The organism is Photobacterium lipolyticum, from assembly GCF_003026475.1.
Classification (GTDB): Bacteria; Pseudomonadota; Gammaproteobacteria; order Enterobacterales; family Vibrionaceae; genus Photobacterium; species Photobacterium lipolyticum.
In genome coordinates, this window is sequence record NZ_PYMC01000012.1 from 1 (window position 1) to 57,671 (window position 57,671).

Below are 57,671 nucleotides of genomic sequence, written 5' to 3' on the forward strand. Positions count from 1 at the left end.
GGCAAGCTTACATTCTTCGAAATAATGGTGGAGGGGGAAGGATTCGAACCTTCGAAGGCGGAGCCGTCAGATTTACAGTCTGATCCCTTTGGCCACTCGGGAACCCCTCCACGGGGTGTATCTAATTGTTCGGCTTCGTTAGGCCGGAAAAACGTAATCTGTGGCAAGCCTGAGCTTTAATAAATCACGTTTTCGAAATAATGGTGGAGGGGGAAGGATTCGAACCTTCGAAGGCGGAGCCGTCAGATTTACAGTCTGATCCCTTTGGCCACTCGGGAACCCCTCCACAAGTGCGGAGCGGATAATAACAAACATTTAGATGCTGTAAACCTTTTTCCTTTGAAATTATGTGCGCTTGCTGGAATTTTCATCATATCGAAGGTTCTAGTAGCCTTTCTCATAAATTATGAATAGTTGAAACACCTAAACATGTCATCCCGGAATAGAGGAACGAGATATCAGGGATCCAGCTCTAGCTGTGCGCGCCTTAGATTCCGTATAAATTCGTACCTCACTTTACGGAATGACGACGTTTGGTGACTGAACGCGTCAAAACTTCTGTGATGAAGTATTAGTAAGGTATTCACGCGATGGATTGAAGAGGAATAATTAATCAGATGTTATTTAGAACTCCGCTTAACGTCATGTTGTTTCAGCTAGTTGTGAACGCTTTATTGCTTAACTTTACATTTCTTTACCCTGTTTCAGCGTTGGTTCAGATATCATTGGATCAAGTTCAATTTAGTGGTTTTGTTATCATGAAAAAAATGCTGGTTGCAGGTTTAGTCGCTGCGGCGTTATCCGGTGGCGGGTTCCTGTCTTTTATCGGAGGTTCGGGTTTTCAAAGCGAGGCGCAGGCAGCTGAAAAGCAGGCGAATCCACGGGCAAGTCGTGTTGTGGCAGTGACAACAGGTGAAGTGACGTCACATCCTGTCGCGCAATCATTATCCCTGATCGGAAAATTAGTGGCACAGCGCTCGGTTAATGTTGCCACTGAGGTTGCGGCAAAAGTCGACAACATTGTTGTGGGGGCTAATAACCGGGTAGAGAAAGGCGAGCTGCTGGTGCAGTTAGATGATGCTAAAGCAGAGGCCGCTTTTGATGAAGCGCAAGCCTACTTAAATGATGAAAAACGTAAATACACCGAATATGAACGACTGGTAACGCGTGGCGCGATTACCCAGACCGAGCTGGATGCCCAGCAAACGAGTGTGAATATTGCGAAAGCCCGATTGAAAGCCGCGCAAGCCGAACTGCAAGATCACGCTATCCGCGCGCCATTTTCCGGTACCGTCGGGTTAATTGATTTCAGCCCTGGTCACATGGTGACTGTGGGAACCGAGCTGTTTACCCTCGATGATCTGTCAGGCATGCGGCTGGATATTCAGGTTCCTGAGCAGTACTTATCCTATCTGACGGTCGGTATGACCGTTAGCGCCACCAGTCAGGCCTGGAAAGGGCAGACATTCAGCGGTGAAATCAAAGCGATTGATTCTCGGGTGCAGACGGATTCCCTCAATATCAAAGTACGGGTGATGTTTGATAACGCAGACGGAAAATTAAAACCCGGCATGCTGATGGCGGCCAATATCGGTTTTGTTCCTCAGGAAGAAGCAATTATTCCGGTTCAGGCTCTGGAATATTCAGGAACTAAGCGATTCGTCTATTTAGTTGATGAGAAGGGCATTGCCCGGCGAACAGAAGTGGTGCTAGGTGCCCGAATAGATAATGAAGTGGTGATTGAATCAGGTATTGAAATCGGCGAACGCATTGTAGTGCAAGGTCTGGTCAATATGCGTGATGGCTTGCAGGTGAATGATTTGACCGCCAACAAGCCCGGTAGCAAGACAAAAAAGTCGGAGGGTAATGCCTGATGTGGTTATCTGATGTTTCCGTTAAGCGCCCGGTAGTGGCGATTGTACTCAGTTTGCTGTTATGTGTGTTCGGCTTTGTCTCGTTCACTAAACTGGCTGTACGTGAGATGCCGGACGTCGAAAATCCGGTCGTCAGTGTCAGAACAACCTATGAAGGGGCATCTGCCACCGTCATGGAAAGCCAGGTGACGACGCCGATTGAAGATGAGTTATCGGGGATCAGCGGTATCGATAACATTACCTCGGTCACGCGCAACGGCATGTCCCGGATCACCATTGAATTCAATATGGACTGGGATCTGACCGAGGGAGTCAGTGACGTGCGCGATGCGGTGGCCCGTGCCCAGCGTCGTCTGCCGGATGAAGCGAAAGATCCCGTGGTCTCGAAAGATAACGGTTCCGGTGAGCCTGCGGTCTATATCAACCTCTCATCTTCAGAGATGGACCGTACCCAGCTGACCGATTATGCCCAGCGGGTGCTGGAAGATCGCTTCAGCCTGATCAACGGCGTGAGCTCGGTCAACCTGACGGGCGCGCTCTATAAGGTGATGTATGTGAAGCTCAAGCCTGAGCTTATGGCCGGGCGTGGCGTGACCACCAGCGATATTGTTAACACCTTAAAAAATGAAAACGTTGAATTGCCCGGCGGCGAAGTACGTAACGATACAACCGTGATGTCTGTACGTACCGCCCGCTTGTATCAAAGCCCCGTTGATTTTAACTATCTGGTGGTGCGCACAGCGGCTGACGGCTCGCCGGTGTACCTGAAAGATGTCGCCGATATTGCAATTGGGGCCGAGAATGAAAATTCCACCTTCAAAAGCGATGGGGTCGTCAACCTCAGCTTGGGTATTGTCACCATGTCAGATGCCAACCCGCTGGATGTCTCGAAAGCTGTGCGTGCGGAAGTAGAGCGGATGCAAAAGTTCATTCCACAAGGCACCAGCCTGACCTTAGATTATGACTCGACCATCTTTATTGATCGCTCTATTGCCGAAGTCTACAGCACGCTATTGCTCACCGGTGCGTTGGTCATATTGGTGTTATACGTCTTTATCGGTCAGGCAAGGGCGACGTTGATCCCTGCCGTGACCGTGCCGGTATCATTGATATCAGCGTTTATCATGGCTTACTTCTTTGGCTTTTCTATCAACCTGCTGACCCTGATGGCGTTGATTTTGTCTATCGGCCTGGTGGTCGATGATGCCATCGTGGTGGTTGAGAATATTTTCCATCATCTGGAAAAAGGTGAGTCGCCACTGCTGGCCGCTTATAAAGGCACCCGGGAAGTGGGCTTTGCCGTCGTGGCAACCACCGCGGTACTGGTAATGGTCTTCCTGCCGATTTCCTTTATGGAAGGCATGGTGGGTCGTCTGTTTACTGAATTTGCCGTATTGCTTGCCATGGCGGTGATTTTCTCCTCGCTAGTCGCGCTGACATTAACCCCGGTGCTGGGCAGCAAGATGCTGAAAGCGAATGTAAAACCGGGCAAATTCAATCTGTGGATTGAGAGCCGGTTTGCTAAGTTAGAATGCATGTACCGCTCAGTGGTGACAGCTGCTGTGGAGCGTCGCTTCATTGCCCCGGTCGTCGTGGCGGGCTGTATCGCTGCGAGCTACGGATTGATGCAGGTTGTGCCTGCGCAATTGGTTCCGCAGGAAGATCGCGGGGTGTTGTTTGCCTTTGTTAAAGGTGCCGAGGGGACCAGTTATAACCGCATGGTCGGCAACATGGATGAAGTAGAAAGCCGGTTGTTGCCAATGCTCGGACAAGGTGTGGTTAAATCGGTCAGCTTGCAAGCGCCTGCTTTTGGTGGTCGTGCCGGCGATCAGACCGGTTTTGTGATTATCCAGCTGGAAGATTGGGAAGACCGCAGCGTCAACGCTCAGCAGGCCTTAGGTATGGTCAGTAAAGCATTGCAGGGTATTCCAGATGTTTGGGTCAGACCGATGATGCCGGGTTTCCGTGGCGGATCGTCAGAGCCCGTGCAGTTTGTACTGGGAGGCTCAGATTACGATGAGCTGTTCAAGTGGGCGACTCAGCTGCAGGAAATCGCAGAAAACAGCCCGATGCTGGAAGGCATCGATCTTGACTACGCAGAAACCACCCCGGAGCTGGTAGTAACGGTAAACCGTCAGCGTGCTGCTGAGCTCGGTATTCCGGTTGCCGACATTGCAGAAACACTGGAAATTATGCTTGGCGGCCGCAGCGAAACGACGTTCGTTGAACGTGGCGAAGAATATGACGTGTACTTACGCGGTGACGAGAACAGCTTCAACAGTTCGGCCGATCTGAGCCAGATCTACCTGCGAGCGAAAAATGGCCAGCTGATCACGCTCGATACGGTGGCTGATATTGAAGAAGTGGCTTCACCGCAGAAGCTGAGCCATACCGAGAAGCAGAAGTCGATCACCTTGAAAGGCAACCTCGGCGCCGGTTATACCCTGGGTGATGCGTTGGATTTCCTTGATGAGCAAGCCATTGAGATGCTGCCAAGCGATATCACCATCAATTATTCCGGCGAATCGAAAGATTTTCGCGAAAATCAGAGTGACATCTTCCTGGTCTTCGGGCTGGCGCTGCTGGTGGCCTATCTGGTACTGGCTGCCCAGTTTGAAAGCTTCATTAACCCGCTGGTGGTGATGCTGACGGTACCCATGGGTATTTTTGGTGGCATGGGCGGTTTGTGGCTGATGGGGCAGGGGCTGAATATCTACAGCCAAATCGGGATGATCATGCTGATTGGTATGGTAACCAAAAATGGGATCCTGATTGTCGAGTTTGCCAACCAGCTACGCGATAAAGATGTCGAGTTTGAACAGGCAATCATTGACGCCTCGGTGCGCCGTTTGCGTCCGATCCTGATGACGGCTTTTACCACCCTGTTCGGTGCTATTCCGCTGATCTTCTCAAGTGGCGCCGGCTCTGAGAGTCGTCTTGCCGTGGGTACAGTGGTGTTCTTCGGTATGGCCTTTGCAACTTTGGTGACCCTGCTGGTGATCCCGGCGATGTACCGCCTGTTGTCTGGCAAGACGACCTCGCCGGGCCACGTCGCCGCGCAGCTGGAAAAAGCTATGCAGCATGACTATATAGGGAGAGCGTCCCACGGCGAATTACCGAGGTAATAGCTCGTTTTTGTTATAGCAGTAAAAGCCGTCATCTCTGGGCGGCTTTTGTTTATATCGACCAATCAGAAACGATAGCCAAAAGAGACCTGAACGCCCTGAAAATCACCTGCATCGAGCATGTTATCCAGCGAGTAATCGTAGACGGCGGTGATATATTCTCCGCGTAGCATATACTGTTTACCAAAATTCCATTGTAAACCCAGGCCCGCATCGATAATGCCACCGGTATCGTCTTCCAAATTAATCCGGGCATCACTGATCGTTGTTTCGTAGTGTTGCTTGATTATCACGGCGGCAGCAGAGAGACGGGCAAAAAGCTTGATGCCGCTACTGCCCAGTTCTCCGGTGGACGGGATCACAGAGATACCGATCTGGTGAAAATCGATGCTTTGGTTGTTTAAGAATGAGCCGCCGGCAGGATAATTATATTCAGTCGATGAATAGCGGTAGAAGCCTTCCAGCGCCACATAGTCATTAAAATCCCGACCGACGCCGACAGCGAAACTCGATTTTTTTTCTTCATCCAGGCTTGAAAGGCTACTCGGTGACGGATTGGCATCGGCTTCAAAACCGACTAGCCCGGCACCAAGATAAAGATAATATTCAGGGTTATCTGTCTTGATGAGTGGCGATACACGGTTGTTGTTGGAGTCAGTGTTGTTGGCAAATGCCGGGCAGGCAGCCAAGCATAGTGAGGCTGCGATGACGGTGTGTTTGAACATGAGAATAGTCCATTTCATCAATTCCGTTAATTGATGGAATTATTATTAATATCAGTGGCTTATTTTATATTGTATTCAAGGGGCGGCACAATGTATCTTCTCGTCAGCCGGTAATTTTGAGACCCAGAATCGTCGGGTATGAAAATTTGCATGATACTTTCGACCAGAATTAGGTAAAATCACTGGTTGTATGTCTGTTTATTGCTTGAGAATAGACAGTCAGTAAATTTGATAGCCCTTGATCGCGTTGCGAAACGCTCATTAAAGAAGAAACCCATGTCACAGAATCAGTCTGAAAACCACGCTTTGTCTGAAAAACAGGATAAACCGGTCCGATTAAATAAATTTATCAGTGATACAGGCTTTTGCTCACGCCGTGAGGCGGACAAGCTTATTGATCAAGGACGAGTCACCATTAATGGCCTGTCACCTGAAATGGGCACCAAAGTGCTGCCAGGTGACGAAGTGCTGGTGGACGATAAGCCGCTGCGGGCCAAAGAAAAGCCAATCTACATTGCGTTGAATAAGCCGACAGGTATTACGTGTACCACTGAACGCCATATCGAAGATAACATCGTTGATTTTATCGGTCATCGTAAACGTATTTTCCCGATTGGTCGATTAGATAAGCCGTCTGACGGTTTGATTTTCCTGACTAATGACGGTGATATCGTAAACAAAATTCTTCGTGCCGGTAACTCGCATGAAAAAGAGTATGTGGTGCGTGTCGATAAGCCGATCACTCAAGAGTTTTTAGACAAAATGGCGTCAGGGGTGGAAATCTTAGACACCGTGACCTTGCCGTGTAAAGTGAGCAAAGAAACTAACTTCTCATTCCGTATCGTGCTGACACAGGGCTTAAACCGCCAGATCCGCCGTATGTGTGAAGCGTTAGGTTATGACGTGTATAAGCTGCGTCGTGTTCGCATCATGAACATCACCATCGATGGCCTGCCTAATGGTAAGTGGCGTTATCTGACCGATGATGAAATTGCAGATATTAACCGTCTGATCGCTCAATCAAGCGGTACCGAAGAAGCGTCGAAGGTGGATAGCAATGGCAAGGCGATTGCTAAAGCAACCGACGCCAAGTTGTTTGATAGTCGCCTGCAAGAAGCGGGTGAGCGCCATACCTCTGCACGTAATCAAGATCCTTCACGCCCGCGCAGCGCCCGCAATGGCGAAGTGAAGTACAAAACCTACAAAGGCAAGGGCGAGAGTCAATCTCGTCGCTCGAATGAACGTGACGGTAAGCATGGAGACTCCCGCAATAGCAGCACTGATAGCCGCCGTGGTCGTCCAAATCGTTCTGACAATCAAAACAGCGACCGTCAGGCTCCTCGTGATAACCAATCTCCTCGAGATAAGAAAGCTTCGCGAGATACTAAGCCAAGCCAAAGCGGTATCAAGAAGTGGCGTTCGAAAAGCGAGAGATAGGAATAAGAAGCGAGGATTTAGAAGCAAGGATCCAGAGGCGAGATCCTAGAATCGAGAACCGATGATCTAGTACTTCATCACAGAAGTTTTGACGAGGTTCGTTGCCAAATGTCGTCATTCCGTAAAGTGAGGAACGAACTTATACGGAATCTAAGGCGCACACGGTTAGAACTGGATCCCGGATATCTCGTTCTTCAATTCCGGGATGACATGTTTAGGCGCTTTCACTATTCATAATTTATGTGAAAGAGTACTGGGATCTAGGATTTAGAAGCAAGCATCTAGAGGCGAGAATCGAGAAGCGGAATCCTTGGATCTCGCTTCTCGAGACTCGTCTTTATTATCACCAAGATAAAAGGTTTAATGAAAATGACAGATTTGGTCGGCCCTGTATTTTTTAAAATGCGTAACGTAATACAGGATTATGCCTGGGGCAGCGTCACTTCTATTCAGACTCTGTTTGGTATCGAAAACCCACAGGCTAAGCCGCAAGCTGAGATCTGGATGGGCGCCCATTCTAATGGTTGTTCAGAAATTGAAGTCGCAGATGAGCCGACATTGCTGTCGGATTTTATTGCGACTAACCCGGATGCCATTTTAGGGGCGGATACTCAGATTCAGTTCGGTGAATTGCCGTACTTGTTTAAAGTGCTGGCGGCAGAAAAAGCCCTGTCGATCCAGGTGCACCCAAGTAAAGCGCAGGCAGAAGTGGGTTTTGCCCAAGAAGAGCAGGCGGGCATTGCTCATAATGCCGGTCACCGCAATTACAAAGATCCTAACCACAAGCCGGAGTTGGTGTTTGCACTGACGGCTTATCAGGCCATGAACGGTTTCCGTGATATCGCTGATATCGTGGCACAGTTCGAGCAGTTAAATATTGCACAAATAAATGGTTTGGTTTCGGCACTGGCTGGTGAGCAGAACGAAGCCGGGCTGCGTGCATTTTTCCAGGCGATGTTGTCACTGGACGGTGAAATAAAAGAAACGGCCGTTAACTCGCTGATGGCTTATGCCAATGAGCAGCATGACGACGCGCTATTTGCCCTTATCGTCGATCTGGCCGAACAATACCCCGGTGATATTGGTTTGTTTGTTCCGCTGATGCTCAATGTGCTGACCTTGCAGCCGGGCGAAGCTATGTTCCTTGATGCATGTACACCGCACGCCTACATCAAAGGTACCGGGCTGGAAATCATGGCAAACTCCGATAACGTGCTGCGTGCCGGCCTAACGCCCAAACACATGGATGTCGAAGAGCTGGTGGCGAATACCTTATTTGTCGCTAAACCTGCCGATACGCTGCTAATGGAACCAACAGTGAGCGAAGGTGGCGAACACTACGCGATACCCGTTCCGGACTTTAAATTCAGTGTCTATAAGAACGTTACTTCAGCACTGACATTGCACAATACCAGTGCCGAAATCTTGTTTGCTGTCGATGCGCCGCTGACGCTGGCTCATGAAAATGGCGAAAGCGTTACGGTTGGTAAAGGTGAGTCGGTATTTGTGCCAGCTTATGCGAATGCATATCAAGTCAGCGGTGAAGGCCGCTTTGCCCGCGCGTATAACTGAAGATTAGTATCTAGTATTGAGTATCGAGTACTGAGTATTGAGTACTCTTTCAAATAAATTATCAATAGTTGAAGCATCTAAACATGTCATCCCGGAATCGAGGAACGAGATATCCGGGATCCAGCTCTAACCGTGTGCGCCATAGATTCTGTATAAGTTCGTTCCCCACTTTACGGAATGACGATGTTTGGTTGCTGAACTGGTCAAAACTTCTTTGATGAAGTACTAGTATCGAGTACTGAATATCTCGTATCTCGTATCTCGTATCTCGTATCTCGATACTAGATGTATACATGATATTGGATAGTTGCTCCATTCACTTCTTACTTCTTACCTCACGTCTCGAAACTCTCAACTCGGATCTTTCTTTTCTAATCTCTCTTCTCGAAACTCGTTTCTATCTCCTCTTGCATTCCGTCTGCTGAATTTGCACTATGTAGTGACTGACAAAATTAATGAATAATGAAATTCGGACGAATAGACAGAGGAAGTAATGGCAGGCAATACGATTGGACAACTATTTCGCGTCACCACCTTTGGTGAAAGCCATGGTCTGGCATTAGGCTGTATTATTGATGGCTGCCCTCCGGGTCTGGCATTGACCGAAGCAGACATGCAGCACGATCTTGATCGTCGTCGTCCGGGAACATCTAAGTATACGACACAGCGTCGTGAAGCGGATGAAGTGAAAATCCTTTCCGGGGTATTTGAAGGCCAGACGACAGGTACGTCTATTGGCCTGTTGATTGAAAATACCGACCAGCGTTCAACAGACTATTCCAACATCCAGGATCTGTTTCGCCCGGGCCATGCCGATTATACCTACCACCAGAAATACGGGGTACGTGATTACCGTGGCGGTGGCCGCTCTTCTGCCCGTGAAACGGCGATGCGTGTCGCTGCCGGTGCGGTAGCAAAGAAATACTTAAAGCAGCTGCATGGCATTGAAGTACGCGCTTACCTGTCGCAGATGGGCGATGTGAAAATCGATAAAGTCGATTGGGATCAGATCGCTCAGAATGCGTTCTTCTGTCCGGACGCTGATAAAGTCGATGCATTCGACGAGCTGATCCGTAAGCTGAAAAAAGAAGGCGATTCCATTGGTGCAAAACTGACGGTGGTTGCCAGCAATGTTCCGGTTGGTTTAGGCGAACCCGTTTTTGACCGTCTGGATGCTGATGTTGCCCACTCATTAATGAGCATCAATGCAGTGAAGGGGGTCGAAATTGGCGATGGTTTTGAGGTGGTTGAGCAACGTGGCAGCCAGCACCGTGATGAAATGACCTTGCAGGGGTTTAAAACCAACCATGCAGGTGGCATTTTAGGCGGGATTTCATCGGGTCAGGATATTGTTGCCCATATTGCGCTGAAGCCGACATCGAGCATTACCGTACCGGGCGAGACAATCACCAAGCAAGGCGAGTCAGCAGAAGTGATCACCAAAGGTCGTCACGACCCATGTGTGGGGATCCGCGCGGTGCCAATTGCAGAAGCAATGCTGGCGATCACCTTGATGGATCACCTGCTTCGCCACCGCGGCCAGAATGCAGGTGTCGTGACAGAGACGCCGAAGATATAATTTAAAGGCGAGGGGCTAGGAGCTAGATTCGAGGGGCGAGTTTCTAGAATCTTGTCCCCAGTCACTCGTGACTTTTTTATTTCTAGTTTCTCGCTACTCGCTACTTGTTTTCCTAGTTTCTCGCCACTTGTTTTCCTCGCTTCTCGTCACTCGTCTCTTCTAACTTAAACACCGGTAATCTCCAGCTCCATTGTACCGCAGCCATGCGGGCAACAAATCCCACCACCAGAGTGGAAATGGTTGCGATCATTTCTGGTACGGCAAGAAACATCATGCCGTAGTACATGCCGCCAGCAATAAAAGCAACCGATGCATAGAGTTCTTTATGTAGCACCATGGGTTGCTGGCGACAGATAAGATCCCGTAGCAGGCCGCCGAATATCCCAGTGACCACCGCGGAGACAATACAGATGATCGCCGGCAGACCCATGTCCATTGCGATACGGCAACCGATGATACTAAAGACAATCAAGCCAATCGCATCAAGAATAATGAAAACTTTATGGAAGCGAACGACCCATTTAGCAATAACCGTTGTTAGCAGACCTGCAAGGCAAGTGATCACGAGGTACTGAGGGTTTGCCACCCAGCCTAAAGGGTAATGACCCAGCAAGACATCACGTACCGTACCGCCACCAATTGCAGTCGCACTGGCAACCAGCATAACCCCAAACCAGTCCATATGACGTTTACCCGCAGCCAACGCACCCGTCATGGCTTCGGCAGTAATACCAATTATATAAAGTGTTGTTAATAGCATGAGAAATATTCAGGATAAATAAAGAATGCAAAGGATTGATAGATTGTATTTGCGATTTACGTTTGATTCGAATGAAAAGATTATCGTTATGCATTAATTATATTCATGGTTAAAAGGAGGAAAGAGCGGTTATATGGAGATCTAGTTTCGAGTAACAAGAGGCGAGTGTTTGTGGTGCTAGAAAATCGTCCATGAGCCTTTTCTCGTATATAATCAGTACCTAAATTTGTTATCTCTCAATGTGAGTATCGGGTTAATCAGAGAAGACGGACATTGACCGTTTCAATTTTATGCGTTTAGATACTCGTATCTCGTATCTCGTATCTCGTATCTCGTATCTCGTATCTCGTTCTTCGAACCAGAATTTGAAAAAGTCGAAATTAAACCGCAAGCGATCGAGTGAATCCTCTCTGCCAGCTGTGGTTTTCGATTTCAGGTCAGCTGTGATAATCTGAGCGGCAATTGCGAGCCAGACTCTCGGATATAGAGGCGAGACTCGAGTATTTAGGGGCGAGATTCGAGTATTTAGGGGCGAGACTCGAGTATTTAGGGGCGAGACTCGAGTATTTAGGGGCGAGACTCGAGTATTTAGGGGCGAGACTCGAGTATTTAGGGGCGAGACTCGAGTAATAAGTATCTAGAACCTAGAACCTCGGAACTCGAACCTCGAACCTAGGAACTCGAACCTAGGTCCTACAATTTTAATAAAGAGAAAAGCCATGATCCAGCAATACGAAGAGAAGCTATTAACCCTGATCGATCAGATGGTAGAAACGGCATCAGACGATGAGCTATTTGCTGGTGGCTACCTGCGCGGCCACATTTCACTGTCAGCAGCGAATTGTGAGATGGAAGGTGTCAGCTCGGTAGAAGCGATGAACCAGGCTGTTGATGCTAGCCTGACTAAAGCGCAGTCAGAGCTGAATCCAGTCGATCAATTGATAGTGAAAGAGATGTGGTCTCAACTGCAGCAGGGTGTATAAGAATTGTTTTAACTAGCGAGAATATATATAAAAAGAGCGCCATGAAAATGGCGCTCTTTTTATATATATTGACTGATTTTATTATTTTCGTTGTTTATTTGTCTGCGCTTAAATATTTGCGTTTATAGTCAGAAGATTTAGCAAAGATAAAGATTGGAATAATCACAAATAAAAAACCTGCAGCATATACTATATTTTCATTGGCTAATAATTGGTAACAGCTGAGTGCAAATATTGCAAATAATATCAGTAAGTTAGCCTTGTGTAGGTATGGGTGGCTCACTGAAAAATGGGCGTATGTTCTGAACATGATGTATAGTCTCGTCTACAAAATACTACAAATGTATATATGATACTTATTTAATAATCGTTCTTATTTTTTTAACCAACAATTTATTCTAGTGCAAATATGACATTTGTCTGTAACGTTTTTTTATTTTTACGTAGATAATCACGATATTTAGTACGATAAATAAAATAATAGAAGTGAGTTTCTAGAAACGAGTGGCTAGGAGGGGCGGTAAGAGCGGTTCTATGGTCCTGAGGCTCTATGGAGATCTAGTTTCGAGTTTCTAGAAGCGAGTAGCTAGGAAGAGCGGGAAAAACGGCCCTATGGCCCTGAGGTTCTATGGGAAAAGCGAAGAAGTTGTGCTGTAAATTTGATTGATATCCATGTGAGTCAATCGCACGTTGCCCAGGACCCCAGGACCCATACTGAGTCCCTAAAAACTAGCCTCTCGACACTCGTTTCTCGCCCCTGTCTGTCAATTATTTGCCGCTCTTCCATACCACGGTGCTCTCGCATCCGTCACGCTATACAACTGGTACTTACGGTTCAGCATCTGGCCGCCATCACGGCTCAGTGGTAACCATGAAATCGTTGCCCGGTTATTGCTTGGTTTCACCGTCATAATGTCGAACGGGATCGAAATGTAGAACCCTTTGTTATAGCTGCCTTCACCAAACTCTTCCGCTGTCAGGTCGGTGATTGCCGCAAATGCCCCTGCAATCACACCACTGTCAAACTGCTTCGAAAAGTCGACCGTAAAGCCTCTGTCTTCGGTCAGGTACTGACCGGCGCTGACTCTGAACAATGTGTTCGGCAACCATTCCCATTGTGGTTGGTAGTACACCGTTGCATGGCCCGTCATTGCGCCCGTTTGCACCCGGTAATTGCGGCCGGTGAGTGGGTCAAACTGTTCTTCTTCGGTAAAGAAACCAAACTGCGAATCCGGGTCACGCTGAATGACATAGTTGGCATCGATACCAAATGCCCAGTTGCTGCCAAGCGGACGATAGAGGATCTCACTGCCGACACCCCCGAACATCATTTCCAGATAACCGCCATATGCCTGGGCATACCAGTTATCCGCAACGTTATCCATCCAGGTCAGCTGAAGGTTATTCATTCGCAGTGGATTATCATTGATATACTGGCGAACTAAGGTACGAACACGCTTCAGATCCGTACCATCAGGCGGCACTTCGTATAAGAACTTGTCGTAGTTATCGTACAGGTTGAGATAGACCGAACCGCCGACTTCAACATGGTTGCCAAGCCGATAGCTGGCACCGCCATTGATCCCGATATTAAACATATAGAAGTTTTCGGAACCGCCGAACGATTGCTGCAAAGTCGGCGAGACACTGAAATCCCAGTTGGAATCCGGTTCTGCAATACGCTGACCTTGAGGAACGGTCGGGTTGACAACGGTGGTACTGTCTTTTATGTCAGCCCCGATGTAAGTATGGTTAGCAACCTTAGCGAACTGCTCAGCATCAATCCTGGTTTCTGTGGTCGGCTGATGATTCGCCGTTTCAATCAGGCGATATTCAGCCACGGCTGGGCCATGATTGGCAATAATTGTGGCAGCGCGTTCATGGGCTTGGGTGCGATCGCGATATTTGGTTTGCGATGCCACCACGGTAACGGTTTTGTCATCGGCATAAATGGTTGGATCTTTATAACCGGCAATACGATGTAATTCATTGGCCATTACTTGCCATTCAGCATCACTGATATCACCGTTGCCATCTTTCGGGCGGTAGGCCGGTGTCGCTTCGTCTTGCCAGGTCGCTTTCAGATCGTTGAAGTTAGTATTGAGGTTAAAGCCCAGGGTCCAGGTATTGCCGCGCTCATAGCTGGCGCGCAGATCGCCCCATTTACCTAAACGGTATAACACCCCATAGTTGAATTTGCTGTCCTGTGACATATCCACAGCACCACGGGTAACCGGGAAATCACTGGTATAATCATTGGCATCGTATTCGACTTTCAGGCGCAGGGGGTGCCACGGTGTCTGGTACTCCACGCCACCAAATACCGCCGAACAACCGGTAAACCAGCGATCAAAATCGACACTGCCGCCTTTGCCTTTGTACTCCGTATTTCGGTTACAGTCTTCGCTAACGGATTTATCACCCGTTAAATTAGCGCTATTACCGATATAGCCCCAACCCACGCCAACGGTAAAATCCAACGGGCCAATATGCTTACTGGCAGCGATGAATTCACCATCAAACAAGCCGGTACCGCCAAAGTCACGTACACCAAGCGAGGTTTCGGGTAACCAGTAGCTCTCTTCTAGCAGGCGAACTTTAAAATCGATGCCTTTGTCGGTGTATTTGGTATCACTACTAAAACTTTCATCGCCGCTGTAGAGCAGATCTTGCACTAAGGTGTAGCGAATGGTGGTTTCCAGCCACGGCAATAATTGCAGTGATACCGTATAGTGCTGGTATTCATCATTGAAGGTTCCGGCGACATTTAATTCCCCTTCACGGGCCATTCGTCCGGTAGGCATTTGCATTAAGCCAACCCCGCCGAAATCGGATTGCGACGGTTGAAATTCCGGGTAACTGAAACTGTCTGCCTGAGCATGAAAAACGGGTAATAGCGCTAAGGCGATTGCCGATAGTGAAAAAAATGAGCGACATGATGTCAATGAAGAAGTTAAACGAGTATCCATTACAGCGCCCGATTCCTTAGCAAATTAACAATATCCTGGTTTAAGGTCGTAAAATCAGACGGCAGGGAGTCAAAGCCCATATAGATAATGGCGCCTGGGGCGATATCCTGATGTTTGTGATTCCAGTAAGCAATTGAGTGTTGTTTTGTGACACCGTCTGGCTGAACCACCCAGACATTACTATTATCGGCATCCGATGTCGGTTGCGCCTGATCTAAATAAAACGCCGCATCGCTGCGCTCTTGCCATAAAATATTTTTGCTCTGCTTCACCGCGCCAAGCACCAATATGGAGGTTGGTCGTGCGGGTAAAATCAACTGATATTCACCATTGAGCAACGGGTTGAGTGACGGCTGCATTCGCACCAGATCGGGATCTAACGGCTGCATGATCCGATGGGCTAGCTTTAGCTTCGTAAGGGATTCTTTCAGGGCGTTTACCGCAGAAACTTGTTCTCTATCGTCTTGCCACGCCTGAGCCAATCGCTCAAGCTGACTGAGCAACTGTTGTTTTTGTTGCTGCATCTGTTTTGCTTGTTGCTGGTCGTATAACGCAGCACCGGTCCAGAAAACAGCTTGAGGTGAGGCATGAACACGCTGACTTGGTAACGTTTTTATATGGTTCAGGCCATCGTTCAATACTTGGTCTAACCGGACGGGAGATGAATAAGTCAGCTGAATAACGTGATCATCATTAACCGATGTTGCTACAGACACTGAGGTCGATGCTGCCGGAGATGTTTGCGGTTTTGCCTGAGCCTGAACGATAAACAGGGCACTTAGCAAAACACAATAAAAAGGTGAAAGCGTTTTCATCATGATTCCATTTATGAGTAGGGCTTCAGTAAAGAGATCTCAACATACGGCAGGTCAGGGGCTATTTTTTGTCGGCTTTGTAATACCTTGCCAGTCGTTGGATGAACCCAGAAATCATTCTGATAGCGTATATCTAAGCTATTAACAGAGACCTTTTCAACAAAATGCAGCACTTCAACAGGTTTTTCATTGTTCATCACGACTTCAGAGGCGACCTGTTCAAATTGAGAATTGAGGGTATAACCCAAATGGTATCCGGGCTGCCAGTCAAGTGTTCGTTGCCATGTTCTAGGCGTAGAGGGTAAATGCAGGCCCAATGCCACGGGATCAGGTTCCTGACTCTGACTGGCAACGAGATTGCCCATCGGCAGATTATGCGTTTTGACCAGTCGTCCGCTTGCTGTCACCAGCATTCCGTGATCGGCAGACAGCCATTTAAGCTCTGTCACGGGCTGTGCTGTTGTTCCTTGAAAAGCCATTTTTTGTGCGGCTTTTTCTTTCGACGTTTGTTCTTTCGAAATCAGGCTCGGCGTTATTTCAAAAGGTGCTTCGGCAAAAGCCAACACCATAAAAGCCCGTGGGCCGTCATCTATTTGAGCATAAATGCTGGCATAAGGCAGTTGTTCTACGTCATCAGCACTGATCTGGGTATCATTTTCACCGAATAGTGCAAGTTGTACTGTGTCGTTGACATCATTAAATTTTTGGCTGCATCCCGTTAACCCCATTGCCAGCAAAAGGCTTGAGAGCAACGTGATTGTTTTTTTATGCAGGCGCATCTGAATTCCGAGGGTCAAGGTTTTAAAATCAAGATATAAGGCACTAAAATCGAGGTTCAAGGCACTAATGCCTCGAACCTCGTGTCTGTTTACAACAAAAAGATTAACCTTGAGCTGAAACTGAAGTAGTAGTTGCTGTGCCGTTGTCTGACGAGTCAGCGACAGCAACAGCGGCTACAGCTGCAGCTGCACCAACTGCGACTGCAGTTGCCGTAATACCACCCGCTGCGGCAGCGGTTGCACCTGCCGTACCAGCTGCAGCACCAGTTGATGTTGCTGCTGTTGTTGCACCAGCAGTAGTTGCTGAAGTTGTAGAACCTGTAGTTGCTGCAGCTGTACCAGTTTCGGTTGCCGCGAACGCAGAGCTAGCCATAGTAAGAGCTGCCACTAGAGCAATTGCCGTTTTCTTCATCCTATTCCCTTATTCTTGTATAGATATGTAAAAAAGAAGGTAAACCCTCTTATTTATAATATTTTGATATCGATTTAATAGCAATGAGTCTTCTGGATATGACATGAATTCTTCTAAATTTGGGAGAAAGCGTTGAAAATGAGTGGAGGATGTACTTTTTATGAATACTAGCTCCCTTTTATGCGTCAATATAATGGCGATCATGTGCTTACTATGTGTGTGCTTATTTTGAATAAGACGACGATGAACAACTTATATGCAATCGTATTATAAAGGGCGCGAATGGGTTTATTTATTCGTCAAATTTTTGTACTATCCCACAGCTAATTTTAAGACAGAGAGTAGGACTTTATTCTCTGTCTATGAAACAACCACAATTTACAGATGACATTGAAAGCGCATTGGGGGCTGAAACCCAAGGGCGGTAGCATGTCTGAATGAGGCTCGAGAATCGAGGCCCGAGTGTTGAGAGCCTAGGTTTCTCTGTTCTGGTTTTTCGCTACTCGCTACTCGCCACTCGCCACTATTCACTGGCTTTCCTTCTCATCCCAATTTAAAACGTTAAAAAAACATGGATTTTACTAAGAAGTTTCTTATTACTGCTATGGCATCCGTCATGCTGGTAGGCTGCACGCTACCCGGTTCGCATTTAAGTCTGGACAATAAAAACGTTATTACCACTAACGAAGAGCAAGACTCTGATATTTCAGAGCGGGTAAATGTCTATTCGTTAACGGCTGATGCGGTATCGCAGTTTAAAGCGCCACGAACCTATTCGAAAACCAATGCAGGCCTGGATGCGGAAATTGCACGTTATCAATACCGTGTCGGGCCGGGCGATATCTTAAACGTCACCATATGGGATCACCCTGAATTGACGATTCCTGCCGGCTCTTATCGCAGCTCCAGTGAGTCAGGTAACTGGGTTCATGCCGACGGTACTATTTTTTACCCCTATATCGGTTTGGTCAAAGTAGAAGGTCAAACGGTTACCGAAATTCGAACTGAAATGACGAAGCGTTTAGCGGCTTACATTGAAAGCCCGCAAGTGGATGTTAATGTTGCCTCGTTCAGAGCACAAAAAACCTACATCACCGGCGAAGTCAATAAGCCAGGCCAGCAGCCCATCACCAATGTACCGCTTACATTATTAGATGCCGTAAACCGCGCTGGTGGCCTAGCTGTAGATGCTGACTGGCGTAATGTGACACTGACCCGCAACGGTGAAGAGCAAAACATTTCGTTACACGCCTTAATGCAGCGCGGTGATTTAACCCAAAACCGACTGCTTCGCCAGGGTGATATTGTTCACGTACCACGTAACGATGCCCAAAAAGTGTTTGTTATGGGGGAAGTGAAGGAGCCAAAACTGCTCAAAATCGATCGCGCCGGTATGAGCCTGACGGAAGCGTTAAGCAACGTTGGCGGTATCAATGAACTGGACGCTGATGCAACCGGCATATTCGTGATCCGCGGTAGCCGAAATCATGCTTTGTCAGGAAATCAAACCGACAGCCAATCAGATACCATTGCCGACATCTACCAGCTGAACATCAAAGATGCCGCTGCCTTAGTCATTGGCACCGAGTTCGAACTTCAGCCATACGATATTGTTTACGTCACCGCAGCGCCTATCACGCGCTGGAATCGTGTAGTCCGTCAGCTATTACCAACAATCACAGGCTTTAATGAATTGACTGAAGGTGTGTTACGGGTTCGTAATTGGCCATAGAAACGAAGTTTCTATTCCAGTAGCGAGTAGCGAGTATCTAGGGGCGAGTATGTTAGTCGCGAGTATTCTAGGTACGAGTTTCTAGAACCTAGAAACTCGCCACTCGTATCTGTTATCTTTCATGGATGAACATGCATTTCAGAAAGTTAGATGTTTGGCAGAGAAGCTATCAGTTGGCTTTGAGTGTTTGTAAAGAAGTGAAATCTTGCAAAGACTATGGCTTAAAAGATCAGATCTCGCGTTCATCGGTTTCTGTTCCGTCTAATATCGCGGAAGGTGCAGAACGTCAAACGGCTAAAGATAATATTCGCTTTCTATACTTCGCAAAGGGATCTTGTGGTGAGTTATTAACACAGTTAATGCTGGCAAGAGATCTTAACTACATCCCTGAGCAACGAGCTGATGCATTGATTAATGAATCAATAGAAGTTAGTCGGATGATCGGTGGGCTGATAAAGTACCGCTCATCACAAATTAAAGAAGATTGCGGAGAGTATGAGTTATAGTTCTGAGTAGCGAGTAGCGAGAACCTAGTAACTCGAAACTCGTAACTGATATACTCGAAACTCTCCCCTCGAACCTCGACACTGGTGAAACCATGTTCAATAAGATTCTCGTCGTCTGCGTCGGCAACATTTGCCGCTCTCCGTCAGGCGAATATTTGTTAAAAAAAGCTCTACCTAACAAAGAAATTGCTTCTGCCGGTGTTGGTGCCTTAGTCGGCAAACCTGCAGATAAGATGGCATCAATGGTGGCATCAGAACATGGGGTTAGCCTCGAAGGCCACGTAGCGCAACAGCTAAACAGTGACTTGTGCCGCGACTATGATCTGATTTTAGTTATGGAAAAAGGCCACATTGAAGCGGTCACCAACATCGCCCCTGAAGCCCGTGGCAAAACCATGCTATTCGGCCAATGGATCGGTCAGAAAGACATCCCCGATCCATACCGCCAGAGCAAAGAAGCGTTCGATCATGCATACGGATTGATTGAACAAGCGGCTGATGCATGGGCGAAGAAGTTGTAGTAAAGGTAGGAGATACGAGTAGCTAGAAACGAGTATCGAGAGAAAGACGACTAGAAACTAGTACTTCATAACAGAAGTTTGGATGATTTCAGTCACCACACTTCGTCATTCCGTAAAGTGAGGAACGAACTTATACGGAATCTAAGGCGCACACGGTTAGAACTGGATCCCGGATATCTCGTTCCTCGATTCCGGGATGACATGTTTAGGTGCTTCAACTATTCATAATTTATGTGAAAGAGTACTAGAAACTAGAAACTAGAAACTCGCCACTCAAAACTAGAAACTGTTAAATAACTATGACCATGAATCCAAACCAATTAAACACAACAGTCGCAAAAAGTAATGCTGACGAAATCGATCTGGGTAAGCTGTTTGGCATCCTGATCGATAACCGCTGGAACATCATTTTAATTACCTTTATTTTTGCTGTAGTCGGTGTTGCATACGCTTTGCTTGCCACACCTATTTATAAAGCCGACGCCTTAATTCAGGTTGAGCAAAAAAGCAGCGGCATGCCAGCCCTGGGTGATATGGGAGAAATGTTTGGCAGTGAGTCATCAGCGACCACTGAAATTGAAATCATCAAATCTCGCATGGTAATAGGCAAAACCGTTGATAAGCTAAACCTGACGACGGTAGTAACCCCAAATTACTTGCCTGTTGTAGGCAAAGGACTCGCGCGACTTCAGGGTGAGCAAGCCGATATCGATATTGGTCGGTTTGAAGTACCTGACTATGTTAGCCAGCCCGTGTATACCCTGACGGTGACTGATAGTGATACCGGCAACTATGTTCTGACTGATAAAGATGAACGTGAAGTGCTGAGCGGCAAAGCCGGTGAGTTAGCTTTGCAAGGTGATTACCGCCTGTTTGTCTCGTTGCTAAAAGCCGAGGACGGTGCAAGCTTCACTATTTCAAAGCGCTCTCGCTTAGATGCGATTCAGGAGCTGCAGCAGAATCTGGCAGTTAGTGAGCGCGGCAAGCAAACCGGTATCTTGCAGTTGTCGCTAACCGGTGAAAACCGTGCCGATATTGAGCGAATCCTTAACGACATCAGCCAGTATTACTTCCTGCAAAATGTTGAGCGCAACTCGGCAGAAGCAGAAAACAGCCTGGCGTTTTTACGTACCCATTTGCCGGACATTAAAACCGAGTTAACCGCCTCGGAAGACACGCTGAACCGTTATCGTCAGGAAAATGATTCTATTGATCTAGGCTTAGAAGCAAAATCTACCCTTGAGGTGATGGTGAGTCTGGAAGCTCAATTGAATGAGCTGACGTTCAAAGAAAGTGAAATTTCTCAGCGTTTTACCAAAGAGCACCCGGCGTATATTTCTCTGCTTGATAAGCGCAAAACCTTATTGAGCGAGCGTGAGCGCTTAAACCGTCAGGTGCAGAAGTTGCCGAAGACCCAGCGTGAAGTACTACGTATGACGCGTGATGTAGAAGTTAACCAGCAGATCTATGTGCAGCTGCTTAATAAAGTACAAGAGCTTAACATTGTTAAAGCCAGTACGGTTGGGAATGTCCGTATTCTTGATTCGGCTAAATCGTATACACGTGCGGTTAAACCAAAGAAACCGCTGATTGTGGTGTTGGCGACGTTGCTGGGGGGCATGCTGGCGGTGGCGATAGCGCTGCTGCGTGCGGCTTTCCACCGTGGTGTCGAAAGTCCGGATGAAATTGAAGCCATTGGTTTGCCGGTTTATGCCAGTGTACCCATGTCTGACTGGCAGATTGAGCTGGAGAAAAAGCAAAAAAGTAAGAAACAGCTGTCTGTACAGGAGACATTGCTGGCGGTATCTAACCCGGCAGATTTATCGATTGAAGCTTTGCGTAGCCTGCGTACCAGCCTCCACTTTGCGATGATGGAAGCCAAAAATAACATCGTGATGATTTCCGGGCCAAGTCCGGGTATTGGTAAGTCGTTTATCTCGGCCAACATGGCGGCTGTGATCGCGAAAGCAGGCCAGCGAGTACTGATAATCGATGCAGATATGCGTAAGGGACAGATGGAACGCCAGATGGCGGTCACCCATACCCCAGGTTTGTCAGCTTACTTAAGCGGCCAGGAAAATATTGAAACACTGATTAAAGAGCCTGGTGTCGAGAATTTACATTATATTGGACGTGGTGCCGTGCCACCGAACCCCTCAGAGCTGTTAATGCACCCGCGCTTTAAGGCGCTGATGGAATGGGCATCTGAAAACTATGAACTTGTTATTGTCGATACCCCACCAATTCTTGCAGTGACCGATCCGGCCATTGTCGGTGCCCATGCGGGAACGACACTACTTGTTGGTCGTTTTGGCCAGAATGCGGTGAAAGAAATTGAAGTGACCAAACAGCGCTTCGAACAGAACGGCATTGAAGTGAAAGGCTTTATTCTTAATGCTGTAGTGCGCAAAGCGAGCAGTTATTACGGCGGTAACTATGGGTATTACAACTACAGTTACGAATCGAATAAATAAGGTATATCGCTACAGGGAAAATTCATGTACATGCCCATGTTTAAAGGGTTTATGGTCTAGTGAGTTCTCAGTTTTTGAAATTCATTAGTTAGTACCATCACATAACAATCAATTAGCCGATGATCGATTTGTAGATCATTTTCAGTGTTTTCTAATACCTCCATAGATAAATTGGAGGTCCAACGATGAGTAACCAGCACCCATTTATGCATTTCGATGTCATCCCAGATTACCGACAACCAGGCAAAGTCGAGCACAAGTTAACTGATATCATCTTGTTAACAATTTGTGCCGTGCTTTCTGGTCAAGACGATTGGAAAGCGATTCACTTATACGGTGAGGCTCGTTTAGATTTCTTGAAGCGATTTGGTGATTTTTGTCATGGCGTACCTTCTACGTCGACGATAGCCAGAGCGATGGGAATGATAAATGCGACTCGCCTACAAAAGTGTTTTATTGAATGGATGAAGGATTGCTGCGAGTTAACCAAAGGTGAAGTGGTCGCCATTGACGGTAAAACCGTTAGGGGCTCTTATGATGACTCTCGCGGACTTGGCGCCATTCATATGGTCAACGCTTTTGCGACTGAAAATGGTTTGAGTCTCGGACAACATAAAGTATACGAGAAAAGCAATGAGATAACCGCGATCCCCGAATTGCTGGAACTACTTGATATATCAGGTTGTTTAGTGACCATTGATGCAATGGGATGCCAAAAGAAAATTGCTCAAAAAGTGCTAAATAAGAACGCTGATTACTTACTAGCAGTAAAAGGCAATCAAGGTCGTTTGGAGCAAGCGTTCGACAACTATTTCGATATGAGTATGTTGCAAAAACACGATGGTGATTCTTACAGCACGCAAGAAAAATCGCGAGGCAGAGAAGAGACTAGGTTGGCATTAACAAACACAGATTTGAGTGTTTTAGGCGACTTAGAATTTGATTGGCCAGAGCTGAAAACAATGGGTATCGTGGTTTCGATTAGACAAGAAGAAGCAGCGGCGAAAGAGTCGGAATTTTCAGTAAGATACTATATCAGCTCGAAAAGCCTAAGTGCTAAAGAATTGTTAAATGCCACGCGTTCACATTGGTTGGTTGAATCGATGCACTGGACGCTAGATACCGCTTTTGGTGAAGATGCCAGCCGAAAACGAGCAGAGGAAAGTGCAGAGAACTTCGCAAGGATCAGACAGATGTGCTTAAACATGCTGAAAAGTGAAACGAGCTTAAAAGCGAGTATTAAACACAAAAGAGCGATGTGTGCGATGGATTCTGAGTACCTTTTTAAGGTTCTGAGAAGCCTTTATTGACGGGAATGTTCATGATTTTTCCGTGTATATCGCTATTAGTTAAAAAAGGAAAAGGTGCTGAATTCAGCGCCTTTAATTTACCTGACTAATAGCCCAACCTATTGGCAGGAAATACGTCAATCCCTCGCTATCCCTGGTAACACAAGCCCTTTACGGCCTTTTTTCGTGTCTCAATCAAAACCAATTTTGTCTCAGGTTTTTCATGGCCTGAGTTTTGATGTTGATTTGCTTCAACATCAATCAAGAAAAAAGTCACGGTAGATAAGAAACAAGAATTGTTCTGGTGAATAAAGAACTGTCTATTCTAGATGATATCGAATCTGAGTAGTCAGAGTCGATATCGATGAGTATTGCTGCGTCAATAAGACAAGAAAGCGAAGTCGCGACTGAGCAAGATGTGAGTATTCGTTACTACATTAGTTCAAAAGATTTAGATGGTAATACATTGTTGAAAGCGACCCATTCACATTTAGGAGTAGAGTCAATGCATTGATCATTGGACACCGCATTTAAAGAAGATGCGTCGCGAATAAGAACGAATGATCGAGCAGAAGGTTTTGCAAGGTTTAGGCAACTATGTTTGAACCTATTGAAGAAAGAAACAACCTTTAAGGGTGAAATTCAATGTAAGCGAATGTAGCGCGTGTTGGATGATAATTACCAGAGTAAGGTTCTCGGAAGCATTGAATGACGGTGAAGTTCATGTGGTTTCCGTGATTTAAAATATGGGTATCTCAGATTTTATGAGTTTTTGAGATAAGACATTAGAAATTTAATTATTGTTGAGAAGTTGCTCTATGAAAAAAGCATTAATCACAGGTATTACGGGTCAAGATGGCTCTTATTTAGCTGAATTTCTTTTAGATAAAGGATATGAAGTTCATGGGCTCATCCGCCGAGCTTCTTCTTTTAATACAGATCGCATCGATTCTGTGGTAAATAATAGCGATAATGTTAACCTGCATTATGGCGATTTGACGGATTCGTCTAACCTTATCCGCTTGGTCAAAGAGATCCAGCCGGATGAAATTTATAACCTTGGTGCCATGTCTCATGTAGCGGTTTCTTTTGAGTCTCCTGAATATACAGCAGATGTTGACGCTTTAGGTACGATTCGCCTGCTTGAAGCGATCCGCATTAATGGTCTGGAGAAAAAAACACGTTTTTATCAGGCATCGACTTCTGAGCTCTACGGTGAGGTTCAGGAAATCCCTCAACGCGAGACCACGCCATTCCATCCGCGCTCTCCATATGCTGTAGCTAAGATGTACGCTTATTGGATCACAGTAAACTACCGTGAATCTTATGGTATCTACGCATGTAACGGTATTTTGTTTAACCATGAATCGCCTCGTCGTGGTGAAACTTTCGTGACCCGTAAAATCACTCGAGTGATTGCGAACATTTCTCAGGGGCTGGAAGTTTGCCTGCATTTGGGCAACATGGATGCGTTGCGTGACTGGGGGCATGCCAAAGATTATGTTCGCATGCAGTGGATGATGCTGCAGCAAGAGCAGGCTGAAGATTTTGTTATTGCGACGGGCAAACAGATTTCAGTACGTGAATTTGTGCGCATGTCAGCCAAAGAAGCGGGTATTGAGCTTGAGTTTTCAGGTGAAGAAGAGAATGAGATCGCTACAGTGGTTGCAGTGGATGCAGAGAAGGCGCCGGCTGTGAAGGTAGGGGATGTAATTGTTCGCGTTAACCCGAAATACTTCCGTCCGGCGGAGGTAGAAACGTTGCTGGGTGACCCATCAAAAGCCAAAGAAAAACTGGGCTGGGTACCAGAAATTTCTGTAGAAGAAATGTGTGCAGAAATGGTGGCTTCAGACATCAATAAGGCGAAGCAGCACGCCTTGCTGAAAGCGAATGGCTTTGACGTTGCAATCTCTAAAGAGAGCTAAGGATGAAGATTTTTCTAACTGGTGGTACCGGAATGGTTGGGCGGAATATTTCTGCTCTAGCCGAACAAAAAGGGTACCAAGTATACGCGCCTGGTCGTAATGAGCTTGACTTATCTTCCATGTCAGCGGTGCAGAACTATCTATCTGAATTGCAGCCGGACATTGTCATACATTGTGCGGGCTTAGTTGGGGGCATTCAGGCAAACATTGCGGCTCCTTACGATTTCTGTTTCCAGAACCTGCAGATGGGGATGAGTGTGATTCAGGCGGCATACGCAGCAGGTATTAAAAAGCTGATTAACCTAGGCAGCTCCTGTATGTACCCACGTTTTGCAGAAAACCCACTGAAGGAAGAGCAAATCCTGACAGGGGAACTTGAGCCGACCAATGAAGGGTATGCTGTTGCCAAAGTCGCGGTTGCCCGTTTGGCAGATTATCTGTCCTCGCAATATGGTGTGGAATACAAGACATATATTCCTTGTAACTTATATGGATACTGGGATAAATTTGACCCGAAAAAATCCCATATGATCCCAGCGGTGATCCGCAAGCTGGATACGGCGGTGCGTGATGGTTGTGAAACGGTTGATATCTGGGGCGATGGCCTTGCTAGACGAGAATTTATGTTTGCTGAGGACCTGGCGGCTTTTATCTTGTTCTCTCTGGATAAATTCAGCGAGGTACCGTCGAACATTAATGTCGGTCTGGGTACGGATTACTCCATTAATGAGTTTTACGAAGCCATTGCAAAAGCGGTCAGATACGAAGGTCGTTTTGTTCATGATTTGTCTAAACCGGCAGGGATGAAGCAAAAACTGGTTGATATTTCCAAGCAAACGCAATTAGGTTGGTCTCCGAAGACATCTCTGGAAGAAGGGATCAGGAAGACATATGAATTTTATTTAAAAGAGGTGTTGTGATGCTTCCTTTAGCGACAACTACATGGGATGAAAACGAATATCAGGCACTGCAGACAGTTATCAACAGTGGCATGTTCAGTATGGGAAAATACGTATCCCTGTTTGAGAAAGAGTTTGCGGACTATGTTGGCAGCAAATACTGTGTAATGGTTAACTCAGGTTCATCGGCTAACCTGCTGGCTGTGGCGGCGATGTTCTATCGCAAACAGCAGGCATTAAAGCCGGGAGATGAAGTGATTGTTCCGGCAGTGTCTTGGTCAACGACTTACTACCCACTGCATCAGTATGGGCTGAAGCTGAAATTTGTCGATATAGACAAAGAGACGCTCAATTTGGACCTTGCTCAGCTGGAAACTGCGATCACAGAGAAAACCCGCGCGATTTTTGCGGTAAACCTACTGGGCAATCCTGTTAACTATCATGAGCTGAACCGCATGATTGAAGGCCGTGATATTGTTCTGTTGGAAGATAACTGTGAGTCTTTGGGGGCGACGCTTGATGGAAAACAAGCGGGTACGTTTGGCCTGATTGGCACTTACAGTTCGTTCTTTAGCCACCACATTTCAACAATGGAAGGTGGTATGGCGGTAACGGATGACGAAGAGCTTTATCACATCATGTTGTCAATTCGCTCGCATGGCTGGACTCGTAACCTGCCGGAAGAAAACCTGGTTTGCACTAAGAGTGACAACCCATTCGAAGAGTCTTTCCGTTTTGTATTGCCAGGTTATAACCTGCGTCCTTTAGACATGTCGGGTGCTCTAGGTATTGAGCAGCTTAAAAAGTTACCTGAGATAGTGAAAGGTCGACGTGACAATGCCGTGACTTTCCAGAAAGTGTTTACAGACATCGAAGGTTTAGAGGTTCAGAAAGAAGTAGGTGAAAGCAGCTGGTTCGGTTTTGCGCTTATAGTCAAGAATGGCAAGGTGAAACGTGATGAACTGGTGAAAGCGCTGACCGAGCATGGTGTGGATTGTCGTCCGATTGTGGCGGGTAACTTTGTACGCAACGATGTCGTGAAGTACTTTGACTACGAGGTACATGGTGAGTTAGCAAATGGCGACAACATTACAGATTGTGGCTTGTTTATTGGTAACCACCACTACGGTATCGAAAAAGAGTTACAGGAAGTGGCAGAGTTAATCAACTCAACTCTGAATGGTTAATACAATAAAGGCATGCTGTTAAAGCGTGCCTTTAAACATTATGTATATTGAAAAAGAAACATTTAAAACCATTATTCAAAGTACACCACTCGTATCAATTGATCTTATTATTCAAAACCTAAGCGGTCAGGTTTTACTTGGCAAGCGTCTGAATAAGCCTGCACAGGGATTTTGGTTTGTACCGGGAGGTCGTATCTGCAAGAATGAGTCGATCGAAGATGCTTACACACGATTAGTGCTTAATGAATTAGGGGTTCAGGCACAGTTTAGTGATGCCAGGAGTTTTGGGACTTTTGAGCACTTCTATCAGGACAATGTATTTGATGAACCTTTTTCCACTCATTATATTGTTCTTGGTTATGAGTTGGCTCTGAATATGGAGTTAAATGTTCTTCCAAAAGAGCAACATTCGGAATACAAATGGTTTTCCATTGAAGAGTTACTTGCATCCCCTGAGGTGCACAAGTATACGAAACAGTATTTTATTAACGGACACAAGTAAAATGATATTACCCGTAATAATGGCCGGTGGTTCGGGAAGCCGTTTGTGGCCTTTGTCCAGGACCCTATATCCTAAGCAGTTTTTGTCCCTTACCAGTAATAAAACCATGCTGCAGGAAACGGTTGGTAGACTAGATAAACTGAAGCACACAGCGCCACTATTTATATGTAATGAAGAGCATCGTTTTATTGTTGCAGAACAATTGCGCCAGAAGTCTATGGAGCATGGAGGCATTATTCTAGAGCCAAAAGGGAGAAACACTGCTCCGGCTATCGCCTTAGCGGCGTTGTATGCCGTAAAGCATGGTGAAGACCCAATGCTTTTGGTCTTGGCTGCGGACCATGTTATTCAAAATGAAGACGCGTTTATTAATTCTGTAAACAGTGCTATTGCACATGCAGAATTGGGAAAACTGGTAACCTTTGGTATTGTACCATCTTCACCAGAAACAGGTTACGGGTATATTAAAAAAGGCAAGACTCTAGATAATACAGCAGCAAAAGTTGAAAAATTTGTAGAAAAGCCGAATTTAAAACGCGCAAAGGAATACGTTGCTTCAGATGATTACCTGTGGAATAGCGGCATGTTTTTGTTCAAAGCCTCTCGTTATTTGGAAGAATTAGCTGAGCATCGTCCAGATATATTATCTGCATGCCAGCGAGCAATGGATGGCGCCCGTAGCGATCTGGAATTTATTCGAATCGGTGAAACTGAATTTGAGTCTTGTCCTGATGATTCAATAGATTATGCCGTCATGGAAAAAACCTCGCAGGCGGTCGTTGTCCCAATGGATGCTAGCTGGAGCGATGTTGGCTCCTGGTCAGCTTTATGGGAAGTAAATGCAAAAGATGCTAAGGGAAATGCACTCCGGGGAGATGTGTTACTCGAAGATACAGAAGATAGCCTGATTTATTCACAGCATAAGCTGGTAGCTGCTGTCGGGGTTGAGAACTTGGTAATAGTGGAAACCAAAGATGCAGTTTTGGTTGCAGACAAAGAGCGTGTACAGGATGTTAAGGGAATTGTGTCCCAGCTTAAAAAGGCTAAACGTACTGAACATCTACAGCATCGCGAAGTATATCGACCGTGGGGAAGCCATGACGCGATTGCAGATGGCGAACGTTTTCACGTAAAGCGCGTGACGGTGAAGCCAGGAGAAAAGACAGCGACTCAGATACACTATAATCGTGCAGAGCATTGGATTGTTGTTTCAGGCACAGCTAAAGTGAAAAATGGTGATAAAGAATATCTAATTGGTGAGAATCAATCGACGTTTATCCCAATCGGAGTCGCGCATTCGATCGAAAATCCAGGTAAGGTTTCTTTGGATCTAATAGAAGTTCGCTCAGGAGCTTACTTAGGAGAAGATGATGTAGTGCGTGTTGAAGGATACGGTATTGGATATTAAATAGTTATTACTCGACTTAGTCACATCTTTGTATAGAAATAAAGTAGCAGCTAACTTTGCATATGTTATAGCATGAAAATGAAAGATAGTGAAATATTATTGAGCTATCTTTCTGTTATATAATATCTATTGAAAATTAACTTATCTACTATCGTTGACTATAAAAAGGTTTCCTTTTTTTATCGGAAGCTATTTATTTAAGGGAGGAAACTAATTGAAGCTCGAAGGTAAAAAAGTAATTCTAGTATTAGGTGGGTTAGATACATCTGGTGGGATGTTTAACTATTTGAAAGCATGGATTAATGAGCACAATGAAAATGGAGCAGACGTTGGAGTATGCGCTATACCAGAAGTGCTTGAAAAATTAGATGATGTAGATAGAAAAATTGCTCTACCTTATCATGAAAATGAAGATTTAAAAAAAATATATTTGTCTCTTATAAATGGTACATATGCGGATAAACTAAACGACATTAGAAAAGAAGTAGAAAAAATTGACGTAGATTTTTTACATTTTGTTGATGAGACAATTTTCTATCCTTATTTGAAGAAAATAGCAAAATCAATACCTCATGTAATAACTGTTCATGATCCAATATATCACCCAGGTCAATTTAAAAAAATCACTACAAGAATATTATGTCTTGTTTCAAGGTTGTCATACTTTACAAGCAGAAAGCTAACAATACATTTACATAGCAAAAGGAATATATTCCCATCGATACTCTTTTTCTATAAAAGAAAGGTACATCATCATCACCCTTTACCTAAGAGAATATTTAATAGTGATGTGATAACTAATCGCAATCCAATAATTGCTTTTATGGGAAGAATTGAAAAATATAAAGGGATCGATCTTTTCATTGATTCGATAAAATTCTTTGAAGATACTTATAAAAAAGAAATTGAGGTTATGATAATTGGTAATGGTAACTTTAATAAACAATCTCTTAATAAAATATCGTATCCAGTAAAGATAGAAAATAGGTTTGTAGAAGATATAGAGTTTCATAAATTTATGTCTCAAATAGATGTTTTAGTTCTGCCGTATTTATCAGCAACGCAAAGTGGTGTGGGTTATTTAGCAAAATCTTATAATAAAAAAATCATATGCACTAATGTCGGAAATTTGCCGGACTTAATTGAGAATGAATCTCAAGGATATGTTGTAAACAAAACTAAAGAATCAATAGCGAAAGCAATTAATGAAATCATTAAGTATAATTGAAATAGTCAAGAGCGCTCTTTTTATAGGAGTGTTGGTTACAACATTTAATAGTGCTATACCACACTTAGCAATGGCTTTGTTTTTATTGCTTTTGACTTTATTGAATAGAGATATAAACAAAAAAGTTAGCTTTTTATACTTAATCCCATTAATGATTTTTTTTATTTCACTAATTAATACGTTAATTTATTTGAATATCAACGTTGATGCTAATTCAACTATGATGATCTTTAGGGCTAGAAAGTATTTTTTTGAACTAATAGTTTCTTATTCTATAATATTTTTTTGTTTAAATACCAATGAGGAAAAAGTTCTCAAACTAATTTACAATGCTATCGTTATAAGTGTTGTTGTTGGTGTGGCTGAATTTATTGCAGATCCTACAGAGAGACCTTCAATGTTGTTTCTTGAACCTAGTTCAGCTGGGTATTTTATTGGTACATTTATCTTTCTTGTTTTTTATCAAAACAAATTCACAGTTAGAGCCTTGTTCATCACCTCTTTAGTATTGCTAAGGTCTAAGAGTATGATTTTTTCAATGTTTGTGGCTTTTGTTGTTCATAAGTTTGATATTAAGAAGTACATCTTAGTCTTGTTTCTTATTACTATTTCTGGAGGAGCAATACATGAGTATTTAATGGATAATAGTGGCCAGTACTTCGGGTTTGTTCATTTAGTTGAAACATTATACAGGTATGGGATTGATGGATTTAGCGCATCACATGGTATATATAATACATATTTGACTAGGCTTTCAGGTATACTTCTGGGGGTTGATACATTAATTGATAAGCCATTTGGTATTGGTTTTGGCAGTTTTCATGAGATTTATGCAAGCAAGCTATTTAACTATTTTACAATTAGCGATATTGGAGATGAGGTTTTAACAACATTTACAAATGGTGGAATGGTTACACCTAAATCAAACTTGATTGAGCAATTTCTTAATGCTGGGATTCTAGGTTGTGCATTTTTTATATTTTATCTTAAGTCAATTATGAAAGGTAAGGATGTTTTTTTTAGGACATCCGTCATTTGCTTTGTAATTTTGTCACTGGTTACTGAACTAAATAATTTCTACCTATATATGCTGTTGTTAGCATACTTCTCAAAAGGAAATAGCTTTGATAAAAGAAAATCTGTTTAAAATGCTAACATTATTCAAGCAAGACGATTATTGGCATGGTAAACAGAAAGAAGGCCAATTCTATGATGTTCATAGCTTAAAAGGTTATTATAATGATCTAACAAAAAAAGTACTGACAGAATCTCATTACTCAATTGAGGAGATTGTTCCGAAAGTTAAGGTTGGAAGTGAGAGTTTTTTTCACCCAGTAACAGTATGTCAAGTGGGGTTAGGTGCCTATGATTTATATCTCAAAAAACAATCTGATATACATAAAAAACAGGTTAAGAGTTGTGTAAACTGGCTAATTGAAAATTCCAAAACTAACTCTGAAAAAACAATGATGTATTGGACAGTTCCGTATAACTTTAAACTATTTAATATGCAGAAAGATTTTGTTTCTGGCTTAATTCAAGGTCAAGCAATTTCACTCTTAGTCAGAGCCTATGAACTTTTCAAAGATGAGAGATATTTTAATGCTTCGTATAATGCTCTGGAAAAAATGATCCAGCCTGTTAGTGAAGACGGATGTCGTTTAGATGGAACTTATTTATATGAGGAGTATCCAAATAAGGGAGAAAAAAATTTAGTATTAAATGGTGCGATATCTGCGTTTTGGGGAGTCTATGATCTATATATTTACACAAAAGATTCAAGAATTTTAGATTTGAAAAATAAGAGTCAAAAAGACCTAGTTGATTCTATATTTCAGTACGATGCAGGTTACTATAGTCGTTATTGTTTAAAGAAAAATAAATTTTATTATACTAATATAGCAAGTCCCTATTATCATAAGGAACATATAGAGCAACTGAAAGTTCTAATCAAAATGACAAATAATAAGGATTTGATTTTAACACTAAGTAATTTTGAAAAATATAACAATCTTATTTCATTAAATATAGCCAAGATTAATAAGGGGATTTGTTTAATTATGCAAAAAATCATGAGGGTTAGATAATGAGAATTTTAGTTATATCCAATCAGCTTTCAAATAAAAATAATAGTGTTGTCAATCCAGTTGTTAAAAATATAAATAAAAAGCTATCTCAAAAAGGTCTTTCTATAGAAGAGTATTGTGTTGATGTTCAAAATGGGCTTGTTACTGCTTATATCAAGCTCTTTGTTTTTCTTCTTTTACTAAAGTTTAAAAATAGATATGACATTTACCATGTTCATTTTGGAGGCATTCAGGGATTAATAACAGCCGCATTACATAGAAAAAAGACGGTTATTTCATTTCATGGTACCGACCTACATGGTGGGAGTCCATTAGGTTTTGCTCAGAAGCTAAAAAGTCGAATTATTAGAGCATCTTCATTAGCTTCAGTATACTTGTGTAATCGATGTACAGTAGTTTCAAAGAATTTGATTGATTTTATACCTGATAGTATGTGTGGAAAGATAAATGTTATTCCTACAGGTGTAAATGAGGAAAACTTCAGCCCGATTAGCAAAGAAGTAGCGCGAAAGTCACTCAACATTGATAGCGACACAACATATTTTTTGTTTTCTGATATTAGCAACTCAACAGTAAAGAGAGTAGATATTGCTGAGAAGTCTATTGAACTGTTTAGAGACAGTGGTACCAATGCTAAATTATTGAAAATGAGCCAGGTGCCGTATGATCGTGTTCCATTATATTTGTATGCATCAGATTATTTACTTATTACATCAGACAAAGAAGGCTCGCCTAACATTGTGAAGGAAGCGTTATTTTGTGGATTGAGTGTGATTTCAACAAATGTCGGGGATGTAAAAGAGTATGTTGACTATACAGGAAATGGATTAATACTAAAGTCAAATGACCCTAAGGAAATCGCTGGTCAAATCTCTCAATTATGTCTTAATGGGCCATCAAAAAGTATGAAATATGACAAGAATATTTTATCTCTAGATTATATAGCGGATAAGTACATGGGGATTTATGAAAAACTTAAGTAAATTGGTTTGTTTAAGTCTAACTTATAACGCTAATGGTCATTCCAAGGATTATGTTGATAGTTTCGCCAATAGCCTTCAAAAAGATTACGAGATTGATATTTTATGTTTTGGTAAGCCGAAAGAAGATAATGATTTTATAAAATATTGTGAGGGTGATGCTGCACATCTAGATTATGTTCCAAACCAAATTTTGTCAACACATAGAAAGATTATTAGAAGGTTTTTTGCTTCCCTTAGATTATATGGAGAGTTTTTTTTATTAAAGAAATTAAGAAGTGAAAGGCTTTACTTTCTAGATTATGAATATCTTTCATTAGCTCTATTGTTAAAGTTTGTCCTAAAAGACAAAAAAAAATATATTTTGTTGCATTCTGTTAGTGACGTCGATGGTGGGAGCAAGGGACTCTACAAAAAATTGTTTTTTAGAATGATTTCTGGCATTAATAATGTTGAATTTATTGTTAATGGTGAAAAGTCTCTCGAAATTATAAGGAATAGGACTAGTAATAAAGTTTCACTAATCCAATATCCAACAGAGCTGAAAGTAACTAGAGTTAAAAAGGATGAAGCAAAAGTTAGTTTGAGATTAAAGAAAAAGTTAGTAATATCTTTAATTGGAATGATTAGAAAGGATAAGAATTATTCTAAAGCCATAGAGGCATTTGCTAAAAGTAATCTATGTAATGATGACAATTGTCAATTGGTTATTGCTGGATACCCATCAAATGTAAAAGAAGATGAGATTAATTACCTACTAAATGCAAATGGTGTAAGAAACTATACTTTTATTCCTCGATATTTGACTGAAGACGAACTTAATATTTGCTTTTCAGCTAGTGACTATTTATTAGTTCCATACGGTGATGGTGGCACATCACAAAGTGGTCCACTATCTCAAGCAAGGCTGTATCATCTTCCTGCAATTGTTCAGGCAAACGGTGAAATTGGAGACTATGTAAGTAGAGAGAATGTTGGGTTCACTTTTGAGTCTTTTCCAGAACTAACGGAGCTTTTAAACGGATTAAACTGTAGAACTGATGATTTTGATTTTAGTACGGTTAATAACAAATACTCTTGGAGTCAAGCTAGGATAAGCTATTTAAATATATTTTCATCAGGACCATTTTAGTATGAACACTAGATTTAATTTGAGTTTTTTGGTCAGTTTCTAAATGTGGATTGTACTTCACTTAGTTTGATGTCTCTTTGGAAAAGTAAATTTTATATTTTCATTGACTACAATTATTATTGATATAATCTCCGTAGTGAAAATTAACATGACAATATTTACAAAACACCTATAAGCAAATATTAAATCTATTTAACGATCTTTCGGCTATATATGTGAGACTGAATTTAGATGTATTAAAATGTGTATAATGACATTTATAATTCAAATATATAGGATGATATATACTGCTTAATTGGTGAATTATATGTTTTTTAAGCAAGTTTCCCGCTCATTGTTTGTTAAGTTTTTGGGCATGTTGTTCAGTTTATATAGCGTTAGGGTACAATTGGATTTGCTTGGCGCTGAAAGTTATGCTATTTGGGCGGTTATATTCAATATTGTAAATTGGATTTTGATTTTAGATTTTGGGTTAGGTAATAGTATAAGAAATAAATTGGTAGACTCAATAAAAGATAGTAATTGGGAAGAAGCATCTATTTTGATAAATAAGGTGTATCGTTCCAGTCTATTATTTGGTTTGCTGTTTAGTTTTGTTTATATATTTTCTAATCTGTATTTATTTGTATCAGCTGGCAAGGTTGATAACTTATTTGCTATTAACTTTATAGTAGGAAGCTTTATTGTTGTGTTTGCAATGCTTCCTATTAATCAAATATTACATGCATTTAGTAAATCTGAAATTGTTATTCTTATACAGACGTTAATAACAACGCTTGGTTTGGTTTTTGTTTTGCTTTTCCAAGATTATGTCAGCTTAAATATTATTTCTATAATATATGGGGTGTCAACTTTCTTTGTTTATTTGGGTGTAACGATATGGTTTTTTTGTTTAAATAAAAAAATACATATAAATATTTTTTCTATACCAATAAAGGATGTTATAAGCGTAATTAAACCAGGGGTAATATATTTTGTTTTTCAAGTTAATGTTATTCTTATTTTTTCTTCTGATAGGCTTATAATTTCAAATTTTTATGACTTTGAATCAGTAGTATCTTATGATTTATTGATGCGATATTTTAATTTGTTTATCGTTGCGAGTGTCATGATAAGTAACCCTGTTTGGAGCTCAGTAAGAGGGTTTTATAACTCGGGATCCGAGTGTCAAATTAATGCGTTTCTTTTAAAGTTAGCTAAAATACAAGCTTTTGGGGTGGGTTTACTGATCATAATGTGTGTGTGTGCTGATGACTTTATATCGTTATGGGTCGGTAACCAGTATCATTATGATTGGCTTTCTTATAATAACTTAGTGTATTTTGCACTTCTTTCTTGGGGGTACTCTTTTTATTCATTAATGGCAAATGTCGCGAATGGATTAGGAGAAAATAAAATCCAGCTAATACTTGGTAGTGTTTCTGTTTTATCTAAAATTCCTATTACTCTGTTTTTGATTGATTATTTTGATGATTCTTTCATTGCTGTGGTTTTGGCAACTACTATTTGTTTATTACCATTCCCTCTCTATTTTATCTGTTATTTAATGTTTAGGAAGTTTAGATGAAAGTTTCGGTTATTACTGTTTCTTATAACAGTCAAGAGTTTATATTCGATTCTATTAATTCTGTAAATAATCAGACTTATGAAAATTTGGAGCATGTTATAGTTGACGGTGGTTCATCTGACAACACTATGGATATCGTCTACAAATTAGCCAAACGTAAACCTATTATATTAAGTGAAAGTGATAATGGTATTTACGATGCTTGGAACAAGGCATTGTCATTAGCTACAGGTGATGTGATATGTTTTTGCAATACAGATGACTTTTGGCCGGAAGATTATATTGAAGTTGCTATGAAAACTTTAATTTCTAATGAAGATAGTGTTGTTTATGGCGATGTTGTCATGGTCTCTAGGGAAAATCTTATTAAGTCGTCTAAAGAAGTTGGCTATTACTGTGAAAAAAATATTTATAGAGGGTTCAATTTTAGAACAACATCTATATTTGTAAGTAAGTCAATCTTTGACTTCGTGGGGTTATTCGATGTTAGCTTCAAAATCGCTGGTGATTCAGATTGGCTGTTGAGAGCAAAGAATAAAGGGATCTGCTTTACTCATGCCAACCATACAGTATATATGCGAGATGGCGGAATTAGCAATGAGTATGAATCAACAGCTTTTAAAGAGTACATAAGAGCGCTTTCTAAAAATAACTGTGCTAACCTAAAGTCTTACTATGTGTTTTTTAAAAAATTGATTAAGAGTTTGATAAGATAACATGTTTAAAAAGCAGGCCGTTTACGTATTTATTTATTTCTCAAATCTGACATTCAATTTAATGCCTTTTTTTCTTTTAAAGAAAATTTTTCTGGTCTTATTGGGGGCTAAGATTGGAAAAAACTCGACCTTACACACGCCAATTAAGTTTTTTAACTTGACTCGGAAGTTGAACATTGGGAGTAATGTTACAATTAATCCTGGTTGTTATTTGGATGATCGAGGAGGGATATTTATCGGCAATAATGTCAATATTTCACACTCTGTTAGGATTTATACTGCAGGTCACAATATCAATAGTCCTGATATGAGATATTTTGAACGTTCGGTTTTAATCTCTGACAATGTGTGGATATTCCCTAATGTTTTAATTATGCCTGGAGTTAAGTTGGGTAAAGGTTGCGTGATTTTGCCTGGTGCTGTTGTTACTAAATCTTATCCAGAACGTTCTATTGTTGGTGGTAACCCATCAAAAATAGTTGGCAGTAGAGATTGTGGCACAAATTATTGCATTAATCATTCATATTGGTTCGTCAATTAATTTTTTATGATTATTTAGTTTTATTTTACTTTTCTATATAAGTTAGAGACAGAGATGGTTCTTTAAATTTGTCCACTTTATTTAATATTCTATAGGTTGAAACTTAGTGAATGCGTTAATATCTATTATCACACCTGCTTATAATTGCAAGGATACGATTGTTAAGACATATGAATCGATTTTGGCCCAATCATATGTGAATTGGGAATGGGTGGTTACAGAAGATTGTTCTAGTGATGAAACTCTTAAGGTTCTTCAAGAAATAGGTTCAAAAGATCCTAGAGTGCTTTTGCTTAAAAATGAAGTTAATAGTGGAGCAGCTGTAAGTCGTAACAATTCTATTGGAAATGCTAAAGGAGAGTTTTTGGCTTTTTTAGATAGCGATGATATTTGGTTGGATAATAAGTTACTAGAACAAATAACTTTCATGGAAAGCAATCGTGTTGATTTTTCTTTTACCGCATATAGATTAATCGATGAGTCTGACAGTGATATGAATATAACCGTCGACACCAAGCAAAAAGAGCCTCTGACTTATCACGATATGCTGAAGAAAAAAGCAACGTTAGGGTGTTCAACTGTAATGCTACGAGTTTCTGCTTTTTCTGATATTCGTATGCCTCTGATAAGAACTGGTCAAGACTACGGGCTTTGGCTCAAGTTATTGAAAAGTGGTTCTAAAGCATATCCTATCAGTTCTGTTCTTACAAAATATAGGATATTACCTAATTCTATATCAAGAAATAAATTAAAAAAAGCAATTCGTCAGTGGGAAATTTATAGGCACATAGAGAATCTATCTATTTTTTATTCTGCAGTATGCTTTTCTTTTTATGCTTGGCGTGCGGTTTTTAGAAAATGAATTTAAGTATATAATTAGTGAGGTTGTTAATGAATAATACGTCAGATATTATCCAGTCGTCTGGTATTCTATTTGGTACCAGTGGCGCTCGTGGTTTGGTTACTCAATTTACCCCTGACGCTTGTGCTGCGTTTGCGCATGCGTTTATAGCGAGTATTGAGAATAAATTTAATTTTACTCATGTAGCTATTGCCATTGATAACCGCCCTAGTAGCCAAGCAATGGCGCAAGCCTGTATTCAAGCGATTCGAGCTCGTGGGTTAGAAGCGATTTATTATGGTGTAGTCCCAACGCCTGCATTGGCATACACTGCGATGCAAGACAATATTCCTTGTATTATGGTCACAGGCAGCCACATTCCATTTGATCGTAATGGCCTTAAGTTTTATCGTCCCGATGGCGAAATCAGTAAAGCGGATGAGCAAGCCATCTTAAGTGCAACCGCTGAGTTTGACGCCATTTCTGAACTTCCTGAGTTAGAGGTCAATACCAAAGCGGCGACAGCTTATATTGAGCGATACACCTCATTATTTGAACGCTTATTGCTCGAAGGGAAACGAATCGGTATTTATGAGCATTCAAGTGCTGGTCGTGACTTATATGCTGATATGTTTACCGCACTTGGCGCTGAAGTAATCGCTTTAGAGCGTAGCGACGAGTTCGTTCCTATTGATACGGAAGCCGTTTCTGATGCAGATAAGCTCAAAGCAAAGAAATGGTCTGAGCAATATCATCTTGACTTTATCTTCTCTACAGATGGTGATGGTGACAGGCCTCTTGTTGCTGATGAAAACGGTGACTGGCTGCGTGGCGATGTGCTCGGCTTGCTATGTGCCAATGAAATGAAGATAGAAGCGCTAGCGGTTCCAGTTAGCTGTAATACTGCCATTGAAAGCTGTGAGCTATTTAGCCATGTTACGCGCACTAAGATTGGTTCGCCCTATGTAATTGCTGAGTTTGAACAGTTAGCGAAAGATTTTCATTCAGTCGCGGGCTTCGAAGCGAATGGTGGTTTTCTATTAGGTTCTGATGTTGAAGTTAATCAGAACGTTGTGAAAGCATTGCCGACGCGTGATGCGGTATTACCCGCGTTAATGTTGTTAGCGGCATCGAGAGAAAAGAGCATTTCTGAGTTGGTGAATTCACTGCCACAGCGTATGACGCACAGTGATCGTATTCAAAACTTTGCGACTGAGAAAAGCTTGGCCATTTTAGCGATAGCGAAAGAGCAACCAGAGGATTTCTTAATTCAGCTCGGTTTTTCTGATAGTGCCGTTGCCTCTATCGATATTACTGATGGTTTACGTATGACATTAACCAATGGCGATATCATTCATTTCCGTCCATCGGGTAATGCCCCAGAGCTTCGTTGTTATGCGGAATCTGATTCAATGGTTCAAGCTCAGTACCTAGTGAACTATGCCTTAAAGCAGGTTCAGTTAGTTAAAATCACCGATTAAGCTTCGAGATATACAGATGAAAATTGCTATTGCAGGTACAGGCTATGTCGGCCTGTCAAATGCGATGCTGCTTGCTCAGCATCACGAGGTTATTGCTGTAGATATTATCGAAGAAAAAGTACAACTTCTGAATGATAAGATCTCTCCAATAGTCGATAAGGAAATTGAAGATTTTCTAAAAAATATAGATCTGAATTTCACGGCAACACTAGATACAGAATTAGCCTATAAAGATGCTGATTATGTCGTGATTGCGACACCAACCGATTACGATGTCGAAAACCATTACTTTAATACCTCCTCAGTTGAAGCGGTGATTAAAGAAGTGATGGCTATTAACCCAAATGCGGTAATGGTGATTAAGTCCACAATACCTGTTGGTTATACCAAACAGCTTAAAGAAGAGTTGGGTTGTGAGAATATTATTTTCTCGCCAGAGTTTCTGCGTGAAGGCCGTGCCTTATACGATAATTTGTATCCATCTCGTATCATTGTGGGCGAACAAAGCGAGCGAGCCAAAGTGTTTGCTGACTTGCTGGTTGAAGGTGCGATTAAAGACGACATTGAAGTGTTGTTTACCGACTCAACCGAAGCTGAAGCAGTGAAGTTGTTCTCGAACACCTACCTGGCAATGCGCGTTGCTTATTTCAATGAACTAGATTCTTATGCCGAAACTCACGATCTGGATAGCCGCCAAATCATTGAAGGTGTGGGCTTAGACCCACGTATTGGCAACCATTACAACAACCCATCATTTGGCTACGGTGGTTACTGTCTGCCGAAAGATACCAAGCAGCTTCGTGCCAACTATAAAGAAGTACCGAATTGCCTGATTGGTGCGATTGTTGAAGCCAATACCACGCGTAAAGACTTCGTTGCTGATTCTATTCTTAAACGCAATCCGAAGCGTGTTGGTATTTACCGTCTAATCATGAAGTCGGGTTCGGATAACTTCCGGGCGTCGAGTATTCAGGGCATCATGAAACGTATTAAGGCGAAGGGCATTGAGGTCGTGGTCTATGAGCCTGTATTAAAGGACAAAGAGTTCTTCAATTCTGCCGTTATCTCAGGACTTGCAGACTTTAAAGCAATGTCCGATGTGATCGTTTCTAACCGTATGGACATTGAGCTTGAAGATGTTGCTGAAAAAGTCTACACCCGTGATTTGTTCGGTAGTGACTAATTATTGTAAAATGTGACTTTGCCAATAGTTTGGCCTATTGGCCGGAGATATTGCTTGCAGGTAATGGCCTGATTTCTCATCGCATTGTATTCAAAGGCACATTGCCTGAGACAGCACAGAGACATGCTGGCCGTCCCAGTTTACGTTAACTGCGACTAAATGGAATGGATGGCTATATGCCTTATCTGCAACCAATTAAGTTGGCCTTTGCTTGTGATAACCATCGGCTCTTTGGCTTCCAATGCTATCCATCTAAGTCTTGTTGGTATTTACCCAACAGAACCTAGGTTACTTTAAAGCCTTTGTTGAATATGGATTACGTAAAGATTCATTAGGTAATGATTTCAGTGATTACCATGAAAACATGGATCGGTGATGATGAACTATTGAAGTTCACTAGTTAGAGTTTACACTGGTTGCTTCAAGACGTTTTTAACAAATAACGACTATCTGATACTTGAGTTATTGAACTATATTCTGGGAAATAAATGACAATTTTAGTTACTGGTGGTGCGGGTTACATTGGTTCGCACACTGTGGTTCAGCTTTTAGAGCAGGGCAGTGATGTGGTTGTTTTAGATAACCTCAGTAATTCCAGTAAAACCTCTTTAGCGCGTGTTGAGCAAATTACAGGTAAGTCCCCTGTCTTTTATTGTGGTGATATTCTTGACCGTGATATTTTGCGTGAAATTTTCAATAACCACAGTATCGATTCCGTTATTCACTTTGCCGGCTTAAAAGCCGTCGGTGAATCGGTTCGAAAGCCACTGGATTATTACCGCAATAATGTCACTGGCTCTGCGGCTCTGGTTGAAGAGATGCAGAAGGCGGGCGTGTTCAAGTTGGTCTTTAGCTCGTCGGCCACGGTGTATGGCGATCCTGCCAGTGTGCCCATTCGCGAAGATTTTCCCGTCGGCGGTACCACCAACCCTTATGGCACTTCTAAGCTTATGGTCGAGCAGGTGCTGCGTGATGTTGCAAAATCGGATGAGCGTTTCTCGTTTGTTATCCTGCGTTATTTCAATCCGGTCGGCGCTCACGAGTCAGGCCTTATTGGTGAAGATCCTAACGGTATTCCCAACAACTTGCTGCCTTATATTTCGCAGGTTGCGGTCGGTAAATTAGCCAACCTGGCTGTCTTTGGGGATGATTACCCCACCAAAGACGGCACAGGGGTGCGAGATTATATCCACGTGGTTGATTTGGCCGCCGGGCATCTAAAAGCACTGGAGCGTATCGCCGAAGATAAAGGGGTCTTTACCTATAACTTAGGTACAGGCATTGGCTATTCGGTTCTTGAGATGGTCAAAGCGTTCGAGCAGGCATCTGGCGTGCCCGTGCCTTTCGTTATCTCTCCCCGCCGTGAGGGTGATATCGCGCAATGTTATGCTGAGCCGACGTTGGCAGCTAAAGAACTCGGCTGGCAAGCTGAGCGCGGTATTGCAGAAATGATGCAAGATACCTGGCGTTGGCAGAAAAATAACCCGAATGGCTACAACAGCTAATTATGCCAGATAAGGGCTGATCAAATTCACAGCCCCATTGTCTGAGCTAGGACAGAGACAATTGGCAAGCTCATTCATGTAACAATGTTTTTTATTTACCCGGTCAGGCTGGCAGGCCTGACCGGGTATCGCGCTATATCTGTATTTCGATGGAACAGATGACCGTTTGGCCGCTACTTTTTATAGGCGGCACGGTAGAGGTTTTTATTAAGGACTTTTATGAAAAAAATAACAAAAGCCGTCATTCCTGTGGCGGGGCTAGGAACACGTATGTTGCCGGCAACCAAGGCCATTCCCAAAGAAATGTTGCCGATTGTCGATAAACCACTGATTCAATATATCGTGAGTGAGTGTGTGGCTGCCGGTATTAAAGAAATTGTGTTGGTGACGCATTCATCAAAAAATGCGATAGAAAACCACTTTGATACTTCTTATGAGCTTGAAGCGACCCTGGAAAAACGGGTTAAGCGTCAGCTTCTTGATGAAGTGCAATCTATTTGCCCGCGTGATGTGACGATTATGCATGTCCGTCAAGGCCATGCGAAGGGACTTGGTCACGCGGTGTTGTGCGCCAAACCTTTAGTGGGTGATGCGCCGTTTGCAGTGGTCTTGCCCGATGTGATTTTGGATGAGTACACGGCGGATCAACGCACTGAAAACCTGGCCGCGATGATTCAGCGCTTTGAGCAAACGCAAGCAAGTCAGATCATGGTTGAACCCGTTCCGATGAACGATGTCTCTAAGTACGGTGTGGTGGATTGCGGAGGCGCAGAACTTAAAGGCGGCGAGTCTCATACCATGACTGCGATGGTTGAAAAACCGGCACTTGAAGATGCCCCGTCGAATCTTGCTGTTGTGGGCCGTTATGTGCTCTCTTCTAAGATCTGGGACAAACTTGCGATCACTCCACCAGGTGCGGGTGATGAAATTCAGCTGACGGATGCCATTGATATGTTAATGGCACAAGAGACGGTTGAAGCCTTTCATATGACGGGTAAGTCACACGATTGTGGTGATAAGCTGGGTTATCTGAAAGCGTTTGTCGAATACGGTCTGCGTCATGAGTCTTTAGGTGCTGATTTTGGTGCTTACTTGAAAACGCTGTCAGGTGATGGAGCTGCGTTGAAGTTGGTGGGGTAAAGAGCGGACCTATAGTTCTATGGATAAGCAGTTTCGAGTTACTAGATGCGAGTCGCGAGGAAAAGCGGAGATTAGGACCTAATACCCAGTAATAAGAAGCGAATGCGCTGCGTTTCGAGAAGCTGGATAAAAAAGCAATAATCATTGATTCGCGCTTTTCCCTCGAACTCTATTAATCTCGATACTCGATACTCGTTCCTAGAACCTAGTTTCTTTGCTTGTTCACACGTCGTTATCAATAATATTACTCGACACTCGACACTCGACACTCGACACTCGACACTCGACACTCACACCCACCCTTTTAACCTAGACACTTACATTCTTATGACTACCGCATTTATTTTTGTTTTTGTTGCTTCATTTTGCAGTCTCTTTGTCTTTCGCAAAGTGGCAAAACGCATTGGTTTGGTTGACAAGCCAAACGCTCGTAAACATCATCAGGGCGTTGTCCCGTTGGTGGGTGGTGTTTCAATCTTTGTGACCCTTGCTATTACTTTATTATTATCACCGCTTGAAACTGACGCAGTTCTGTTTCTTTGTTGTGCCACCATTTTGGTGATCACCGGGGTGATTGATGATCGCTATGACATTAGTTTTAAAATCCGTTTAATTACTCAGGCGGGTGTATCGCTGGCGATGATCATTCTTGGCGATAAGAGCTTACATAGCCTGGGGTATCTGATGGGCAGTGAAGCAATTGAACTTTCCGTTGCAGCAAGTTATATCATCACTATTTTAGGCGTTATCGGGGCGATTAACGCTTTTAATATGGTTGATGGTATTGATGGCCTGCTTGGCGGGCTGGCTTCGGTGACCTTTGGTGCATTGGGCTTTATGTTCCTGATTGATGGCAATATGGAGCTGGCGCTGATCTGTGGCCTGATTGTCACTGCGATGGTGCCGTATATCTTGTTAAATTTGGGTTTTCCACTGGGCCGTCGCTTTAAGGTCTTCATGGGCGATGCCGGCAGCATCTTTATTGGCTTCACTGTGATTTGGTTGTTGATTGAGGCCACGCAAGGGACTAACACTACGCATATCCGTCCTGTAACGGCATTGTGGGTGATTGCCATGCCATTAATGGATATGGCAACCATTATGGTGCGTCGGGTCCGAAAAGGGCAATCACCGTTTAAACCAGATCGTGAGCACCTGCACCATATCTGTCAGCGTATCGGCTTATCATCAAATATGTCGCTGTTTGTGATCTGTCTGATGGCATCTCTGATGGCTGGGGTTGGTATTTGGTCTGATATGGAAAAGATCAATGAATCGGTGATGTTCTTCAGTTTCTTGTCGGTATTTGCGGTGTACTTTTTTGTTATCAGCCATATCTGGCGCATTATTACTATTGTTCACAAGCTGTTTGGTACCAATAAAGCTGTTCAGTTTAATTTGGATGCGCAGCAGAGCGGTGCAGAAAAATAGTCGCTATCAAGAACGATAATACGTAGGTTAGTGGGGTGATGAAGGGCTGTATATCAATGGACTATAGCCCTTCTTTCATGAACTAGCCGAATGTTGCTTTAACTGCCGATATCCCTAATAATCTTGTCTTCGATCTTCCCGCCGTATTGCCTTCGACATCCTGTCATATCTCTCCAGCTCATCTAAAAACAACGAACACTTCCACAGCACAACAAATCCAATATTGAGCACTGAGGTGAAAGTCAGGCTCTCTCTCCACGCTAAAACCGTTTCATCTTGCATACATCCCTCCTTGCAATCAATAAACTGTCTGAGCAATGCTGCAGGCAATCTCACCTGAGAAGACTATTTCAAGAGTGATACATCAGGTTGACAACATGATATGCCTAAGCGGAGCATACTTTTCAGTGTAGATGTAAATGGAGAAAAGGTAAGTAAAACGCACGATGTATGTAACCAAATTGTGACAATACGCAAAGCCAAATCATTAAGAAGACTACGGTTAGGGAAAGAGTGAATAGTCTCGAGTTACGAGGATCTTGACTCATTAATTATGATTGAGCATATTAATATTTTTATCGATGAAGCCAAACAGTCGTCATATATGGTTATATTTGAAGGGATGACGGGTTTAGGTACTTCTACTATTCGTAATTTACGTGAAAGAGTACTAGAAATATAAAACTAGATCCCCATAGAACCTCAGGGCTATATAACCGCTTTTTCCGCTCTTCCTCGCCACTCGCTTCTAGCAACTCGAAACTAGCTCCCCAGAACCTCAGGGCCATAGAACCGCTTTTCCCGCTCTACCTAGCCACTATTTATTAATTCTCCCGCTTCGCCTTCTTGCTACCCAGTTCAGTTAGGTTGATATTGATTTTGCGAAGGAATGCGGTGATACGCCAGATATGGGTGATTGAGAGGTAGTAGGTGACGAATAACAGCAAGAAAGTATTGAACATAATAGCTTCGCTGACTTGCTGTTGTTCGCCCAATACGCCGATGTAAGCAAAAATCGAAGCAAGGCCACAAATAGCAATCAAGGTCTTGCGAGAGGAAAGGCCTAATCGTTGGCAAATATGATGAAGGTGTTCGCGATCTGGCTTAAAGGGTGATTGCCCTTTACGCATCCGCCGCACCATAATGGTCGCCATATCCATTAGTGGCAAGGCAATAACCCATAAGGCAGTGACCGGTCGTAGCGGGTTATTATCTTCACCCTGGGAACCATTGACCAGTAACCAAATAACAGTAAAGCCAATAAAGACACTACCGGCATCGCCCATAAATACTTTGAATCGGCGGCCGAAAGGAAAGCCCAGATTTAACATGACATAAGGGATGGTAGCAAGAATAATCACGATGCAGAATTGGTAGAGATCTTGCTGATTATCCAGCCAGAATAAATACCCCAGGGCGGCAAAGCTGACGGTAGCCAAACCACCCAGTAGCCCGTCAATGCCATCTACCATGTTAAAAGCATTAATAGCGCCTAAAATGGCTAAAATTGTAATAATGTAACTGAGCGGTAGGTTAAGCAGTATTTCTTGTTCGCTGACCAGGTGCCCTAGCGTATAGAGGTTAAGGCCCCCGACTTTAATCATGATGACAGACATTATGACCTGGATGATCAGCCGAACTTTGACGCTGATATCATATTTATCATCAACGGCACCGGTAAAGACTAAGACGGAAGCGCAACAAACATAAAGTGGCGTGTTTCTTGCCAATTCAGGGGCGAACGCAAGAGCAATTACGACAGTTAAGAATATAGAAATACCACCAATTAATGGCACAACTCCTTCATGCTGTTTACGACCCGAAGGGATGTCAACTAACTGTATTTTCTTTGCTATTTTTCGAAGGAAAAACAGACTGCAAAAAGAGAAAAGAGCAATAAGCGCAAGTTCACTGTCCATAATGATTCTTCATTTTTTATTAAAAAGTACCTAGCCGCCGTTATTATATAGACTTCGGTTTACTTTGAAACCTTTATGCAACAAATGGCTTATGTTTGATGGTGGAATGAGACTTTTATACCATATTCACAATTGATAAAATTGTTATTTATTGTTTTTAGCGCAAATTATTCCCTGAAAACTAAAATGGGAAAATAACGGTGATTGTTCGCATAATTTTAAACGCTGTTAAAAGTGTATGCAGACTGCCCAGTAGTGTCAAAAAAATGCTACCGATCACCTGAAGTCGAACCTGAGGTTTTGATTTCTGTTGCGGGGCCTTTTTCTTAAGAGCAATACTCTGAAATATTGATGTTATTTCGTGATATGTCTCGAGCATTCCGGCTCACTTTTCCACCGATCTTCTAAGCTTTGTCATCATCCCGCTATTGGTACAATTTTGGGAGTACGAGGGTGAAGATTACTCATCATGGGGCCAGAACAGGTGTGACTGGCTCATGTCATGAAGTGTTAATCGGTGAGCATGGTTTGCTCGTCGATTGTGGCCTATTTCAAGGCACGGAATACACCGGGTCTTTTGATATCGAATTTTCTCTCGGTCATATTCGCGGGTTGTTACTGACGCATTGCCATATTGATCATGTTGGTCGTATTCCCTGGTTACTGGCGGCAGGTTATAAAGGCCCGATTTATGCGACGGAAGCTACCGCTGCCTTGCTACCTTTAATGCTGGAAGATGGCCTGAAAATACAATTAGGTTTGAACCGGACACAGTGTGAACATTTCACCAGTGTGGTAAAAAAGCAACTTAAACCCATCCCTTATGGTTGCTGGGCTCAACTGGTATTGCCATCCGGTGAGGTGGTCAGTATTCGCTTTCAGCCGGCAGGTCATATCTTAGGTTCTGCCTATATAGAAATGAAGATGCCTGATGGACAAGTCGTGGTGTTTACCGGAGACTTAGGCCCCTGTAATACGCCGTTGTTAGTTGATCCCCTATCACCCCAACAGGTCGATATCCTGATCATTGAAAGTACTTACGGCGATAAAGCACACAGTCCGGTGTCCGTTCGTGAACAACAACTAAAGGCTATTGTTCAGCGTTCGTTTGCTGACGGTGGCGCAATTTTAATCCCGGCCTTTAGTGTAGGGCGAACGCAAGAGTTGCTGTTTGATATAGAGAATATTATTGCGACAGCGATGTCAGGCAATCAGGGGGTAAACTGGCAAGCCACCCCTATTATCCTCGACTCTCCTCTGGCGGGTGAAATTACGCTGCAGTATCGTGAATTCAAGCAGCTTTGGGCGAAAGAAGCGAAAGATCGTTATCAGCAAGGTCGCCATCCGCTTTCATTTTCTCAATGTATTACCATTGATTCTCATGCTGATCATCAAGCGTTGGTTAATCGCCTAAAGACGACGGGAGAGCCCGCCATCGTGGTAGCAGCAAGTGGAATGTGCACTGGCGGGCGTATTCTCAACTATCTGGAAGCGTTGTTAGCCGATGCCAGAACTGACGTGATCCTGGTTGGCTATCAGGCCCGAGGAACGTTGGGGCGCGAACTTATCCAAGGCTGTGAAAAAGTAAAGATCAATGGTACTGAGGTTGCGGTAAAAGCGAAGATCCATCAAATGCCGGGTTATTCGGCTCATGCCGACCAAGCGGGTTTGATTAAATTTGTGGACGGTATTGAGCTGGGGCCTAAAAAGATCCATGTGATTCACGGTGATTGCGAAGCGCAAGCGGCTCTTGCAGAGAAGCTAAAAGTGGTGAAGCCTGAAGCAGAGATACTAACAGGAACAGAGATGGAATAGAGGATGTGTATCTAATTTTTGATGGAAAGAGCGGCCCTGTGGCTCTGTGGCCCGATGGTGAATAGGGCGAATAGGGCTGGTATTTATTTGGTTGTCACTAAATAAAGTGCACTCTGCCTGTTAGCACCCTAGCACCCTAGCACCCTAGCACCTCAGTATTTGTCTCTCACCTAATAGTTATTCTTGTCCTATACTTACATTTATATCAATGAAAGAAAATTGTTGTTAGAAGTTAGGGTAATAAGGGAAGCTATGAAGAATTTTGCGATTACGTTGCTTTTGGCTGGGATGCTTTCTAGTACTGTTTTTGCCGCTGAAGATCAAGTATCTCAACCGTCCTCATCTACTTCTACGTCTGCTTCTGATGCGGCGACAACGGCTGCCAGCAGTTCGACAGGGGCTGCGGCGGGGATTGATACCGCGTTGGCGGCTTCAGCGGGAGGCCTGACGGCGACAGTGCTTGCAGTAGGTGTCGCGGCTGTAGTGATAGGGGTTGCAGTATCAGACTCCGGAGGTGGAAATGATACCGCACCTCCGGTTACGGCGGCGGTTGAATAGGGGGTAGTTGCGAGTTTCTAGAAACGAGTGACTAGGAAGAGCGGTTCTATGGGATCGAGTTTTGAGTACCTAGATACTCGATACTCAAAACTCGAAGCTAGGAAGAGCAAAAGCTTGACATGAGTGAGTGATTTTTGAAGTCTGCCCCCAGAACTCGGAGGTATTATAACCTCTCGCTTTTCTCGTTTCTCGTCTCTCTAATCTCGTAACTTTTATCTCACCACTCTAATCTCGTAACTTTAAACTCGTATCTTGTTTCTAGCTTCTCGTAACCCTTAAAGCTGCTTGCCTCTCACAAGGCGGCGAACCCACATACGACCGGGATGCAGAGCGTCTAATACGGTATGAGGCAAAGGGAGCGGGTTGCCGCAGATCTGTGAAGCTAGCAGTTCGCCAAGCAGCGGGGCTGAGCTTAAACCCCTAGAGCCTAAACCGACGATTGAGTACAAATTTTGATAAACAGGCACCATTTCAGCGGTGTCTTGCTGATCTCTGAGATCGGCATACTGCTCAATCAATGCCTGGTAACGACAGACATCGCCGACAAAGGGTAAATGGTCGCGGCTGGCGCAGCGAACACCTGCCCGTGACTGATTACCTGAGATATCGATTTCGGTCGGCCATCCGACATTTGGCAGGCAGTTGATCAACCGCTGCTTGTTATCAGCATGCTCTTGTTCGCTAAATGCTAAATCAACGCTGTTGCGGCGGTAGCTGGCACCAATACAATGGGTCTGTGTGGTTTTATTCGCGGGTGTTAGATAGCCGTCATAACACAGTACCGTTTTCAGTTCTGATAACGTACTGTTGGTTGGAATATGGCTAACTTGTCCGCGTACCGAATAGGCAGGGATCGCTTTCGCTTGTTCTAATTCAGAAAAACGATGGCCGTTTGCAATAATGACGCTGTCATGGCTAAAGGTTTTGCCCGAGGTATCGGTGAGTTGCCATGTATCTTCAATCAATTCCAGTCGGCAAATGTCCGTTTCGGTTTTTACTGTAAGCAGACCCGTCTCTTGCGCTTGGGTAATTAACGCGCGGGTGAGTTCTTGCGGACACAACCAGCCACCTTGTGGGTAGTGAACACTGCGATGGCCTGATTTAACCCCGGTCTTTTGCTCGGTTTGCTTAATATTTAGCGAATGAACAAGATCTGGCGGGAAGGTGCCTGTCAGCATTTTATCTAATTTTTCAGCTGCTTTCTCATCCCAGGCCAGTTGCGTGACACCACACCAGTCGTGGGAAAATTCACTTTTTACTGCAGCCTGTTCAACAAACTGGCGCGCATAAAAAAATGCCGGAGCAAAGAAGCGGGAGAGGGTATCGTTTGAGCCATTCAATAACGGATAGACAGCGCCCTGGCGGTTACCCGATGCTCCTTCAGCCGGTAAGGGATCGGCACAATAAAGCGTCACCTTCATTCCTCGGCGAACCAGAGCCAGTGCCGTGGTCGCCGATGCAATACCACCACCAATGATCGCGACATCTGCCGGATTCGTCGCGGCCGAACGTGCGTACCAGGGTTTGAAGTTTGCCTTGTGTTGGCGTTTGGTGATTTTTCCTGCCAGCATTTCTCGCTTATGACCAAAGCCTTTCACTTTAGCCATCTCAAAACCGGCTTCAAGTAAACCTCGTCGAACAAAACCGGCAGCGGTGAAGGTTGCGGTGGTACAATCCTGGCGCGCCATTTTTGCCATACCGTTGAATAGTTCCTGATTCCACATTTCCGGGTTTTTGCTGGGGGCGAAACCATCCAAGAACCAGGCATCAACAATACCGTCATCATTGGTCCAGACTTGCGGCATACAGTCTTTGATATCACCAAACCACAGGTCAAGGGTGATCATGCCTTCTTCCAGCACGATTCGATGGCAGTCGGCAACGGCTGGCGGGTAGTGGGCATGCAGTTGCTCTGCTAAATCAGCCAGTTCTGGCCAGGCCTGATGGGCCTTGATTAAGTCATCTCTGGTAACCGGGAATTTCTCAAAGCTGATGAAATGCAGTTCTTTGGTTGTTGCGCTTGGGTTTGCCTGGCGAAAGGCTTTGAACCATTGCCACGCGGCGAGAAAATTCAGTCCAGTCCCAAAGCCCGTTTCGGCAATCACAAAACGGCGGCGATCAAGTGTTTCCCAGCGTTCAGGCAGTCCATTTTGTTGCAAGAAGACGTATCGTGTTTCTTCCAGCCCGTTGGTGTTAGAAAAATAGACATCGTCAAAGTTATTGGATACTGGAGTGCCGGCCTCATTCCAATCAAGAATGGCGTGCTCGATACGCTTGTCAGACAAGGGAAACCTCATAATTTTATCTCATTGCTATTTAGTCAGATATCGCCTACTTGTTATTAAACAGAGCGCTTTCTCTTTGTTCTGGAACGAAATAGCGGCGAATTAAACAGCTCTAGAGATATACTTAATCAATAATTGGTGGCGATTGTACCCGATTGTAGGGAAAGCTGACCACTTTCTGTTAATAAACCCGTTAATATTGACAACGTTAAATGACAGTAGGAATTCATCATGAAACGAGCCGTAATTACAGGCATGGGTATCGTATCCAGCATTGGTAACGACGTTAAAGAGGTGTTGGCATCTCTAAAAAGTGGTAAGTCTGGGATTAGCTTCTCTGAACAGTTCGCAGAAAAGAAATTGCGCAGTAATGTTTGGGGTGATTTGAAAATGAATCCGGCTGAACACATCGATCGTAAAAAAATGCGTTTCATGGGTGATGCCGCCGCATTTGCTTATTTGTCGATGGAGCAGGCAATTGAAGATTCAGGTTTAACCGAAGATCAGGTTTCTAATGACCGAACTGGCCTGGTGGCGGGTTCAGGTGGTGCGTCATCGCATAACCAAGCTGCAGCCGTTGATATTCTGCGCGAAAAAGGGGTGAAGCGTGTTGGCCCTTACATGGTACCTCGTACTATGTCATCCACCGTTTCAGCCTGCCTTGCAACGCCATTTAAAATTCGTGGCGTGAACTACACCATGAGTTCAGCATGTGCGACGTCGGCACACTGTATCGGCCACGCTGTTGAACTGATCCAGCTTGGCAAGCAAGACGTTGTCTTCGCTGGTGGTGGTGAAGAGCTGGATTGGACGCTGACGATGATGTTCGATGCGATGGGTGCGCTATCAACCAAATATAATGATGATCCAACCAAGGCATCTCGTACTTATGATGCCGATCGTGACGGTTTTGTTATCTCTGGCGGCGGCGGCATGCTGGTGGTTGAAGAGTTGGAACATGCGTTAGCACGTGGTGCGAAAATTTACGGTGAAATCGTAGGTTATGGGGCAACCTCTGATGGCTACGATATGGTCGCGCCATCAGGTGAAGGTGCCGTTCGCTGTATGAAGATGGCGATGAAAGATCTTGATGCACCAGTGGATTATATCAATACCCACGGTACGTCTACGCCTGTCGGCGACGTAAAAGAATTAGGTGCCATTCAGGAGTTGTTCGGAAAGAGCAGCCCGGCGATCTCTGCAACTAAAGCGATGACCGGCCATGCGCTGGGTGCTGCGGGTGTACACGAAGCCATCTATTCAACCTTGATGCTGAATAATAACTTCGTTGCGCCAAGTATCAACATCGACAATCTAGATCCGGCAGCAGAAGGTCTGGATATCGTGACTGAAATGCGTGAGCAAGAATTGAAGACAGTTATGTCTAACAGCTTCGGTTTCGGTGGTACCAACGCGACACTCGTGATTAAGAAATACGAAGGTTAATAACAGGTGCGAGTGACGAGAAGTGAGTAAGGAGAAGCGAGTAGTGAGATTCGAGAAACGCTCTACTCGAAACTCGTGTGAGTAACTCGACACGTTATACTCGCTCCTGAAACTTCTTTTGTCTTTTTCCAGGAACGGCACTGGCTAGGATCTCCAATCAAGCGGACGACTTTTAGCGGAGGCATCTTAAAGATTGGTTTTCTGTCGCCAGTGCCTGTAAACAGACGCAACATTAGCTTGTGTGAATAGTATTTTCTTTTATAGAAGGTGTCTATATCCAGATGCTAATGCTTTTTACCTGGATTTTTTTACCCGGCCATGTGCCGGGTTTTTTTGTACCTGAAGAAAGGTGCTATACCCTGGACCCTGTTTCACATAAAATACGAATCGTTGAAGCACCGTCATCCCGGAATAGAGGAACGAGATATCCGGGATCCAGCTTTAACTGTGTGCGCCTTAGATTCCGTATAAGTTCGTACCTCACTTTACGGAATGACGACGTTTGGTGACGGAACTAATCAAAACTTCTGTGACGAAGTACTAGACTCCTAGACCCTCTTCTTTTTCTCCGGAGAAAAAATGAAAATCCTTGTCGATGAAAACATGCCCTATGCGCCAGAATTGTTCGGCCAGCTAGGGGAAGTGGTTGCCAAACCGGGCCGTACATTATCGGCTAGCGATTTAGTCGATGTTGACGCCCTGATGATCCGTTCGATAACTAAAGTCAATGAATCCTTACTGGCTGAAGCCGATAAGTTGAAATTCATTGGTACCGCAACGGCAGGGTACGATCATGTCGATCAGGAATTACTGGCTGAGCGTGGTATTGCCTTCACTGCAGCACCGGGGTGCAACAAGGTCGGGGTCGCCGAGTACGTGTTAAGCAGCTTGATGGTGTTAGGTCAGCAGCAGGGCTTTTCTATTTTCGATAAAACGATCGGCATTATCGGCGCCGGGAATGTCGGAAGCTATTTGGCACAATGTCTTGATGCGCTGGGTATTCGTTATTTGTTAAACGATCCACTGAAAAAGCAGCAAGGGGATAGCCGTATTTTTCATTCCCTTGAAACACTCCAGACCCAGTGTGACGTGATCACCTTGCATACTCCGATCACCCGGGGCGGTGATTTTCCGACGTATCATTTAGTCGATGAAGCCTTTTTGGCAAAACTTGCACCCAATACCATTCTTATTAATGCGGCGCGTGGCCCCGTTGTTGATAATCAGGCGTTGAAAATGGCGTTGCAGCAATCACAATCTGGTCAGAACCAGGTACTGACTGCGGTGCTGGACGTGTTTGAGAAAGAGCCGTTAGTCGATTTGGAGTTGTTGCCATTACTGGCTTTTGCGACGCCTCATATTGCAGGTTACGGCTTAGAAGGTAAAGCGCGCGGCACCACCATGGTCTACAACTGTTTTTGTGAATCGCTCAATCTCACGCAGCAGGTTGCTGCTTCAAGTCTATTGCCGGTGGCCCCCGTTCCCTATGTTCGCTTGAGCAAACCGTGGGATGAAGCGACTCTTTTCATGTTGATCCAGTTGATTTATGACATCCGTAAAGATGACGCTCTATTTAGACGAGAAATGACCCTGACAGCAGGCGATGATAGCCAAATGGCTGCTGCTTTTGATCAGATGAGAAAAAATTACTGGGATCGACGCGAATATAGTGCGATTACAGTAGCCGGAAAGGCCGACTTTGGGGTAGAGTCGCTGGCTAAATTAGGTTTTACAGTAGTAGAGGAAACTCAATGAGTCAGGAATTTGATATTGCAGTACTCGGCGCATCAGGCGTTGTAGGTGGAACGATGGTAGAGATACTGGAGGAACGCAATTTTCCTGTTCGTAATCTTTATTTACTGGCGACCGAGCGTGGCGCAGGTAAAGTATTGCGCTTCCACGGTAAATCGAAACGCATAACGGATGTTGAAGATTTTGACTGGAGCCAGGTACAGATTGCATTCTTCTCTGCCGGAGCCGAAGCATCTGAACACTGGGCACCGATAGCTGCAGATGCTGGGGTCATAGTGATCGATAACACATCCCGTTTCCGTTATGACTACGATGTTCCTCTGGTTGTGCCAGAGGTAAACCCGCATGCCATTGCTGACTATCGTAACCGTAACATTATTGCTAACCCTAACTGTTCAACGATTCAGATGCTGGTGGCACTGAAGCCAATCCATGACGCCTACGGTATTGAGCGTATCAATGTGGCAACGTATCAGTCAGTATCCGGCTCAGGCAAAAAAGGCATCGACGAGTTGGCGGGACAAACAGCGAAGCTGCTTAACGGTATGCCTGCCGAAAACAAGGCTTACGATAAGCAAATCGCGTTTAACTGCTTACCGCACATTGATGACTTCATGGATAACGGCTACACCAAAGAAGAAATGAAAATGGTGTGGGAAACACAGAAGATCTTCGGTGACGACAGCATTCGTGTTAATCCGACTTGTGTACGGGTTCCCGTATTTTATGGCCATGCTGAAGCCGTGCATGTTGAAACCCGCCAGCCTGTAAATATCGAAGAAGCGATTAGCCTGCTTGACAATGCAGAAGGTATTGAAGTCTTCCACGGTAACGATTATCCAACTCAGGTGGGTGATGCAACGGGTAAAGATCACGTTATGGTGGCTCGTATTCGTGAAGATATCAGCCATCCATGCGGCCTGAATATGTGGGTTGTCGCCGATAATGTTCGTAAAGGCGCTGCAACTAACAGTGTTCAGATTGCAGAAAAACTGATCGCAGAGTATTTATAAGGTTCGAGTTTCTAGTAGCGAGTGCCGAGTATCGAGTATCGAGTATCTAGTATCTAGTATCTAGTATCTCGTAACTCATAACTCATAACTCGTACCTAGTTTCTAGCATCGAGATTTATAATCTCGGTGCCTGAACCTTGATACTCGTCCCTTATTTGCTATTAACCCCACAGTTTTTCGTGAACAGGCTACAGTTTCTGCATGCCAGTTCGATATAGTAAATACGATTGGATAAGCCTTTGCGGCGCTTGCAGCCTTGTTGATATTTATCCAATCGATTTTATGTCATTCCATATCCTGCCAGAGAGGAACACGGGCAGTGTCTAATCAATCTAATATGATGAAACGTTTAATTTTACCGGTATTTTTCGCGACTGCAGCCTTCTTAGTACCGGTGCAGGTTCATGCTAATACTGTCCGTATTCTTGGCCCGGCTGATGATGATCAGCCTTTTGCCGTTTCTGACCGCTACCAAGACACTAACCAGACCGGGGCTGTATCCAACACGGGTTCAGTTAATCAATATGGACCAACAAGGGATAATGAAACCTTGTGGTCGATTTCGTCTCGTTATCGTCCCAATCAATCTGTCTCTGTTTACCAGGTCATTGGGGCGATCCATCGAGCTAACCCGCGAGCGTTTGAGAATAATAATATTCATGGCTTGATCCCGGGAAGCCAGCTGAGAATGCCGACAATGGCACAAATTCAGCGTGAAGACATCGCGAGCGTTAAGCGCCGTTTAGAGATCGACCAACGCCGTCAGGCCCGCCGCACTGCCGTCCCGTCAACGCCCCGGGCTTTAGCAAATCAGTCACCCCAAAAATTGGCTAAGGCAGAACCTCCGGTTGTTGCCACCCCGTTAGCTCAGCCCGAAAATGCGAGCGAAGAAACGATCACTCCGAGCCAGAAAGCGACTGAAAGGGGAATTATTCCGGCAAAACCGTTGAAAGCGGCTCCGACAGAGCTGCAGGAGCAATTAGACGCATCTGACGTACAGATGACGAAGCTACTGGAAAGCAACCACTTGCTACGGGTTCGCCTGGCGGAAATGCGACATGAGGTAACCGCGCTTAAAGATCAGATTGCCGATGATGAAGAGTTGCGTGGTGAAATCATTGGTTTCCTTGAGCAGCAGAAAACCCAGCAGCAACAGCCTGTGGTTGAAGAGCCTTCTTGGGTTGACAGCGTAATCGCTAACCCATGGATTTTAGCGGCAGTAGCGCTAATACCCGGAGCCTTGATTGCCGGTGCTATCGCGTTCTTTATGTTTGGTCGTAAGAAAAAAGAGGCTGGTTCGGATGATGTTAAGTCATTAGATGCCCCGGATACGAATGGGCCGGTTATGGTGGCACCGCCGATTGACGATGGCGATGAGATCCCGGATTTGACGCTGAGCGAAGATAACGATATCGACGATTTATTCACCAGTGATGAGAGCTCGTTGTTTGATGATCCGGAAGAGAGTTTATTTACCTCGGATTCAGGGATGGAGATAGGGCATGCAGCAGGCGATGCTCACAGTCTGGACCTGTCATCCGATAGCGACGATGACTTTGATATCCATAGCGATCTTTC

At 43.9% G+C, this 57,671-nt stretch carries 45 protein-coding genes, 2 tRNA genes and 2 pseudogenes (1 of these 49 running past the window's edge); 38 read left to right on the forward strand and 11 right to left on the reverse strand.

The genetic code is table 11. The annotated features are described in order from the left end of the window. Positions 1–25: 25 nt before the first annotated feature. Together C9I89_RS15720 and C9I89_RS15725 are read right to left on the reverse strand one after the other, a co-directional pair. Positions 26–110, reverse strand: a tRNA-Tyr gene (locus C9I89_RS15720). A 91-nt stretch (positions 111–201) separates the two neighbouring features. Next, positions 202–286, reverse strand: a tRNA-Tyr gene (locus tag C9I89_RS15725). A 472-nt stretch (positions 287–758) separates the two neighbouring features. Between C9I89_RS15725 and C9I89_RS15730 the strand changes: the two genes are divergently transcribed. After that, on the forward strand, positions 759–1,874 hold the full coding sequence (locus C9I89_RS15730; protein ID WP_107284379.1) for an efflux RND transporter periplasmic adaptor subunit: 1,116 nt from the start codon (positions 759–761) through the stop codon (positions 1,872–1,874). Continuing rightward, positions 1,874–4,999 carry a multidrug efflux RND transporter permease subunit gene (locus C9I89_RS15735; protein WP_107284272.1) on the forward strand — a complete coding sequence of 1,042 codons (3,126 nt, stop codon included), beginning with the start codon at positions 1,874–1,876 and terminating at the stop codon, positions 4,997–4,999. Before C9I89_RS15730 ends, C9I89_RS15735 begins: the two co-directional genes overlap by 1 nt. Positions 5,000–5,064: 65 nt before the next feature. Here the strand turns inward: C9I89_RS15735 and C9I89_RS15740 are convergent, their stop codons facing one another. Beyond that, the gene (locus tag C9I89_RS15740) at positions 5,065–5,724 is read right to left on the reverse strand and encodes an outer membrane beta-barrel protein (RefSeq protein WP_170107715.1); all 660 of its coding nucleotides are present in this window, start codon (positions 5,722–5,724) and stop codon (positions 5,065–5,067) included. 276 nt (positions 5,725–6,000) lie between these two features. Here C9I89_RS15740 and rluF point away from each other — a divergent pair, with 276 nt between their 5' ends. The 3 genes from rluF (at position 6,001) to aroC (ending at position 10,312) form a co-directional block, all read left to right on the forward strand. After that, positions 6,001–7,161, forward strand: a complete 1,161-nt coding sequence (gene rluF / locus C9I89_RS15745; RefSeq protein ID WP_107284274.1) for a 23S rRNA pseudouridine(2604) synthase RluF — start codon at positions 6,001–6,003, stop codon at positions 7,159–7,161. A gap of 363 nt (positions 7,162–7,524) precedes the next feature. Continuing rightward, positions 7,525–8,733, forward strand: coding sequence for a mannose-6-phosphate isomerase, class I (manA, locus tag C9I89_RS15750; RefSeq protein WP_107284275.1), 1,209 nt, complete (start codon positions 7,525–7,527; stop codon positions 8,731–8,733). Positions 8,734–9,226: 493 nt separating this feature from the next. Then, complete coding sequence (gene aroC / locus C9I89_RS15755) at positions 9,227–10,312, forward strand: chorismate synthase (protein ID WP_107284276.1); 1,086 nt, start codon at positions 9,227–9,229, stop codon at positions 10,310–10,312. A 112-nt stretch (positions 10,313–10,424) separates the two neighbouring features. On the opposite strand, the gene C9I89_RS15760 is transcribed toward aroC, so the two are convergent. Further along, on the reverse strand, positions 10,425–11,072 hold the full coding sequence (locus C9I89_RS15760; RefSeq protein WP_107284277.1) for a trimeric intracellular cation channel family protein: 648 nt from the start codon (positions 11,070–11,072) through the stop codon (positions 10,425–10,427). Between the two features lie 355 nt (positions 11,073–11,427). Here C9I89_RS15760 and C9I89_RS22845 point away from each other — a divergent pair. Continuing rightward, positions 11,428–11,547 (forward strand): annotated as a pseudogene (locus C9I89_RS22845) (elongation factor P hydroxylase); the annotation flags it as partial. A gap of 244 nt (positions 11,548–11,791) precedes the next feature. After that, positions 11,792–12,055: a YfcL family protein gene (locus C9I89_RS15770; RefSeq protein WP_107284278.1), complete on the forward strand. Its 264-nt coding sequence runs from the start codon at positions 11,792–11,794 to the stop codon at positions 12,053–12,055. A 764-nt stretch (positions 12,056–12,819) separates the two neighbouring features. Here the strand turns inward: C9I89_RS15770 and C9I89_RS15780 are convergent. The 4 genes from C9I89_RS15780 to C9I89_RS15795 all read right to left on the reverse strand — a co-directional run bounded on the left by C9I89_RS15780 (position 12,820) and on the right by C9I89_RS15795 (position 17,030). Continuing rightward, positions 12,820–15,024: a YjbH domain-containing protein gene (locus C9I89_RS15780; RefSeq protein ID WP_107284280.1), complete on the reverse strand. Its 2,205-nt coding sequence runs from the start codon at positions 15,022–15,024 to the stop codon at positions 12,820–12,822. Then, entirely contained in the window at positions 15,024–15,839 is an 816-nt protein-coding gene (locus C9I89_RS15785; RefSeq protein ID WP_170107716.1) for a capsule biosynthesis GfcC family protein, read from the reverse strand. The genes C9I89_RS15780 and C9I89_RS15785 overlap by 1 nt, the downstream gene beginning before the upstream one ends. An 11-nt stretch (positions 15,840–15,850) precedes the next feature. Beyond that, positions 15,851–16,618, reverse strand: coding sequence for a YjbF family lipoprotein (locus C9I89_RS15790; protein ID WP_107284282.1), 768 nt, complete (start codon positions 16,616–16,618; stop codon positions 15,851–15,853). A gap of 103 nt (positions 16,619–16,721) precedes the next feature. Further along, on the reverse strand, positions 16,722–17,030 hold the full coding sequence (locus C9I89_RS15795; RefSeq protein ID WP_107284283.1) for a hypothetical protein: 309 nt from the start codon (positions 17,028–17,030) through the stop codon (positions 16,722–16,724). A gap of 571 nt (positions 17,031–17,601) precedes the next feature. Between C9I89_RS15795 and C9I89_RS15800 the strand changes: the two genes are divergently transcribed. The 25 genes and pseudogenes from C9I89_RS15800 (at position 17,602) to wecA (C9I89_RS15920) (ending at position 45,305) form a co-directional block, all read left to right on the forward strand. Further along, positions 17,602–18,762 (forward strand): polysaccharide export protein, encoded by a 1,161-nt coding sequence (locus C9I89_RS15800; protein WP_107284284.1) that lies wholly within the window; start codon positions 17,602–17,604, stop codon positions 18,760–18,762. 131 nt (positions 18,763–18,893) lie between these two features. Further along, positions 18,894–19,268 (forward strand): four helix bundle protein, encoded by a 375-nt coding sequence (locus C9I89_RS15805; RefSeq protein WP_107284285.1) that lies wholly within the window; start codon positions 18,894–18,896, stop codon positions 19,266–19,268. Between the two features lie 92 nt (positions 19,269–19,360). Continuing rightward, on the forward strand, positions 19,361–19,789 hold the full coding sequence (locus tag C9I89_RS15810) for an arsenate reductase/protein-tyrosine-phosphatase family protein (RefSeq protein WP_107284286.1): 429 nt from the start codon (positions 19,361–19,363) through the stop codon (positions 19,787–19,789). A 299-nt stretch (positions 19,790–20,088) separates the two neighbouring features. Beyond that, on the forward strand, positions 20,089–22,263 hold the full coding sequence (locus tag C9I89_RS15815) for a polysaccharide biosynthesis tyrosine autokinase (protein ID WP_211315268.1): 2,175 nt from the start codon (positions 20,089–20,091) through the stop codon (positions 22,261–22,263). A 185-nt stretch (positions 22,264–22,448) separates the two neighbouring features. Next, entirely contained in the window at positions 22,449–23,573 is a 1,125-nt protein-coding gene (locus C9I89_RS15820) for an ISAs1 family transposase (RefSeq protein ID WP_107284287.1), read from the forward strand. 241 nt (positions 23,574–23,814) lie between these two features. Beyond that, a pseudogene (locus tag C9I89_RS22685) lies at positions 23,815–24,213 on the forward strand (ISAs1 family transposase); the annotation flags it as partial. A gap of 157 nt (positions 24,214–24,370) precedes the next feature. After that, positions 24,371–25,477, forward strand: coding sequence for a GDP-mannose 4,6-dehydratase (gene gmd, locus C9I89_RS15830; RefSeq protein WP_107284288.1), 1,107 nt, complete (start codon positions 24,371–24,373; stop codon positions 25,475–25,477). A 2-nt stretch (positions 25,478–25,479) separates the two neighbouring features. Next, positions 25,480–26,397: a GDP-L-fucose synthase family protein gene (locus C9I89_RS15835; protein WP_107284289.1), complete on the forward strand. Its 918-nt coding sequence runs from the start codon at positions 25,480–25,482 to the stop codon at positions 26,395–26,397. Continuing rightward, a complete protein-coding gene (locus tag C9I89_RS15840; RefSeq protein WP_107284290.1) occupies positions 26,397–27,563 on the forward strand; it encodes a DegT/DnrJ/EryC1/StrS family aminotransferase in 1,167 nt (388 codons plus the stop codon). Before C9I89_RS15835 ends, C9I89_RS15840 begins: the two co-directional genes overlap by 1 nt. A 40-nt stretch (positions 27,564–27,603) precedes the next feature. Further along, positions 27,604–28,065, forward strand: coding sequence for a GDP-mannose mannosyl hydrolase (locus C9I89_RS15845; RefSeq protein ID WP_107284291.1), 462 nt, complete (start codon positions 27,604–27,606; stop codon positions 28,063–28,065). Between the two features lies 1 nt (position 28,066). Beyond that, on the forward strand, positions 28,067–29,473 hold the full coding sequence (locus tag C9I89_RS15850; protein WP_107284292.1) for a mannose-1-phosphate guanylyltransferase/mannose-6-phosphate isomerase: 1,407 nt from the start codon (positions 28,067–28,069) through the stop codon (positions 29,471–29,473). A gap of 214 nt (positions 29,474–29,687) precedes the next feature. Beyond that, positions 29,688–30,701, forward strand: coding sequence for a glycosyltransferase family 4 protein (locus C9I89_RS15855; RefSeq protein WP_107284293.1), 1,014 nt, complete (start codon positions 29,688–29,690; stop codon positions 30,699–30,701). Continuing rightward, on the forward strand, positions 30,679–31,848 hold the full coding sequence (locus C9I89_RS15860) for a hypothetical protein (protein WP_107284294.1): 1,170 nt from the start codon (positions 30,679–30,681) through the stop codon (positions 31,846–31,848). Before C9I89_RS15855 ends, C9I89_RS15860 begins: the two co-directional genes overlap by 23 nt. After that, on the forward strand, positions 31,826–32,788 hold the full coding sequence (locus C9I89_RS15865; protein WP_107284295.1) for a D-glucuronyl C5-epimerase family protein: 963 nt from the start codon (positions 31,826–31,828) through the stop codon (positions 32,786–32,788). The genes C9I89_RS15860 and C9I89_RS15865 overlap by 23 nt, the downstream gene beginning before the upstream one ends. Further along, on the forward strand, positions 32,788–33,771 hold the full coding sequence (locus C9I89_RS15870) for a glycosyltransferase family 4 protein (RefSeq protein WP_107284296.1): 984 nt from the start codon (positions 32,788–32,790) through the stop codon (positions 33,769–33,771). The genes C9I89_RS15865 and C9I89_RS15870 overlap by 1 nt, the downstream gene beginning before the upstream one ends. Continuing rightward, the gene (locus C9I89_RS15875) at positions 33,755–34,900 is read left to right on the forward strand and encodes a glycosyltransferase (RefSeq protein WP_107284297.1); all 1,146 of its coding nucleotides are present in this window, start codon (positions 33,755–33,757) and stop codon (positions 34,898–34,900) included. Before C9I89_RS15870 ends, C9I89_RS15875 begins: the two co-directional genes overlap by 17 nt. 307 nt (positions 34,901–35,207) lie before the next feature. Continuing rightward, on the forward strand, positions 35,208–36,467 hold the full coding sequence (locus tag C9I89_RS15880) for a lipopolysaccharide biosynthesis protein (RefSeq protein WP_107284298.1): 1,260 nt from the start codon (positions 35,208–35,210) through the stop codon (positions 36,465–36,467). Beyond that, on the forward strand, positions 36,464–37,183 hold the full coding sequence (locus tag C9I89_RS15885; RefSeq protein ID WP_107284299.1) for a glycosyltransferase family 2 protein: 720 nt from the start codon (positions 36,464–36,466) through the stop codon (positions 37,181–37,183). The genes C9I89_RS15880 and C9I89_RS15885 overlap by 4 nt, the downstream gene beginning before the upstream one ends. A gap of 1 nt (position 37,184) precedes the next feature. Then, on the forward strand, positions 37,185–37,724 hold the full coding sequence (locus C9I89_RS15890) for an acyltransferase (protein ID WP_107284300.1): 540 nt from the start codon (positions 37,185–37,187) through the stop codon (positions 37,722–37,724). 106 nt (positions 37,725–37,830) lie between these two features. Next, entirely contained in the window at positions 37,831–38,586 is a 756-nt protein-coding gene (locus C9I89_RS15895; RefSeq protein WP_107284301.1) for a glycosyltransferase family 2 protein, read from the forward strand. Between the two features lie 29 nt (positions 38,587–38,615). After that, on the forward strand, positions 38,616–40,046 hold the full coding sequence (locus C9I89_RS15900; protein ID WP_107284302.1) for a phosphomannomutase: 1,431 nt from the start codon (positions 38,616–38,618) through the stop codon (positions 40,044–40,046). 16 nt (positions 40,047–40,062) lie between these two features. Continuing rightward, positions 40,063–41,229 carry a nucleotide sugar dehydrogenase gene (locus C9I89_RS15905; protein WP_107284303.1) on the forward strand — a complete coding sequence of 389 codons (1,167 nt, stop codon included), beginning with the start codon at positions 40,063–40,065 and terminating at the stop codon, positions 41,227–41,229. Between the two features lie 488 nt (positions 41,230–41,717). Then, a complete protein-coding gene (gene galE, locus C9I89_RS15910; protein WP_107284304.1) occupies positions 41,718–42,734 on the forward strand; it encodes a UDP-glucose 4-epimerase GalE in 1,017 nt (338 codons plus the stop codon). Positions 42,735–42,953: 219 nt separating this feature from the next. Continuing rightward, entirely contained in the window at positions 42,954–43,874 is a 921-nt protein-coding gene (gene galU / locus C9I89_RS15915) for a UTP--glucose-1-phosphate uridylyltransferase GalU (RefSeq protein WP_107284305.1), read from the forward strand. 327 nt (positions 43,875–44,201) lie between these two features. After that, the gene (gene wecA / locus C9I89_RS15920; protein WP_107284306.1) at positions 44,202–45,305 is read left to right on the forward strand and encodes a UDP-N-acetylglucosamine--undecaprenyl-phosphate N-acetylglucosaminephosphotransferase; all 1,104 of its coding nucleotides are present in this window, start codon (positions 44,202–44,204) and stop codon (positions 45,303–45,305) included. A 114-nt stretch (positions 45,306–45,419) separates the two neighbouring features. On the opposite strand, the gene C9I89_RS22550 is transcribed toward wecA (C9I89_RS15920), so the two are convergent. Further along, a complete protein-coding gene (locus C9I89_RS22550) occupies positions 45,420–45,587 on the reverse strand; it encodes a hypothetical protein (RefSeq protein WP_170107717.1) in 168 nt (55 codons plus the stop codon). 542 nt (positions 45,588–46,129) lie between these two features. After that, positions 46,130–47,224: a UDP-N-acetylglucosamine--undecaprenyl-phosphate N-acetylglucosaminephosphotransferase gene (gene wecA / locus C9I89_RS15925; protein WP_107284307.1), complete on the reverse strand. Its 1,095-nt coding sequence runs from the start codon at positions 47,222–47,224 to the stop codon at positions 46,130–46,132. Positions 47,225–47,677: 453 nt separating this feature from the next. Between wecA (C9I89_RS15925) and C9I89_RS15935 the strand changes: the two genes are divergently transcribed. Together C9I89_RS15935 and C9I89_RS15940 are read left to right on the forward strand one after the other, a co-directional pair. Continuing rightward, positions 47,678–49,039 (forward strand): MBL fold metallo-hydrolase RNA specificity domain-containing protein, encoded by a 1,362-nt coding sequence (locus tag C9I89_RS15935; protein WP_107284309.1) that lies wholly within the window; start codon positions 47,678–47,680, stop codon positions 49,037–49,039. Positions 49,040–49,291: 252 nt separating this feature from the next. Then, a complete protein-coding gene (locus C9I89_RS15940; protein ID WP_107284310.1) occupies positions 49,292–49,597 on the forward strand; it encodes a hypothetical protein in 306 nt (101 codons plus the stop codon). 275 nt (positions 49,598–49,872) lie between these two features. Here the strand turns inward: C9I89_RS15940 and mnmC are convergent, their stop codons facing one another. Further along, entirely contained in the window at positions 49,873–51,894 is a 2,022-nt protein-coding gene (gene mnmC / locus C9I89_RS15945) for a bifunctional tRNA (5-methylaminomethyl-2-thiouridine)(34)-methyltransferase MnmC2/FAD-dependent 5-carboxymethylaminomethyl-2-thiouridine(34) oxidoreductase MnmC1 (protein WP_107284311.1), read from the reverse strand. Positions 51,895–52,113: 219 nt separating this feature from the next. Between mnmC and fabB the strand changes: the two genes are divergently transcribed. The 4 genes from fabB to C9I89_RS15965 all read left to right on the forward strand — a co-directional run. Next, on the forward strand, positions 52,114–53,328 hold the full coding sequence (gene fabB, locus C9I89_RS15950; protein WP_107284312.1) for a beta-ketoacyl-ACP synthase I: 1,215 nt from the start codon (positions 52,114–52,116) through the stop codon (positions 53,326–53,328). Positions 53,329–53,907: 579 nt separating this feature from the next. Further along, positions 53,908–55,083, forward strand: a complete 1,176-nt coding sequence (locus C9I89_RS15955) for a 4-phosphoerythronate dehydrogenase (RefSeq protein ID WP_107284313.1) — start codon at positions 53,908–53,910, stop codon at positions 55,081–55,083. Next, positions 55,080–56,093, forward strand: coding sequence for an aspartate-semialdehyde dehydrogenase (locus C9I89_RS15960; RefSeq protein WP_107284314.1), 1,014 nt, complete (start codon positions 55,080–55,082; stop codon positions 56,091–56,093). Before C9I89_RS15955 ends, C9I89_RS15960 begins: the two co-directional genes overlap by 4 nt. A 319-nt stretch (positions 56,094–56,412) precedes the next feature. After that, a protein-coding gene (locus C9I89_RS15965) for a FimV/HubP family polar landmark protein (RefSeq protein WP_245905504.1) crosses the window boundary here: on the forward strand, positions 56,413–57,671 show its beginning. It continues 2,899 nt past the right edge of the window; 1,259 of the gene's 4,158 nt are visible here — the first part of the coding sequence; its start codon is at positions 56,413–56,415; its stop codon lies off the right edge, out of view.

Excerpts from the sequence above, each read along its gene's own strand:
- C9I89_RS15815 (WP_211315268.1), top strand. The coding sequence starts at position 20,089 with ATGACCATGAATCCAAACCAATTAAACACAACAGTCGCAAAAAGTAAT.
- C9I89_RS15795 (WP_107284283.1), bottom strand. The coding sequence starts at position 17,030 with ATGAAGAAAACGGCAATTGCTCTAGTGGCAGCTCTTACTATGGCTAGC.
- C9I89_RS15875 (WP_107284297.1), top strand. The coding sequence starts at position 33,755 with ATGAAAAACTTAAGTAAATTGGTTTGTTTAAGTCTAACTTATAACGCT.
- C9I89_RS15730 (WP_107284379.1), top strand. The coding sequence starts at position 759 with ATGAAAAAAATGCTGGTTGCAGGTTTAGTCGCTGCGGCGTTATCCGGT.
- C9I89_RS15810 (WP_107284286.1), top strand. The coding sequence starts at position 19,361 with ATGTTCAATAAGATTCTCGTCGTCTGCGTCGGCAACATTTGCCGCTCT.
- C9I89_RS15800 (WP_107284284.1), top strand. The coding sequence starts at position 17,602 with ATGGATTTTACTAAGAAGTTTCTTATTACTGCTATGGCATCCGTCATG.
- C9I89_RS15790 (WP_107284282.1), bottom strand. The coding sequence starts at position 16,618 with ATGCGCCTGCATAAAAAAACAATCACGTTGCTCTCAAGCCTTTTGCTG.
- wecA (WP_107284307.1), bottom strand. The coding sequence starts at position 47,224 with ATGGACAGTGAACTTGCGCTTATTGCTCTTTTCTCTTTTTGCAGTCTG.
- C9I89_RS15735 (WP_107284272.1), top strand. The coding sequence starts at position 1,874 with ATGTGGTTATCTGATGTTTCCGTTAAGCGCCCGGTAGTGGCGATTGTA.
- C9I89_RS15835 (WP_107284289.1), top strand. The coding sequence starts at position 25,480 with ATGAAGATTTTTCTAACTGGTGGTACCGGAATGGTTGGGCGGAATATT.
- C9I89_RS15955 (WP_107284313.1), top strand. The coding sequence starts at position 53,908 with ATGAAAATCCTTGTCGATGAAAACATGCCCTATGCGCCAGAATTGTTC.
- manA (WP_107284275.1), top strand. The coding sequence starts at position 7,525 with ATGAAAATGACAGATTTGGTCGGCCCTGTATTTTTTAAAATGCGTAAC.
- galU (WP_107284305.1), top strand. The coding sequence starts at position 42,954 with ATGAAAAAAATAACAAAAGCCGTCATTCCTGTGGCGGGGCTAGGAACA.
- C9I89_RS15885 (WP_107284299.1), top strand. The coding sequence starts at position 36,464 with ATGAAAGTTTCGGTTATTACTGTTTCTTATAACAGTCAAGAGTTTATA.
- C9I89_RS15960 (WP_107284314.1), top strand. The coding sequence starts at position 55,080 with ATGAGTCAGGAATTTGATATTGCAGTACTCGGCGCATCAGGCGTTGTA.
- fabB (WP_107284312.1), top strand. The coding sequence starts at position 52,114 with ATGAAACGAGCCGTAATTACAGGCATGGGTATCGTATCCAGCATTGGT.
- C9I89_RS15770 (WP_107284278.1), top strand. The coding sequence starts at position 11,792 with ATGATCCAGCAATACGAAGAGAAGCTATTAACCCTGATCGATCAGATG.
- wecA (WP_107284306.1), top strand. The coding sequence starts at position 44,202 with ATGACTACCGCATTTATTTTTGTTTTTGTTGCTTCATTTTGCAGTCTC.
- C9I89_RS15860 (WP_107284294.1), top strand. The coding sequence starts at position 30,679 with ATGAAATCATTAAGTATAATTGAAATAGTCAAGAGCGCTCTTTTTATA.
- C9I89_RS15845 (WP_107284291.1), top strand. The coding sequence starts at position 27,604 with ATGTATATTGAAAAAGAAACATTTAAAACCATTATTCAAAGTACACCA.
- mnmC (WP_107284311.1), bottom strand. The coding sequence starts at position 51,894 with ATGAGGTTTCCCTTGTCTGACAAGCGTATCGAGCACGCCATTCTTGAT.
- C9I89_RS15940 (WP_107284310.1), top strand. The coding sequence starts at position 49,292 with ATGAAGAATTTTGCGATTACGTTGCTTTTGGCTGGGATGCTTTCTAGT.
- C9I89_RS15820 (WP_107284287.1), top strand. The coding sequence starts at position 22,449 with ATGAGTAACCAGCACCCATTTATGCATTTCGATGTCATCCCAGATTAC.
- rluF (WP_107284274.1), top strand. The coding sequence starts at position 6,001 with ATGTCACAGAATCAGTCTGAAAACCACGCTTTGTCTGAAAAACAGGAT.
- C9I89_RS15850 (WP_107284292.1), top strand. The coding sequence starts at position 28,067 with ATGATATTACCCGTAATAATGGCCGGTGGTTCGGGAAGCCGTTTGTGG.
- C9I89_RS22550 (WP_170107717.1), bottom strand. The coding sequence starts at position 45,587 with ATGCAAGATGAAACGGTTTTAGCGTGGAGAGAGAGCCTGACTTTCACC.
- C9I89_RS15905 (WP_107284303.1), top strand. The coding sequence starts at position 40,063 with ATGAAAATTGCTATTGCAGGTACAGGCTATGTCGGCCTGTCAAATGCG.
- C9I89_RS15900 (WP_107284302.1), top strand. The coding sequence starts at position 38,616 with ATGAATAATACGTCAGATATTATCCAGTCGTCTGGTATTCTATTTGGT.
- gmd (WP_107284288.1), top strand. The coding sequence starts at position 24,371 with ATGAAAAAAGCATTAATCACAGGTATTACGGGTCAAGATGGCTCTTAT.
- C9I89_RS15880 (WP_107284298.1), top strand. The coding sequence starts at position 35,208 with ATGTTTTTTAAGCAAGTTTCCCGCTCATTGTTTGTTAAGTTTTTGGGC.
- C9I89_RS15740 (WP_170107715.1), bottom strand. The coding sequence starts at position 5,724 with ATGTTCAAACACACCGTCATCGCAGCCTCACTATGCTTGGCTGCCTGC.
- C9I89_RS15805 (WP_107284285.1), top strand. The coding sequence starts at position 18,894 with ATGCATTTCAGAAAGTTAGATGTTTGGCAGAGAAGCTATCAGTTGGCT.
- C9I89_RS15840 (WP_107284290.1), top strand. The coding sequence starts at position 26,397 with ATGCTTCCTTTAGCGACAACTACATGGGATGAAAACGAATATCAGGCA.
- C9I89_RS15785 (WP_170107716.1), bottom strand. The coding sequence starts at position 15,839 with ATGAAAACGCTTTCACCTTTTTATTGTGTTTTGCTAAGTGCCCTGTTT.
- C9I89_RS15890 (WP_107284300.1), top strand. The coding sequence starts at position 37,185 with ATGTTTAAAAAGCAGGCCGTTTACGTATTTATTTATTTCTCAAATCTG.
- C9I89_RS15780 (WP_107284280.1), bottom strand. The coding sequence starts at position 15,024 with ATGGATACTCGTTTAACTTCTTCATTGACATCATGTCGCTCATTTTTT.
- C9I89_RS15870 (WP_107284296.1), top strand. The coding sequence starts at position 32,788 with ATGAGAATTTTAGTTATATCCAATCAGCTTTCAAATAAAAATAATAGT.
- galE (WP_107284304.1), top strand. The coding sequence starts at position 41,718 with ATGACAATTTTAGTTACTGGTGGTGCGGGTTACATTGGTTCGCACACT.
- aroC (WP_107284276.1), top strand. The coding sequence starts at position 9,227 with ATGGCAGGCAATACGATTGGACAACTATTTCGCGTCACCACCTTTGGT.
- C9I89_RS15760 (WP_107284277.1), bottom strand. The coding sequence starts at position 11,072 with ATGCTATTAACAACACTTTATATAATTGGTATTACTGCCGAAGCCATG.